The organism is Cellulomonas algicola (assembly GCF_019024305.1).
Classification (GTDB): Bacteria; Actinomycetota; Actinomycetes; order Actinomycetales; family Cellulomonadaceae; genus Cellulomonas; species Cellulomonas algicola.
Genome location: NZ_JAHKSJ010000002.1, coordinates 690135 through 747805 on the forward strand (window position 1 = coordinate 690135; position 57671 = coordinate 747805).

At 74.7% G+C, this 57671-nt stretch carries 49 protein-coding genes, 3 tRNA genes and 1 pseudogene (2 of these 53 cut by a window edge); 40 read left to right on the forward strand and 13 right to left on the reverse strand.

All coding sequences use genetic code 11. The annotated features are described in order from the left end of the window. Positions 1-597 carry the beginning of an o-succinylbenzoate--CoA ligase gene (gene menE / locus KOV94_RS03160; protein ID WP_218051195.1) on the reverse strand. 717 nt of this gene lie to the left of the window's left edge, so the window shows 597 of its 1314 coding nt (coding positions 1-597); the start codon lies at positions 595-597; its stop codon lies off the left edge, out of view. A gap of 102 nt (positions 598-699) precedes the next feature. On the opposite strand from menE, the gene KOV94_RS03165 reads away from it, so the two are divergent. The 3 genes from KOV94_RS03165 (at position 700) to KOV94_RS03175 (ending at position 3322) form a co-directional block, all read left to right on the forward strand. After that, positions 700-1776: a DUF3048 domain-containing protein gene (locus KOV94_RS03165; protein WP_218051196.1), complete on the forward strand. Its 1077-nt coding sequence runs from the start codon at positions 700-702 to the stop codon at positions 1774-1776. 130 nt (positions 1777-1906) lie between these two features. Further along, entirely contained in the window at positions 1907-3025 is a 1119-nt protein-coding gene (locus tag KOV94_RS03170) for a DUF3048 domain-containing protein (RefSeq protein ID WP_308160340.1), read from the forward strand. A 141-nt stretch (positions 3026-3166) separates the two neighbouring features. Then, positions 3167-3322: a hypothetical protein gene (locus KOV94_RS03175; protein WP_168679966.1), complete on the forward strand. Its 156-nt coding sequence runs from the start codon at positions 3167-3169 to the stop codon at positions 3320-3322. 43 nt (positions 3323-3365) lie between these two features. Here KOV94_RS03175 and KOV94_RS03180 read toward each other — a convergent pair whose 3' ends face one another. Then, positions 3366-4355 carry a 1,4-dihydroxy-2-naphthoyl-CoA synthase gene (locus tag KOV94_RS03180; RefSeq protein WP_124343690.1) on the reverse strand — a complete coding sequence of 330 codons (990 nt, stop codon included), beginning with the start codon at positions 4353-4355 and terminating at the stop codon, positions 3366-3368. Between the two features lie 127 nt (positions 4356-4482). On the opposite strand from KOV94_RS03180, the gene KOV94_RS03185 reads away from it, so the two are divergent. The 5 genes from KOV94_RS03185 (at position 4483) to KOV94_RS03205 (ending at position 10300) form a co-directional block, all read left to right on the forward strand. Next, positions 4483-4809 carry a DMT family transporter gene (locus tag KOV94_RS03185; protein ID WP_124343691.1) on the forward strand — a complete coding sequence of 109 codons (327 nt, stop codon included), beginning with the start codon at positions 4483-4485 and terminating at the stop codon, positions 4807-4809. Continuing rightward, positions 4806-5363: a TetR/AcrR family transcriptional regulator gene (locus KOV94_RS03190; RefSeq protein WP_218051197.1), complete on the forward strand. Its 558-nt coding sequence runs from the start codon at positions 4806-4808 to the stop codon at positions 5361-5363. Before KOV94_RS03185 ends, KOV94_RS03190 begins: the two co-directional genes overlap by 4 nt. Before the next feature lie 98 nt (positions 5364-5461). Then, positions 5462-6526 carry an o-succinylbenzoate synthase gene (locus KOV94_RS03195; RefSeq protein ID WP_218051198.1) on the forward strand — a complete coding sequence of 355 codons (1065 nt, stop codon included), beginning with the start codon at positions 5462-5464 and terminating at the stop codon, positions 6524-6526. After that, on the forward strand, positions 6523-8397 hold the full coding sequence (gene menD, locus KOV94_RS03200; RefSeq protein WP_218051199.1) for a 2-succinyl-5-enolpyruvyl-6-hydroxy-3-cyclohexene-1-carboxylic-acid synthase: 1875 nt from the start codon (positions 6523-6525) through the stop codon (positions 8395-8397). Before KOV94_RS03195 ends, menD begins: the two co-directional genes overlap by 4 nt. Positions 8398-8527: 130 nt before the next feature. Beyond that, complete coding sequence (locus KOV94_RS03205) at positions 8528-10300, forward strand: S1C family serine protease (RefSeq protein WP_225915918.1); 1773 nt, start codon at positions 8528-8530, stop codon at positions 10298-10300. 577 nt (positions 10301-10877) lie between these two features. On the opposite strand, the gene KOV94_RS03210 is transcribed toward KOV94_RS03205, so the two are convergent. After that, positions 10878-12227, reverse strand: a complete 1350-nt coding sequence (locus KOV94_RS03210) for an isochorismate synthase (protein WP_124344445.1) — start codon at positions 12225-12227, stop codon at positions 10878-10880. A 129-nt stretch (positions 12228-12356) separates the two neighbouring features. On the opposite strand from KOV94_RS03210, the gene KOV94_RS03215 reads away from it, so the two are divergent. The 19 genes from KOV94_RS03215 (at position 12357) to KOV94_RS03305 (ending at position 35697) form a co-directional block, all read left to right on the forward strand. Further along, positions 12357-13052, forward strand: coding sequence for a demethylmenaquinone methyltransferase (locus KOV94_RS03215; protein WP_218051201.1), 696 nt, complete (start codon positions 12357-12359; stop codon positions 13050-13052). A gap of 230 nt (positions 13053-13282) precedes the next feature. Further along, positions 13283-14608 carry a geranylgeranyl reductase family protein gene (locus KOV94_RS03220; protein WP_371852399.1) on the forward strand — a complete coding sequence of 442 codons (1326 nt, stop codon included), beginning with the start codon at positions 13283-13285 and terminating at the stop codon, positions 14606-14608. A gap of 57 nt (positions 14609-14665) precedes the next feature. Further along, the gene (locus KOV94_RS03225) at positions 14666-15028 is read left to right on the forward strand and encodes an NADH-quinone oxidoreductase subunit A (RefSeq protein WP_124344447.1); all 363 of its coding nucleotides are present in this window, start codon (positions 14666-14668) and stop codon (positions 15026-15028) included. Between the two features lie 101 nt (positions 15029-15129). Then, on the forward strand, positions 15130-15681 hold the full coding sequence (locus KOV94_RS03230; protein ID WP_124344448.1) for a NuoB/complex I 20 kDa subunit family protein: 552 nt from the start codon (positions 15130-15132) through the stop codon (positions 15679-15681). After that, positions 15678-16475, forward strand: a complete 798-nt coding sequence (locus KOV94_RS03235) for an NADH-quinone oxidoreductase subunit C (protein WP_218051202.1) — start codon at positions 15678-15680, stop codon at positions 16473-16475. Before KOV94_RS03230 ends, KOV94_RS03235 begins: the two co-directional genes overlap by 4 nt. Then, entirely contained in the window at positions 16472-17815 is a 1344-nt protein-coding gene (locus KOV94_RS03240; RefSeq protein ID WP_124344450.1) for an NADH-quinone oxidoreductase subunit D, read from the forward strand. Before KOV94_RS03235 ends, KOV94_RS03240 begins: the two co-directional genes overlap by 4 nt. Further along, positions 17815-18783 carry an NADH-quinone oxidoreductase subunit NuoE gene (gene nuoE, locus KOV94_RS03245; RefSeq protein ID WP_218051203.1) on the forward strand — a complete coding sequence of 323 codons (969 nt, stop codon included), beginning with the start codon at positions 17815-17817 and terminating at the stop codon, positions 18781-18783. Before KOV94_RS03240 ends, nuoE begins: the two co-directional genes overlap by 1 nt. Beyond that, positions 18783-20123 (forward strand): NADH-quinone oxidoreductase subunit NuoF, encoded by a 1341-nt coding sequence (gene nuoF, locus KOV94_RS03250; protein ID WP_124344352.1) that lies wholly within the window; start codon positions 18783-18785, stop codon positions 20121-20123. The genes nuoE and nuoF overlap by 1 nt, the downstream gene beginning before the upstream one ends. After that, on the forward strand, positions 20120-22762 hold the full coding sequence (locus tag KOV94_RS03255) for an NADH-quinone oxidoreductase subunit G (RefSeq protein ID WP_218051204.1): 2643 nt from the start codon (positions 20120-20122) through the stop codon (positions 22760-22762). The genes nuoF and KOV94_RS03255 overlap by 4 nt, the downstream gene beginning before the upstream one ends. Further along, positions 22759-24090 (forward strand): NADH-quinone oxidoreductase subunit NuoH, encoded by a 1332-nt coding sequence (gene nuoH / locus KOV94_RS03260; RefSeq protein WP_124344350.1) that lies wholly within the window; start codon positions 22759-22761, stop codon positions 24088-24090. Before KOV94_RS03255 ends, nuoH begins: the two co-directional genes overlap by 4 nt. Further along, on the forward strand, positions 24083-24937 hold the full coding sequence (gene nuoI / locus KOV94_RS03265) for an NADH-quinone oxidoreductase subunit NuoI (protein ID WP_372449429.1): 855 nt from the start codon (positions 24083-24085) through the stop codon (positions 24935-24937). The genes nuoH and nuoI overlap by 8 nt, the downstream gene beginning before the upstream one ends. Further along, a complete protein-coding gene (locus KOV94_RS03270) occupies positions 24934-25932 on the forward strand; it encodes an NADH-quinone oxidoreductase subunit J (RefSeq protein WP_218051205.1) in 999 nt (332 codons plus the stop codon). Before nuoI ends, KOV94_RS03270 begins: the two co-directional genes overlap by 4 nt. After that, positions 25929-26228, forward strand: coding sequence for an NADH-quinone oxidoreductase subunit NuoK (gene nuoK / locus KOV94_RS03275; protein ID WP_124343911.1), 300 nt, complete (start codon positions 25929-25931; stop codon positions 26226-26228). The genes KOV94_RS03270 and nuoK overlap by 4 nt, the downstream gene beginning before the upstream one ends. A 10-nt stretch (positions 26229-26238) precedes the next feature. Next, entirely contained in the window at positions 26239-28233 is a 1995-nt protein-coding gene (gene nuoL, locus KOV94_RS03280) for an NADH-quinone oxidoreductase subunit L (protein WP_218051206.1), read from the forward strand. 16 nt (positions 28234-28249) lie between these two features. Continuing rightward, positions 28250-29794: an NADH-quinone oxidoreductase subunit M gene (locus tag KOV94_RS03285; protein WP_124342512.1), complete on the forward strand. Its 1545-nt coding sequence runs from the start codon at positions 28250-28252 to the stop codon at positions 29792-29794. Further along, positions 29791-31485 carry an NADH-quinone oxidoreductase subunit NuoN gene (gene nuoN, locus KOV94_RS03290; protein WP_124342513.1) on the forward strand — a complete coding sequence of 565 codons (1695 nt, stop codon included), beginning with the start codon at positions 29791-29793 and terminating at the stop codon, positions 31483-31485. Before KOV94_RS03285 ends, nuoN begins: the two co-directional genes overlap by 4 nt. 53 nt (positions 31486-31538) lie before the next feature. Next, positions 31539-32546, forward strand: coding sequence for a polyprenyl synthetase family protein (locus tag KOV94_RS03295; protein WP_124342514.1), 1008 nt, complete (start codon positions 31539-31541; stop codon positions 32544-32546). A gap of 235 nt (positions 32547-32781) precedes the next feature. Then, positions 32782-34761 carry an RDD family protein gene (locus KOV94_RS03300; RefSeq protein WP_218051207.1) on the forward strand — a complete coding sequence of 660 codons (1980 nt, stop codon included), beginning with the start codon at positions 32782-32784 and terminating at the stop codon, positions 34759-34761. A 171-nt stretch (positions 34762-34932) separates the two neighbouring features. Continuing rightward, a complete protein-coding gene (locus KOV94_RS03305; protein ID WP_124343906.1) occupies positions 34933-35697 on the forward strand; it encodes a PP2C family protein-serine/threonine phosphatase in 765 nt (254 codons plus the stop codon). Between the two features lie 13 nt (positions 35698-35710). Here the strand turns inward: KOV94_RS03305 and rarD are convergent, their stop codons facing one another. Then, complete coding sequence (gene rarD, locus KOV94_RS03310) at positions 35711-36628, reverse strand: EamA family transporter RarD (RefSeq protein ID WP_218051256.1); 918 nt, start codon at positions 36626-36628, stop codon at positions 35711-35713. Between the two features lie 376 nt (positions 36629-37004). Between rarD and KOV94_RS03315 the strand changes: the two genes are divergently transcribed. After that, positions 37005-38390, forward strand: a complete 1386-nt coding sequence (locus KOV94_RS03315; protein ID WP_124343907.1) for an FAD-dependent oxidoreductase — start codon at positions 37005-37007, stop codon at positions 38388-38390. 181 nt (positions 38391-38571) lie between these two features. On the opposite strand, the gene KOV94_RS03320 is transcribed toward KOV94_RS03315, so the two are convergent. Genes KOV94_RS03320 through KOV94_RS03330 form a run of 3 tightly spaced genes read right to left on the reverse strand, consistent with a single transcriptional unit; the run spans position 38572 to position 41053 of the window. Then, the gene (locus tag KOV94_RS03320; protein ID WP_218051208.1) at positions 38572-39321 is read right to left on the reverse strand and encodes an amino acid ABC transporter ATP-binding protein; all 750 of its coding nucleotides are present in this window, start codon (positions 39319-39321) and stop codon (positions 38572-38574) included. Continuing rightward, positions 39318-40208 carry an amino acid ABC transporter permease gene (locus tag KOV94_RS03325; RefSeq protein WP_124344219.1) on the reverse strand — a complete coding sequence of 297 codons (891 nt, stop codon included), beginning with the start codon at positions 40206-40208 and terminating at the stop codon, positions 39318-39320. Before KOV94_RS03325 ends, KOV94_RS03320 begins: the two co-directional genes overlap by 4 nt. Next, a complete protein-coding gene (locus KOV94_RS03330) occupies positions 40205-41053 on the reverse strand; it encodes an ABC transporter substrate-binding protein (protein WP_218051209.1) in 849 nt (282 codons plus the stop codon). Before KOV94_RS03330 ends, KOV94_RS03325 begins: the two co-directional genes overlap by 4 nt. Before the next feature lie 140 nt (positions 41054-41193). Here KOV94_RS03330 and htpX point away from each other — a divergent pair, with 140 nt between their 5' ends. After that, a complete protein-coding gene (htpX, locus tag KOV94_RS03335; protein WP_218051210.1) occupies positions 41194-42078 on the forward strand; it encodes a zinc metalloprotease HtpX in 885 nt (294 codons plus the stop codon). A 216-nt stretch (positions 42079-42294) separates the two neighbouring features. Next, a complete protein-coding gene (locus KOV94_RS03340; protein ID WP_218051211.1) occupies positions 42295-43470 on the forward strand; it encodes an NAD(P)/FAD-dependent oxidoreductase in 1176 nt (391 codons plus the stop codon). Between the two features lie 172 nt (positions 43471-43642). On the opposite strand, the gene KOV94_RS03345 is transcribed toward KOV94_RS03340, so the two are convergent. Further along, complete coding sequence (locus KOV94_RS03345) at positions 43643-44140, reverse strand: YajQ family cyclic di-GMP-binding protein (protein ID WP_124344677.1); 498 nt, start codon at positions 44138-44140, stop codon at positions 43643-43645. A 183-nt stretch (positions 44141-44323) separates the two neighbouring features. Between KOV94_RS03345 and KOV94_RS03350 the strand changes: the two genes are divergently transcribed. After that, a tRNA-Tyr gene (locus KOV94_RS03350) sits at positions 44324-44405 on the forward strand. Between the two features lie 179 nt (positions 44406-44584). Here the strand turns inward: KOV94_RS03350 and KOV94_RS03355 are convergent. Further along, a complete protein-coding gene (locus KOV94_RS03355; protein WP_218051212.1) occupies positions 44585-45052 on the reverse strand; it encodes a hypothetical protein in 468 nt (155 codons plus the stop codon). A gap of 208 nt (positions 45053-45260) precedes the next feature. On the opposite strand from KOV94_RS03355, the gene KOV94_RS03360 reads away from it, so the two are divergent. From KOV94_RS03360 to KOV94_RS03385, 6 genes are all read left to right on the forward strand, one after another. Continuing rightward, positions 45261-45333 (forward strand) — tRNA-Thr (locus tag KOV94_RS03360). 50 nt (positions 45334-45383) lie between these two features. Next, positions 45384-45457: transfer RNA gene (locus KOV94_RS03365), tRNA-Met, on the forward strand. 84 nt (positions 45458-45541) lie between these two features. Next, positions 45542-45712 carry a 50S ribosomal protein L33 gene (rpmG, locus tag KOV94_RS03370; RefSeq protein WP_124341451.1) on the forward strand — a complete coding sequence of 57 codons (171 nt, stop codon included), beginning with the start codon at positions 45542-45544 and terminating at the stop codon, positions 45710-45712. Between the two features lie 204 nt (positions 45713-45916). After that, a complete protein-coding gene (locus KOV94_RS03375) occupies positions 45917-46366 on the forward strand; it encodes an FAS1-like dehydratase domain-containing protein (protein WP_124341452.1) in 450 nt (149 codons plus the stop codon). Continuing rightward, positions 46363-46788: a MaoC family dehydratase gene (locus KOV94_RS03380; RefSeq protein WP_218051213.1), complete on the forward strand. Its 426-nt coding sequence runs from the start codon at positions 46363-46365 to the stop codon at positions 46786-46788. The genes KOV94_RS03375 and KOV94_RS03380 overlap by 4 nt, the downstream gene beginning before the upstream one ends. Positions 46789-47077: 289 nt before the next feature. Further along, entirely contained in the window at positions 47078-48364 is a 1287-nt protein-coding gene (locus tag KOV94_RS03385) for a Tat pathway signal sequence domain protein (RefSeq protein WP_308160343.1), read from the forward strand. 107 nt (positions 48365-48471) lie between these two features. Here KOV94_RS03385 and KOV94_RS03390 read toward each other — a convergent pair whose 3' ends face one another. Next, the gene (locus tag KOV94_RS03390) at positions 48472-49557 is read right to left on the reverse strand and encodes a LacI family DNA-binding transcriptional regulator (RefSeq protein WP_371852305.1); all 1086 of its coding nucleotides are present in this window, start codon (positions 49555-49557) and stop codon (positions 48472-48474) included. Between the two features lie 192 nt (positions 49558-49749). Between KOV94_RS03390 and KOV94_RS21150 the strand changes: the two genes are divergently transcribed. From KOV94_RS21150 to KOV94_RS03405, 3 genes are read left to right on the forward strand one after another with little or no spacing between them, the layout of a single operon-like run. After that, the gene (locus KOV94_RS21150; RefSeq protein ID WP_308160344.1) at positions 49750-51564 is read left to right on the forward strand and encodes an MFS transporter; all 1815 of its coding nucleotides are present in this window, start codon (positions 49750-49752) and stop codon (positions 51562-51564) included. 23 nt (positions 51565-51587) lie between these two features. Next, a complete protein-coding gene (locus KOV94_RS03400; RefSeq protein ID WP_218051215.1) occupies positions 51588-52856 on the forward strand; it encodes an MFS transporter in 1269 nt (422 codons plus the stop codon). 10 nt (positions 52857-52866) lie between these two features. Beyond that, entirely contained in the window at positions 52867-53973 is a 1107-nt protein-coding gene (locus tag KOV94_RS03405; RefSeq protein ID WP_200829859.1) for a UDP-N-acetylmuramate dehydrogenase, read from the forward strand. A 493-nt stretch (positions 53974-54466) separates the two neighbouring features. On the opposite strand, the pseudogene KOV94_RS03410 reads toward KOV94_RS03405, so the two are convergent. The 3 genes and pseudogenes from KOV94_RS03410 to KOV94_RS03420 all read right to left on the reverse strand — a co-directional run. Next, a pseudogene (locus tag KOV94_RS03410) lies at positions 54467-55480 on the reverse strand (adenosine deaminase); the annotation flags it as partial. A 100-nt stretch (positions 55481-55580) separates the two neighbouring features. Next, positions 55581-56264, reverse strand: a complete 684-nt coding sequence (locus tag KOV94_RS03415; RefSeq protein WP_124344594.1) for a response regulator transcription factor — start codon at positions 56262-56264, stop codon at positions 55581-55583. Next, on the reverse strand, positions 56264-57671 hold the 3' portion of the coding sequence (locus tag KOV94_RS03420) for a sensor histidine kinase (protein ID WP_218051216.1). It continues 122 nt past the right edge of the window; the window shows 1408 of its 1530 coding nt (coding positions 123-1530); its start codon lies off the right edge, out of view; its stop codon occupies positions 56264-56266. Before KOV94_RS03420 ends, KOV94_RS03415 begins: the two co-directional genes overlap by 1 nt.

Below are 57671 nucleotides of genomic sequence, written 5' to 3' on the forward strand. Positions count from 1 at the left end.
CAGCACCGCGTCGAAGGTCGCGAGCGCCGCGGTCCCGGCGGGGTCGTCGAGCAGCCGCACGAGCTGGGTCGGGACGAGGGACGTGTACCGCCGCTCGGCCGTCCCGAAGGCCGCGAGCGCCTCGAGGAACGCCGCGGGACGGAACGGCCCGTCCGGGACGACGACGGGCGTCGTCCCCGCGAGCACCGAGCGGACGAGCACCTGCACCCCGGCGACGTGGTGCGTCGGCAGCGTGAGCAGCCACCGCCCGGGCCCGCCGAGCCGGTGCTCGGTGGCCGTCGCCGAGGCACGCAGGGCGGCGCGTGAGAGCAGGACCTCGCGCGGCTCACCCGTCGACCCCGAGGTCCGGACCACGACGGCCACACGCTCGTCGACGTGCGCGGCCGGCGCGGCCGTCGGACCGCGTCCCGGCCGTGCCGGCGCGGCTCCCGCGTGCTCGTGCGTCGCGCGCCCGGACGGGTGGACCGCGGGTGCGTCGACCGGCCGCTCGTCGGGGCCCGGTGCGACGGGCCGCACCGCGGGGCCCGTCCCGTCGAGGGCCGCGGCCAGCGCGTCGAGCAGCGCGTGCGCGGGCACGTCGCGCAGGGGCCGGGTCACGCGCCCAGCCTAGGTGCCCGTCGGCGAGCCGCCCGACGCCGGACCGGACGCACGGGGTCGGCAACTAGAGTGACCCGCGGTCCGCCCCCGAAGGAGCCCTCCGTGCCTCACGCCCCTGCTCGCCCGACGCTGCGTCTCGCCGCCGTCCTCGCCCTCGCGGTGCTCACGGTCGGCGCCTGCGCGTCCGGGCCGAGCCAGCCCGAGCGCACGACGCTCACGCAGGAGCCGACCGTCGAGGTCGCGAAGGCCGCCCCGCCCGCGGTCGTCGTGCCCCCGCGCTGGCCGCTCACGGGGGAGGCCGCCGACGCGGTGGTCGACCGGCCGGCGATCGCGGTGAAGATCGAGAACCCGCGCGAGGTCCGCCCGCAGACGGGCCTCGACCAGGCGGACGTCGTCTGGGAGCAGGTCGTCGAGGGCGGCATCACGCGGTTCGTCGCCGTCTTCCACTCGCAGGTGCCGGCGGAGGTCGGACCGGTCCGCTCGATCCGCCCGATGGACCCGGCGATCGCAGCACCCCTGCACGGCATCGTCGCGTTCTCGGGCGGTCAGCAGGCCTTCGTGCGCGAGCTCGGGCAGTCGGGCGTGCAGCTCATGAGCCAGGACGGCGGCGCGGCGGGCTTCTACCGCAAGAAGGGCGTCATGCCGGCGTGGCACAACGTCTACGGCACCCCCACGACGTGGTGGGAGAACGCCGACGCGGGTCACAGCGCGTCGCCGCCCGCGCAGTTCGCGTTCGCGCGCCGCGCGGACCAGTCGACGGTGCTGACCGCCGGGACGCCGGCGACGCTGCTCGACCTCCGGCTGTCGGGCTACTCGCGCCCCCGGTGGGCGTTCGACACCGCGAGCGGCACGTGGCTGCGGTCCGAGGGCGACACGCCCGCGACGGCCCGGTCGGGCACCCGGCTCGCCGCACGCAACGTCGTCGCGCTGCGGGTCCAGCTCGTCGACTCGGGCACCAAGGACCCCGCCGGGAACCCCGTGCCGGAGACGGTGCTGGTCGGCACCGGCAAGGGCACGGTCGTCAGCGGCGGCAAGGCGCTCGAGGTGACGTGGTCGAAGCCGGCGACGGACGCCGTGCTCACCCTGACCGGCCCGGACGGCTCGCCGGTCACGCTCGCGCCGGGCGTGACGTGGGTCGAGCTGGTGCCGGCGTCGTCGGGCAGCGTCACCGTCTCCTGAACGCCGCCGCCGGCCGCCGCGCTGGGTGCCGCGCGGTCCGGTGCGCCGCCCGGGCGATCGTCGGGCCGAGTGCGGGGCACGCCCGCCGCGCTCAGGAACGTCCGCGACGCGCCGTGACACAGTGGTCCGCGTGACGAGGACGACGCAGGGCACGACGACACGGGGCACGACGGCCGGGCACCGGCGACGCGGGCGCCCGACGCTGCGGTGGGGCCTACCGCTGGTCGGTGTGATGCTCGCGCTCGCGGCCTGCGGGACCGCCGCCGAGCAGTCGCCGCCGCCGACGCCCGTCACGGAGCGGCCGTCGATCGAGCCCGACAAGGGCGCCGCGCCGACGCCCGTCGTCCCGCCGACGTGGCCGCTGACCGGCGTGCCGGGCGAGCCCGCGCAGCGTCCGGCGCTCGGCGTGAAGGTCGAGAACACCGCGGTCGCACGGCCGCAGACCGGTCTCGAGCAGGCGGACGTCGTGTGGGAGACGATCGTCGAGTTCGAGGTGTCGCGGCTCATCGCGGTGTTCCACTCGCAGGTGCCGGCCGAGGTGGGGCCGATCCGGTCGGTGCGTCCGATGGACCCGGTGATCCTCGCGCCGACGCACGGCCTGCTCGTCTTCTCGGGCGGGCAGCCGGGGATCCTCGCGCTCGTCGAGGACAGCGGCCTGCAGATGATCTCGCACGACGCGGGCGCCGACGGGCTCTACCGCACGCGGGACCGGGCGGCGCCGCACAACGTCTACGGCACGCCCGAGGTGTTCTGGGCGCAGGCCGACGCGAGCCACCAGGCCCCGCCCGAGGAGCAGTTCACGTTCGCGCGCAGCGCCGACCGCGCGGCGGCGGTCGCCGGCGGCACGCCCGCCACGACCCTCGACTTCCGCCTGTCGGCCGCGTCGAACCCGCGCTGGTCGTGGGACGCGGGGTCGGGGACGTGGCTGCGGTCGGAGGGGCAGACGCCCGCGAACGCCCGCAGCGGCGCGCGGCTGTCGGCGGTGAACGTCGTGTCGATCACGGCCGCGCACCCCAGCACGCAGTTCGGCGCGCAGGGCGGTGCCCCCGTGCCGACGTACGAGCTGGTCGGCTCCGGTGACGGGGTGGTCGCGACGGGCGGGAAGACCGTCGCGGTGCGCTGGCAGAAGGACGCGCAGGACGCGCCGCTGCGGCTGTTCCTGGCCGACGGGCGCCCCGCCGACCTCGCGCCCGGCAACACGTGGGTCGAGCTCGTCCCCGCCGGCTCGGGGTCGCTCACGGTGGGCTGAGCCCGCCGGAGGGAGGGTCGCGGACGCGGCCGGGTCCACCTCGGGGCGGAACGTTGTCCTCCCACGGGTGGGTTTCCGCCTCTCGGGTTCCCGACGTGGGGGCGACGCGCCCGCGGGGGTCGTCGCGACAGTGTTGTCGTCATGGCCACCGAGCACCTGCAAGCCCGTGAGCACAGCACCGCGTCGCTGGGCGCCGTCGTCGCGTCGGTCGTGATCCTCGCGGGTCTCGCCCTGGGCGCGACGCTCGCGATCAGCCAGGTCGTCGACCTCGCGGCGTGGGCGTTCGGTCGTCAGTGAGCGCCGGCTCCCGCGCGCCTGCTGACGGGGTGGAGGGACCTCGTCAGTAGGCGTACGGGAAGCCGGACCAGTCGGGATCGCGCCTTTGGAGGAAGGCGTCGCGTCCCTCGACGGCCTCGTCGGTCATGTAGGCGAGCCGGGTGGCCTCCCCGGCGAACACCTGCTGACCGGCGAGGCCGTCGTCCGCCAGGTTGAAGGCGAACTTGAGCATGCGGATCGCCTGCGGCGACTTGGTCGCGATGATGCGGGCGTACTCGAGGCCGGCCTCCTCGAGCTCGTCGTGGGGCACGACGTCGTTCACGGCGCCCCACGCGTGGGCCTCGTCCGCGGAGTACTCGCGGGCCAGGAAGAAGATCTCCCGGGCGCGCTTCTGCCCGACCTGCCGGGCGAGCAGCGCGGACCCGTAGCCGCCGTCGAACGAGCCGACGTTGGCGTCCGTCTGCATGAACCGGCCGTGCTCGCGGCTCGCGATCGTCAGGTCGGCGACGACGTGCAGCGAGTGCCCGCCGCCCGCGGCCCAGCCGCCGACGAGCGCGACGACGACCTTGGGCATGGTCCGGATGAGCCGCTGCACCTCGAGGATGTGCAGCCGGCCGGCGCGCGCGGGGTCGACGGCCTCGGCCGTGTCGCCGTCGGCGTACCGGTACCCGTCGCGGCCGCGGATCCGCTGGTCGCCGCCCGAGCAGAACGCCCAGCCGCCGTCGCGCGGGCTCGGCCCGTTGCCCGTGAGCAGGACGGTCCCGACGGACGACGTGGTGCGCGCGTGGTCGAGCACCCGGTAGAGCTCGTCGACGGTGTGCGGGCGGAACGCGTTGCGGACCTCGGGCCGGTCGAACGCGACGCGCACGACGGGCAGGTCGCGACCGGTCGCGCCGGCGGCGCGCTGCGCGTCGTCGGGCCGCGCGTAGCCGCGGTGGTACGTGAGGTCGGTGAGGTCCTCGAAGCCGTCGACGGTCCGCCAGCGGCGGGGGTCGAACGTCGTGGAGACGGGTGCGGGCAGCGCGGGCTCGGCGGTCGGGGAGGTGTCGCTCACGTCGTCACCCTAGTGTTCGATCATTCTGGTACGGTCGTACTAGAACGTGCGCGGGACGGCGGACCTGACACCCGGCGCGCACGACGCCCGCCGACGCAGGCGGGCCTGCTCGGAGGTGTCGTCCCCCATGGCCTGGATCGTCCTCGTCCTGTCCGGTGTGCTCGAGGCGGGTTGGGCGCTCGCGCTCAAGCAGTCCGCCGGCTTCACCAAGCTCTGGCCCAGCGTGTGGTTCGTCGTGCTCGCGGCCGCGTCCTTCGCGGGGCTCAGCTTCGCGCTGCGCACCCTGCCCGTCGGCATCGCCTACGGCGTGTGGGTCGGCGTCGGGGCCGCGACCACCGCGGTCGCCGCCGCGATCCTGCTGCACGAGCGCATGTCGGTGCTCACCGTCGTGTCGCTCGTGCTCATCGTCGCGGGCGTCGTCGGGCTGCAGCTGTCCGGCAGCAGCCACGCGTGACCCGCACGACCAAGGGCACGCAGCGCCGCGACCAGCTCGCCGCCGCGGCCGCCGACCTCGTGCTGCGCGAAGGGCCCGGAGCCCTCACGCACCGCCGGGTCGCGGCCGCGGCCGGCGCGTCGCTGTCCGCGACGACCTACTACTTCGCCGACCTCGACGAGCTTGCGACCGCCGCCGGCAGCGTCCTCGCCCGGTCGTGGGCGCAGAACGCGAGCGCCGTCCTCGCGTCGCTCGACGCCGGGCCGCCGACGGGCGCCCACGCCGCCGCCGACGTCGTCGCAGCCGCCGTCCTGCCCCCCGGCGACGACGACGCCGTGCGTGCGCAGTACGAGCACCTGCTCGGGTCCGGCCGCAACCGCACCCTCGCGCGGGCCTTCGCCGACGGGCGCGCCGAGGTCGACGAGGTGGTCGCACGCGTCATCGCGGCCGTCGGGCTCGAGCTCGCGCCCGCCGTCGCCGTCGCGCTCGTCGACGGTGCCGTCGTCACTGCCCTCTCGGAGGACCGCCCGGTCCGGCCGACCGCTCGCGACCTGCTCCTCGCCGTCGCCCGCTGAGACGTCGCCGGCGGACCGCGCCCGACGACCGGCCGCGCGGTGCCCCACCAGGCCGACGGCCGTCCGGGAGCGCCCGGCGGCCGACGTACGCTGGCCCGATGCCCGCCACGCCGTCCCCGGTCGTCTGGTCCGTGCCGATGCGGACCCGGTTCCGCGGCCTGACCAGCCGCGACGGGGTCCTCGTCCGCGGGGACGCCGGGTGGGGCGAGTTCAGCCCGTTCTGGGACTACGACGCGACCGAGTCCGCCGCGTGGTGGCGTGCGGCACGCGAGGCCGCCGACCAGGGGTGGCCCGAACCTGTCCGCGCGACCGTCCCGGTCAACGTGACCGTGCCCGCGGTCGACGCCGCGACCGCGCACCGGATCGTCCGCGCCTCGGGCGGCTGCCGGACCGCCAAGGTCAAGGTCGCCGAGCCCGGGCAGACCGTCGACGACGAGGTCGCCCGGCTCGAAGCGGTCCGCGACGCGCTCGGGCCCGACGGTGCGATCCGCGTCGACGCCAACGCCGCGTGGGACGTCGACACCGCGGTCGCCCGGCTCGCGGTGCTCGACCGCGCCGCTGGTGGGCTCGAGTACGCCGAGCAGCCCGTGCCGACCGTCGACGACCTCGCCGCGCTGCGCCGCCGCACGCACGTCCCGATCGCCGCCGACGAGTCCGTCCGGCGGGCCGACGACCCCCTCGCCGTCGCGCGCGCGGGCGCGGCCGACGTGCTCGTGCTCAAGGTCCAGCCGCTCGGCGGGGTGCGCGCGTGCCTGCGGATCGCCGAGGACTGCGGCCTGCCGGTCGTCGTGTCGTCCGCGCTCGAGTCGTCGGTCGGGCTCGCGGCCGGCGTCGCGCTCGCGGCCGCGCTGCCCGAGCTCCCGTACGCGTGCGGCCTCGCGACCGCGCAGCTCCTCACGGCCGACGTCGTCGCCGACCCGCTCCTGCCGGTCGACGGTGCGGTGCCCGTGCGCCGTCCCGTGCCGGACGCGCGGCTGCTCGCGGCGCACGCGGCCGACGACGCGCTGACCGCACGCTGGCACCGCCGGCTCGACGACGTCCTCGCGGTCGCCGGTGCCCGTGGCCCACGCGGCACCGGGATCCCGACGGGCGACCCGACCGGCTCGCCCACCGGGACCCCGGCGGGCGACACGACCGGCCCGCGGGCGACGTGGACGGCATGATGTCCGACGTGACGACGCAGCCACGCGACCCGAGCCCGGCCACGACGGCCGCACGCGTGCTCGTGCAGGCGCTCGCCACGCTCGGCGTCCGGGACGTCGTGCTCGCCCCCGGGTCGCGCAGCGCGCCGCTCGCGTACGCGCTCGCGGACGCCGCCCGTCCCGACGACGAGCGTCCCGCCGGTGCCCCCGCCATCCGCCTGCACGTGCGGATCGACGAGCGGTCCGCCGGGTTCCTGGCCCTCGGGCTCGCGCGTGCGGCGGCCCACGACGAGGACGGCGCGCGGCCCGTCGCCGTCGTCACCACGTCGGGCACGGCCGTCGCGAACCTGCACCCCGCGGTCCTCGAGGCGCACCACGCGGGCGTCCCGCTGCTCCTGCTCACGGCCGACCGGCCGCACGAGCTGCGCGGGACCGGCGCCAACCAGACGACCGTGCAGCCCGGGATCTTCGGTGCCGCCGTGCGGCTCGCCGCCGACGTGCCCGCACCGGTCGGCCTGCCCGACGAGGCCCGCGACCTGCGCCACCTCGTCTCGCGCGCGGTCGCCGCCGCCACCGGTGCGCGCACGGGCGACCCCGGCCCGGTGCACCTCGACCTCGCCTACCGGGAGCCGCTCGTCCCGCCGCCCGGGCCCTGGCCCGAGCCGTCGGCGGTCGGGCTCGGCAACGTGCAGTCACGCGGTGCGGGGCTCCCGGGCGCCGTGACCGCGGCGCTGCCCGCGGTCGTCGACGCGCGTGCGGCCCTGGCGTCCGCGGGCGGTGCGGCCGGTGCGACGGCGTCCGGTCGCCGTCGGGGGGCAGTCCCGACCGTCGTGGTCGCGGGTGACGGCGCCGGCCCGGTCGCGCGACGCGTCGCCGAGGCGTGCGGCTGGCCCCTGCTCGCGGAGCCGTCCTCGGGCGCGCGCGGTGGACCGAACGCGATCGCGGCCTACCGCCTCCTGCTCGCGGACCCGCGGCTCGGCGGTGCGGTCCGGCGCGTGGTCGTCCTCGGCCGGCCGACGCTGTCCCGGCCCGTGCAGCGCCTGCTCGGGCGGGCCGACGTCGAGGTCGTGGTCGTCGCGCCGCAGGGCGGGGCGTGGCCCGACGCCGCGCGCAACGCGTCCGACGTGCTCACAGAGGTGCCCGCCCGCATGCTGCGCGGCCGCGTGCACGCCCCGACCGGCTGGCTCGAGGCGTGGCAGACGGCCGGCAAGGCCGCCGACGCGGCGGTCGACGCGCTGCTCGACGGCCCGGGGGAGCGGGACGCCCGACGCTCGCGCAGCGGCACGCGCGTCACGGGCCCGGCGCTCGCCCGCGCGGTCGCGGGGGTGCTGCAGCCGCACGACGTCCTCGTCGTCGGCTCGTCGAACCCGGTTCGCGACCTCGACCTCGTCGCCCGCTGGGACACCGCCCCGCTCGTCCTCGCGAACCGCGGGCTCGCCGGGATCGACGGCACGCTGTCGACCGCCGCGGGCGTCGCGCTCGGGCTGCCACGCCGACGCGTCCGCGCGCTCGTGGGCGACCTGACGTTCCTGCACGACGTCGGAGGCCTGCTGCGCGGTCCGCTCGAGCCGGTCGTCGACCTGCAGGTCGTCGTGGCGAACGACGACGGCGGGTCGATCTTCGCGACCCTCGAGCCGGGCGAGCCCGACCGGTCCGACGTGTTCGAGCGCGTGTTCGCGACCCCGCACGGCGTCGACGTCGCGGCCCTGTGCGCGGGGTACGGGGTGCGGCACACGCGCGTCGTCGACGCCGAGGGCCTGCTGCCCGCGCTCGCGGCGCCCGGACCCGGGCTGAGCGTCGTCGAGGTCCGCGTGGACCGCACCGGGCGGCGGGCGCTCGGCGAGCGCGTCGCGGCCGACGTGGCGCGCGCGGTCGACGGCGCCCTCGGCTGACCGGTCGCTGCCGGCGCCCGCGCGGCACTCCTGCCGGACGCATGAGGAACTGACAGCAAGTTCCCAGGTTCGTCTGAGCCTCCCTCCAGCACGACGTCCTTTCATGGAGGACGACAAGGAGGGACCCACGATGACGAGCACCCCAGAGCACGGCGCGGGCGAGAACCACCCCCAGGCGCAGCCGACGCAGCCGATCCCGCCGATCGGCGCGACGCAGCCCCTGCCCACGCAGCCGGCCCACCCGACCAACCCCTTCACCGCCCCGCACCCCGCCGCACCGGGCGAGGTCCACGCGCAGGAGCAGGCCCGCCGCCAGGCGGCCCACGAGGAGGCCGCGCGGGTGCGTGCCGAGCGTGACGCCGCGTACCACGCGCAGTGGACCGCGGCCCAGCAGGCGGCCGCGCAGCACGCCGCGGCGCAGCAGTTCGCGCAGCAGCACCCGGCGCAGCAGCACGCGACCCAGCAGCACGGCGCGCAGCAGCAGCCCGTCGCGGTGGGCGCGCACCAGTCCGCGACGGTCCACCCGCAGGGCGCACCGCAGCACGCCCCGTACGGGCCGGTCCGCACCGCCCCCGCGGGCGCCGGCGTCCCGCCGTACGGCCCGACCGCGACGCAGCCCGGCGCCACCGGACCGCGCAAGCGCCGCACCTGGATCCCGGTCGTGTCCGCCGCCGCGGCCGCCGCGATCCTCGGCGTCGCCGCGACCGGTGCCGCGTTCACGATCGGCGACGAGCGCGCCGACGGCTCGCGCCCGGCCTCGCTCGCCGAGATCGGCCGCGACACGACCGACACGGTCCCCGTCGCGGGCTCGACGAACGACGCCCCCGACTGGCAGGCGGTCTCGCAGGCCGTCGCGCCGTCCGTCGTCGCGATCGAGGTCAGCACCGGCCAGGGCGGCGCCCAGGGGTCGGGTGTCATCGTCGACGACCAGGGCCACATCGTCACGAACAACCACGTCGTGGCCGGCGCGCAGGGCAAGGTCCAGGTCACGCTGACCGACGGCCGCCTGTTCGAGGCGAGCGTCGTCGGCACCGACCCGACGACGGACCTCGCGGTCATCAAGCTCGACGACGCCCCCGACGACCTCGTCGCGGCCGCGCTCGGCGACTCCGCCAAGGTCGAGGTCGGCCAGTCCGTCATGGCCGTCGGCAACCCGCTCGGCCTCGCCAACACCGTGACGACCGGCATCGTGTCGGCCGTCGACCGCCCGGTGTCGACCTCCGCGGAGGACGGCAGCCAGGCGACCGTGACCAACGCGATCCAGGTCGACGCCGCGGTGAACCCCGGCAACTCCGGCGGTCCGCTGTTCGACGCGCAGGGCCGTGTCATCGGCATCAACTCGTCGATCGCGACGATGTCGCAGCAGTCCGGCTCGATCGGCCTCGGCTTCGCCATCCCGGTGAACCTCGTGAAGAACATCGCGTCGCAGCTCATCGACGACGGCACCGCCGAGCACGCGTTCCTCGGCGTGAGCCTGTCCGACGGCACCGCGACCGCCGACGGCGTGACCCGCCGCGGCGCGGTCGTCGAGGAGGTGAGCGCAGACTCGCCCGCGTCCAAGGCCGGCCTCGAGGTCAAGGACGTCGTCGTCGCGATCGACGGCAAGGCGGTCGGGGGCGCCGAGTCGCTCACGGCCTACGTCCGGGCGCTCGCGTCCGGCGACCAGGCGACGCTCACGGTCGTCCGCGACGGCAAGGCGTCGGAGGTCGACGTGACGCTCGCCGCCCGCCCGGAGTCCGCGGCGACCCCGCAGGACCCGCAGGGCGGCGGCCAGGGGCAGGACCAGGGCCAGGACCCGGGCCAGCAGGGCCAGGGCCAGGACCAGCAGGGTCCGGGCGGCCTGCCGGGCGGCATGACCCCCGAGGACCTGTGGAAGTGGTTCCAGGGTCAGGGTCAGGGCTGACGCCTCACGCTTCCCGACCGCGACCCCGGTGACGGACCAGCACCGTCCCCGGGGTCGCACGGGACTCGCGGCTCGCACCCCGGAGCCGCTCACCCCGGTCGACCCGACCGCCACCGCCGGGCACCCGTACCCCCCGCAGGTGCCCGGCACCCGACCCGCACGGGTCACCGCCGTCACGGCCGCGTCCCCCGCCCATGACGGCGACGGCACCCGTGCGGCGCCGGGGGCCGCTCTCCCCGGCGGCCCCCGTGCCCGCGGTCTCGGACCGCGTCGACGCCCCCGGCCCACGGACGGCCGGGGGCGTCGTGCTGCCCGGGCCCGGCCGGCGACGGAGGCGGAGGTGCCGCGGGCATCGCGCGGCCGGGCCCGCGAGCAGCTCGTGGGAACGGGCGACCGTCAGGTGTCGGACGGGTCGAGAACCGGCAGGCGTCGCGAGATCGGTGGCGTCAGGCGCCGCGAGGTCGGCGACGCGGCAGGTGTCGCCGAGGTCGGCGACGCGGCCGGCATGGCGTGGTCGGCGACGCGGCAGGCATGGCGAGGTCGGCGACGCGGCAGGCATGGCGAGGTCGGCGACGCGTCAGGCGTCGCGGCCGAGCGCGTCACGCATCGGCACGAGCTTCGCCTCGGACTCGGCGAGCTCGGCGGCGGGGTCGGACGCGGCGACGATGCCGCAGCCCGCGAAGAGCCGCACCTCGCGCGGGTCCTGCGCGTCGACCTGCGCGGACCGCAGGGCGATGCCCCACTCGCCGTCGCCGTCGGCGCCCATCCACCCGACCGGCCCGGCGTAGCGGCCGCGGTCCATGCCCTCGACCTGCGCGATGAGCGCGCGGGCGGCGGTCGTCGGCGTGCCGCACACGGCGGCGGTCGGGTGCAGCGCGGCCGCGAGCGCGAGCGACGACGGGTGCGTCGTGGTGCCGACCGGCGCGGTGAGCACGCCGGTCACGTCGGACGCGAGGTGCAGGACGTTCGGCAGGTGCAGCACGAAGGGCACGTCGGGCACGTTCGTCGACGAGCAGAACGGCTCGAGCGCGCGGGCCACGGACGACACCGCGTACTCGTGCTCCTCGAGGTCCTTCGACGAGTGCGCGAGGATCGCGGCGCGCGCCATGTCGGCGGCGTCGTCGCCCGTCCGGCGGATCGTGCCGGCCAGCACGCGCGAGGTGACGAGGCCCTTCTCGGACCGGACGAGCAGCTCGGGCGTCGCGCCCAGGAGCCCGTCGACGCTGAACGTCCAGCAGGACGGGTACCGGCGGGCGAGCCGCTGCAGGGCCCAGCGCACGTCGACGGGGTGCTGGGTGCGGGCGCGCACGTCGCGCGCGAGGACGACCTTCTCGACCTCGCCGGCGCGGATCGCGGCGACCCCGGCGGCGACGACGTCGCGCCAGTCGTCGGCGGGGACGGCGCCGTCGCGGTACTCGACGTCGCCGGGTGCGACGGGCGGGACGTGCGGGCCGACGACGTCCGCGAGCGTGGGCGCGGCGCCGAGCCGCGGCCCGGCGGTGAGGGTCGTGAGCCAGGTGCGGCCGCCGCGGCGGCCGACGACGACGCGCGGCACGACGACGACGCCGCCCGCGGGGGAGTCGTCGTCGAACGCGAACGACGCGAACGCGACGGGGCCGGTGCCGGGCACGTGGACCTCGTCGCGGACCACGGCGTGCGCGAGGACGGACCGCCAGGCCTCCTCGGCGCGCGCGAACCGGTCGGCGCCGGTGACCTCGACGCGCAGCGTCTCGCCCCAGGCCACGATCCCGTCGCCGCGCCGGACCCACGCGAGGGGTGCGTCGGAGGGCAGCAGGTCGAGCAGGTCCGCGGGGTCGGGGGTGCCGGCGTCGGCGTCGTGCGTCCGGCCGAGGTCGTCCAGGGCGACCGTCCGCACCACGAGCGGCTGGGGGACCGCGTCCGCGGGCGCGGCGGTCTGCGTGGTCATCACGTCCAGGGTAGGACCCGTGGCGGGCGCTGCTCGTCGACGGCGGTGTGACGTACGCGGCACCCCCGTGCGGCGCGGCGCGCGGGACGCGGCTCGTCGGCGGAGGGCGGACCTGCGACGATGGGCGGCATGTCCCGTGCCTCCCTCGAGAAGGACCCTCGCGACGTCGCGCGCATGTTCGACGCGGTCGCGCACCGGTACGACGTGACGAACGACGTCATCTCGCTCGGCCAGGACCGCGCGTGGCGCAAGGCGACGCTCGGCGCGCTCGCCGCGCAGCCGGGGGAGACGGTCCTCGACCTGGCCGCCGGGACGGGCACGTCGGCCGAGCCGCTCGCGGACGCGGGCGTGCGCGTGGTCGCGTGCGACCTGTCGATGGGCATGCTCGAGGTCGGCAAGCGCCGTCGCCCGGACCTGGCCTTCGTGGCCGGCGACGCGCTGCACCTGCCGTTCGCGGACGCGTCGTTCGACGCGGTGACCATGTCGTTCGGGCTGCGCAACGTGTCGGACGTCTCCGCCGCGCTCGAGGAGCTGCTGCGCGTGACCCGGCCGGGCGGGCGGCTCGTGGTGTGCGAGTTCTCGACGCCGTCGTGGAAGCCGTTCCGCACGGTCTACTCGAACTACCTGATGCGGGCCCTTCCGCCGGTCGCGCGGGCCGTCTCGAAGGAGCCCGAGGCGTACACGTACCTCGCGGAGTCGATCCGCGAGTGGCCGGACCAGCGCGCGCTGGGCCTCCTGGTGAAGCGCGCGGGCTGGGAGCACGTGGCGTTCCGGAACCTGTCCGGCGGGATCGTCGCGCTGCACCGCGGCACGCGTCCGGAGTGAGCCGTGCGGGGCGTCCGACCGGGTGACGACGCTGGTCGGGGCCGGTCGCGGCGGTCCCGTCCGATTCTCACGGCCGGTCGCGGGCCCTGTGCGGCGCGCGGGACGCCGCGCCCGGTGCGACGCCGACGCGGAGTCGCAGGCCAGCGGCCCTTCTTCACGCCGCCTCCACAGGTTAGGCACACCTTCGGAGACACCGTCAGATGCCGTGGTTACACTCGCGCTGACCGCACGTGAACATCGTCACAAGTGGGGAGCCGCTCGTGGTGGGGACGACGACGGATGACGCTGACGTCATCGTCGTGGGCGCAGGGCCGGCCGGCTCGAGCGCCGCGTTCCACTGCGCCTCCGCAGGTCTCGACGTGCTCCTCCTCGAGAAGGCCGCGTTCCCGCGCGACAAGGTCTGCGGCGACGGCCTGACGCCGCGCGCGGTCGCCGAGCTCGTGCGCATGGGACTGCCGCTGCGCGAGCAGGACGGCTGGATCCGCAACCGCGGGCTGCGCGTGATCGGCGGTGGCCACCGCCTCGAGCTGCCGTGGCCCGAGCTCTCCTCGTACCCGTCGTACGGCCTCGCGAAGTCGCGCATGTCGCTCGACCACACGCTCGCGTCGCACGCCCGCGCGGGCGGCGCCAAGCTGCTCGAGCGCACGTCCGTGACGGGCCCGGTGCGTGACGAGCGGACGGGGCGCGTCGTGGGCGTCACGGCCCGTCCTGTCGACGACAAGGGCCACCGCGCGGGCGACGAGGTCGTCTACCGGGCGCCCGTCGTCATCGCCGCAGACGGCGTCTCCACCCGCCTGGCCACGTCGGCCGGCCGCACCAAGCGCGACGACCGTCCGATGGGCGTCGCCGTCCGCACCTACTTCCGCACGCCGCGCCACGACGACCCGTGGATGGAGAGCCACCTCGAGCTCTGGGACGGCGAGCCCGGCCGGTCGAACCTCATGCCGGGCTACGGCTGGATCTTCTCCCTCGGCGACGGCACCGCGAACGTGGGCCTCGGCTCGGTGAGCTCGACGGCCGCCGCGACGAAGGTCGACTACAAGGCGCTGTTCGCCGCGTGGATGCGCAACGCGCCCGCCGAGTGGGAGTTCACGCCCGAGAACCAGGTCGGCCAGGTGCGCGGCGCCGCGCTCCCGATGGGCTTCAACCGCGGGCCGCTGTACGGCGACGGGCTCATGCTCGCGGGCGACTCCGCGGGCATGGTCAGCCCGTTCAACGGCGAGGGCATCGCGTACGGCCTGCAGGCCGGTCGGGTCGCCGCCGACGCGATCGCGCAGGGCCTCGCGCGGGGGACCGCGGCAGGCCGCGAGCGCGCGTTCGCGACGTACCAGCGCCGCATGAAGGACGACCTCGGCGGGTACTACACGCTCGGTCGCGTGTTCGTCCGGCTCATCGAGCACCCCGAGGTCATGCGGATCTGCACCCGCTACGGCCTGCCGCGGCCGCTGCTCATGAAGTTCGTGCTCAAGCTGCTGTCCGACTGCTACGAACCCCGGGGCGGTGACATGGTGGACCGGGTGATCGCCGGGCTGGCACGGATCGCACCGGCCGCATGAGCTGTCCGCCCCGCACCCGCCCTCGGCTCGGCCTCGACGAAGAGGAGTGACGTCCTGATGGACAACCCGTACGCCCCGCTGCTCGTCCTCATGGGCATCGCGGCCGTGCTCGCGCTCGGCGGTGTCGGGGCCAGCGCGATCCTCGGACCGAAGCGCTACAACCGCGCCAAGCTGGAGGCGTACGAGTGCGGCATCGAGCCGACGCCGCACGCCATCGGCGGTGGCCGGTTCCCGATCAAGTACTACCTGGTGGCGATGACGTTCATCGTCTTCGACATCGAGGTCGTCTTCCTCTACCCGTGGGCCGTCGCGTTCGGCGACCTCGCGGTGTTCGGGCTCGTCGCGATGCTCGTGTTCCTCGTGCTCATCACGGTGCCGTTCGTCTACGAGTGGCGGCGCGGGGGCTTCGAGTGGGACTGACGTCACGGACGGGGGCGCGACGGCCGGGGGAGGCTCCCCGGGGCGCGCGCACAGGCAGGGCCACAGGCACCACAGCACGGCGACGGACGGAGGGCTGACGCATGGGGATCGAAGAGGCTCCCTCGGGATTCCTGCTGACGACGGTCGAGGACCTGGTCGGCTACTTCCGCAAGGGTTCGCTGTGGCCGGTGACGTTCGGCCTCGCGTGCTGCGCGATCGAGATGATGGCCGCCGGTGCGCCGCGGTACGACCTGTCGCGGTTCGGCATGGAGGTGTTCCGCGCGTCGCCGCGGCAGGCCGACCTGATGATCGTCGCGGGCCGGGTCAGCCAGAAGATGGCGCCCGTCGTGCGGCAGGTCTACGACCAGATGTCCGCGCCGAAGTGGGTGCTGTCGATGGGCGTGTGCGCCTCGTCGGGCGGCATGTTCAACAACTACGCGATCGTGCAGGGCGTCGACCACGTCGTGCCGGTGGACATCTACCTGCCGGGCTGCCCGCCGCGGCCCGAGATGCTCATCAACGCGATCCTCACGCTGCACGAGCAGATCCAGAACGAGCCGCTCGGCGTGAACCGTCGTGAGGCCGCGGCCGCCGCCGAGGCCGCCGCGCTCGCCGCGACGCCCACCTCGCACATGACGGGCCTGCTGCGATGACCGACGAGAAGACGGGCCAGGAGAAGGACGCCGCCGCGGCCGTGAAGCCCGGCGACGCCGGCACGGAGGCGCAGAAGACCAGCGAGGCGGCGCTCGAGGCCGGTGGCCAGAACGTCCCGGCCGCGCGCACGCCGCTCGAGGTCGTCGACGTCCGGCAGGGCATGTTCGGCGCGCACGGCACGGGTGACACCTCCGGGTACGGCGGGCTCGTCGTCCCGGTCCTGATGCCGGCCGCGAGCGAGCGCCCGTACGGCGGCTGGTTCGACGAGGTCGTCGACGTGCTGACGGAGGTCCTCGACGAGAACGGCACGGGCTTCGCGAACGCCGTCGAGTCGGTGGTCGTGGACCGTGAGGAGCTCACGCTGCACGTCGCGCGCGAGCACGTCGTCGCGGTCGCGAGCGCGCTGCGCGACGACCCCGACCTGCGGTTCGAGCTCAGCCTCGGCGTCAGCGGCGTGCACTACCCGCACGAGACGGGCCGCGAGCTGCACGCCGTCTACCACGTGGTGTCGGTGACCCACGGGCGTCGCCTCCGGTTCGAGGTGACGGCGCCCGACGCCGACCCGCACATCCCGTCGACGACGTCCGTCTACCCGGCCAACGACTGGCACGAGCGCGAGACGTACGACTTCTTCGGCATCGTCTTCGACGGCCACCCCGGCCTCGCGCGCATCGAGATGCCCGACGACTGGCCGGGCCACCCGCAGCGCAAGGACTACCCCCTCGGCGGCATCCCGGTCGAGTACAAGGGCGCGACCGTGCCGCCCCCGGACCAGCGGAGGTCCTACTCATGAGCACCCCCCACGCGACCGCGCACCTGGTCGACGACGAGACGACGGGCGTCCCGACGTTCGAGGCGTCCGGCGGCGACTGGTCGGACATCGCCGAGGAGGCGGCGCGCCTCGGCGAGGAGCGCATCGTCGTCAACATGGGCCCGCAGCACCCGTCGACGCACGGCGTGCTCCGGCTCATGCTCGAGATCGACGGTGAGACGGTCACCGAGGCCCGCGCGGGCATCGGCTACCTGCACACCGGCATCGAGAAGAACATGGAGTTCCGCACCTGGACCCAGGGCGTGACCTTCTGCACGCGCATGGACTACGTGGCGCCGCTGTTCCAGGAGGCCGCGTACTGCCTGGGCGTCGAGAAGCTCCTCGGGATCACGGACGACGTGCCCGAGCGCGCGACGGTCATCCGCGTGCTGCTCATGGAGCTCAACCGCATCGCGTCGCACCTCGTGTGCCTCGCGACCGGTGGCAACGAGCTCGGTGCGACGACGATCATGACCGTGGGCTTCACGGCCCGCGAGGAGGTCCTGCGGATCTTCGAGCTCATCACGGGCCTGCGCATGAACCACGCGTTCATCCGCCCCGGCGGTGTCGCGCAGGACATCCCGCCCGGCGCGATCGACACGATCCGCGAGGCGCTCACGTCGATGCGCCACTACTTCAAGCAGCTCGAAGACCTCATGATGGCCAACCCGATCCTCCACCTGCGCCTCAAGGAGGTCGGCTACCTCGGCCTGTCGGGCTGCATGGCGCTCGGCATCACGGGCCCGGTGCTGCGGTCGGCCGGCCTGCCGTACGACGTGCGCAAGGCCGCGCCGTACTGCGGCTACGAGACGTACGACTTCGAGGTCCCGGTCGCGACCGAGGCGGACTCGTGGGCGCGCGTCGTCCTCCGCATGGAGGAGTGCTACCAGTCGATGAACATCGTCGAGCAGACCCTCGACCGCCTCCAGAAGATGGGCCCCGGGCCCGTCATGGTCGGCGACAAGAAGATCGCCTGGCCCGCGCAGCTCGCGATCGGGTCGGACGGCATGGGCAACTCGCTCGACCACATCAAGGAGATCATGGGCACCTCGATGGAGGCCCTGATCCACCACTTCAAGCTCGTGACCGAGGGCTTCCGCGTCCCGGCCGGCCAGGTGTTCCAGACCGTCGAGCACCCGCGCGGCGAGCTGGGCGTGCACCTCGTCTCCGACGGCGGCACGCGGCCGTACCGGGCCCACTTCCGGGACCCGTCGTTCAACAACCTGCAGGCCGTGTCGATCATGTGCGAGGGCGGGCAGGTGGCCGACGTCGTCGTCGCCGTCGCGTCGCTCGACCCGGTGCTCGGAGGGGTGGACCGCTGATGTCGGTCGAGGAGATCGGGGGCGCCCGCGTGCCGGGCGCCACGCACCGCACGGCGTTCGACGACGAGACGCGCGCGCGGCTGTCCGCGGACGCGGCGGTGATCAAGGCCCGCTACCCGCAGGAGCGCTCGGCGCTGCTGCCGCTGCTGCACCTGGTGCAGTCGGAGGACGGCTACGTCAGCCCGCGCGGCATCGCGTTCTGCGCGGCCGAGCTCGGGCTCACGACGGCCGAGGTCAGCGCGGTCGCGACGTTCTACACGCAGTACAAGCGGCACCCCAACGGCGACTACACGGTCGGGGTCTGCACCAACACGCTGTGCGCGGTCATGGGCGGCGACGCGATCTGGGAGGAGCTCTCCGACCACCTCGGCGTCGGCCACGACGAGACCACCGAGGACGGCGCGATCACGCTCGAGCGCGTCGAGTGCAACGCGGCCTGCGACTACGCGCCCGTCGTGATGGTCAACTGGGAGTTCTTCGACAACCAGACGCCGGACTCCGCGAAGGACGTCGTCGAGGCCCTGCGCGCGGGGACGCCCGTCGCCCCGACGCGCGGCGCCGACCACGTGTGCACGTTCAAGGAGATGAGCCGCGTGCTCGCGGGTTTCTCCGACGGCCGCGCGGACGAGGGCGTGGGTGCCGGTCCCGCGACGCTGCGGGGACTCGAGCTCGCGCGGCAGGAGGGCTGGACCGCCCCGCCGTTCACCGACGAGGAGCGCACGCGCGCCGCCGAGCAGGCCCGGACGCCGGCGCGGGGCACCCCGCGTGCCGCGGCACCGGCGGCACCGGCGGCACCGGCGGCACCGGCGGGCGAGCGTCCCGCGTCCGCGGCCGAGCCCACCCCGACGGGCACGCCCGCGCCGGGCGCCGAGCAGTCGAGCGCCGAGCGTCCGCCCGTCAGCGAGGGCGACGTCTCGGCCGAGCAGGAGCAGCGCAAGCAGTCCTCCGACGACGCGAAGGAGTCGTGATGGCGACGACCCTGGCCCCGGTCCTGACGGACACCTGGGACGCGGACCGGTCCTGGACCCTGTCCGCCTACGAGGACGCGGGCGGCTACCGCGGCCTGCGCCGCGCGCTCGGCATGCAGGCGGCCGACGTCGTGACGATGGTCAAGGACTCCGGTCTGCGCGGCCGTGGCGGTGCGGGCTTCCCGACGGGCATGAAGTGGGGCTTCCTGCCCGCGCCCGACGGCGGTCCGCGCTACCTCGTGGTCAACGCGGACGAGTCCGAGCCGGGGACCTGCAAGGACATCCCGCTCATGATGGCCAGCCCGCAGCACCTCATCGAGGGCATGATCATCACGAGCTACGCGATCGGCTGCCACCACGCGTTCCTCTACGTACGCGGCGAGGTCGTGCACGTCTACCGGCGGCTGCTGCGGGCGATCGAGGAGGCGCGCGCCGCGGGCTACCTCGGCACGAACATCCTCGGCTCGGGCTTCGACCTGGAGATCACGCTGCACTCCGGTGCGGGCGCGTACATCTGCGGCGAGGAGACCGCGCTGCTCGACTCGCTCGAGGGCCTGCGCGGCCAGCCGCGGCTCAAGCCCCCGTTCCCCGCGGTCGCGGGCCTGTACGCGCGCCCGACGGTCGTGAACAACGTCGAGTCGATCGCGTCGGTGCCGGGCATCGTGCGCGGCGGCGCGGACTGGTTCAAGGGCATGGGCACCGAACGGTCGACGGGCCACGGCCTGTTCAGCCTGTCGGGCCACGTCACGCGGCCGGGGCAGTACGAGGCGCCGCTCGGCATCACGCTGCGCGAGCTGCTCGACATGGCGGGCGGCATCCGCGAGGGCCACCAGCTGAAGTTCTGGACGCCCGGCGGGTCGTCGACGCCGATCTTCACGGCCGAGCACCTCGACGTGCCCCTCGACTACGAGTCGGTCGGCGCCGCGGGGTCGATGCTCGGCACGCGCGCGCTGCAGATCTTCGACGAGACGACGTCGGTCGTCCGCGCGGTGACGCGCTGGACCGAGTTCTACAAGCACGAGTCGTGCGGCAAGTGCACCCCGTGTCGCGAGGGCACGTACTGGCTGGTCCAGGTGCTCAAGCGCATCGAGGGCGGCCAGGGCACGCACGCGGACATCGACCTGCTGCTCGACCTGTGCGACAACATCCTGGGCCGCGCGTTCTGCGCGCTCGGCGACGGCGCGACGAGCCCCATCACGTCGGCCGTGCAGTACTTCCGGGAGGAGTTCGAGGCCGGCACGCACACGCCCGCCGACGTCCTCTTCCCGCCCGAGCACAGCTCGCTGTTCACCTACGCCCCCCGGCGCGGCCGGGCGGCCCTCGCGGGGGTGCACGCATGACCATCACGTCCTCCGGCCCGACGACGGCGACCCCGCTCGTCCCGGCCGCACCGGCGCCTGCCGCGCCCGAGCCGACGGACACGGTGACGTTCGAGATCGACGGGCTCGAGACGACCGTCCCGAAGGGCACGCTCGTCATCCGCGCGGCCGAGCAGGTCGGCATCCAGATCCCGCGGTTCTGCGACCACCCGCTGCTCGCGCCGGCGGGCGCGTGCCGCCAGTGCCTCGTCGAGGTCTGGGCCCCGGGCCGCGACGGCAACCTGGCGAAGATGCCGAAGCCGCAGGCGTCCTGCACGCTCGAGGCCACGCCCGGCATGCAGGTCAAGACGCAGCACACGTCGGCGGAGGCCGACAAGGCGCAGCACGGCGTCATGGAACTGCTGCTCGTCAACCACCCGCTCGACTGCCCCGTGTGCGACAAGGGCGGCGAGTGCCCGCTGCAGAACCAGGCGATGTCGAACGGCCGCGCGACGACGCGCTTCGTCGACGTCAAGCGCACGTTCCCCAAGCCGATCGCGATCTCGACGCAGATCCTGCTCGACCGTGAGCGCTGCGTCCTGTGCCAGCGCTGCACGCGGTTCTCGGAGGAGGTCGCGGGTGACGTGTGGATCGACCTGCAGAAGCGCGGTGCGCAGCAGCAGATCGGCACGTTCGACACCGACGTCCTCGGGTTCGCGGGCGACACCCCGGTGGGTGCGTCGACGCAGGACACGTCGGGCCGCCCGTTCGCGTCGTACTTCTCCGGCAACACCGTGCAGATCTGCCCGGTGGGCGCCCTGACCAGCGCGGCGTACCGGTTCCGGTCGCGCCCGTTCGACCTCGTGTCGACCCCGGGCGTCGCGGAGCACGACTCGCAGGGCTCGGCGATCCGCGTCGACCACCGCCGCGGTGTCGTGCTGCGGCGCCTCGCGGGCGACGACCCGGTCGTCAACCAGGAGTGGATCACCGACAAGGACCGCTTCGCGTTCACGTGGCAGTCCGCGCCGGACCGCATCACGACCCCGCTCGTCCGCAACGCGGCCGGTGAGCTCGAGCCCGCGTCGTGGATCGAGGCGCTCGACGTCGCGGCCGCGGGCCTGCGCGCGGCGCAGGCGCCGTCCGACCCGCGGGAGACGGCCGTCGGTCTCGCTGCCCTCCCGGGTGGGCGCCTCACCCTCGAGGACGCGTACGCGTGGTCGAAGTTCGCACGCGTCGCGCTCGGCACGAACGACGTCGACGGCCGCGCGCGCCCGCACTCGGCGGAGGAGGAGGCCTTCCTCGGCCACCACGTCGCGGGCCGCACTCTCGAGGTCACGTTCGGCGACCTCGTCGCCGCGCCGGCCGTGCTGCTCGTCGGGCTCGAGCTCGAGGAGGAGGCCGGCATCGCGTTCCTCCGGGTGCGCGAGCAGGTCGTGAAGAAGCGCACGCGCGTCCTGTCGGTCGCCCCGCTCGCGAGCCGCGGGCTCGAGCGGCTCTCCGGCACGCTGCTGGCGGCTGCGCCGGGGACCGAGGCCGAGGTGCTCGACGGGATCGTCGCGGGCGCCGACGACGTGCTCGGCGACGCCGCGGCCGCGCTGGCCGCCGAGGGCGCCGTGGTGCTCGTGGGCGAGCGGCTCGCGTCGTCGCCCGGTGCCTACTCCGCCGCGCTGCGGCTCGCCGCCCGCACGGGTGCCCGACTCGCGTGGGTCCCGCGTCGCGTCGGCGAGCGGGCTGCGGTCGAGACGGGCCTGCTGCCGAGCCTGCTGCCGGGCGGTCGTCCCGTCGCCGACTCGGGCGCGCGCGTCGACATCGCCGCGGTCTGGGGCGTCGAGCACCTGCCCGCCGAGCCCGGCCGGTCGGCGGGCGAGATCCTCGCCGCCGCGCGCGGCGGCCTCCTGGGCGGCCTCGTCGTCGGGGGTCTCGAGCCGGCCGACCTGCCCGACCCGGCGATCGCCCGCGAGGCGCTCGACCGCGTGCCGTTCCTCGTCTCGTTGGAGGTCCGCCGCTCCGAGGTCACCGACCGCGCCGACGTGGTCCTGCCCGTCGCACCGCCGGTCGAGAAGCCCGGCACGTTCGTCACGTGGGAGGGGCGCCCGCGCCCGTTCACGCAGGCGCTGACGTCGCACTTCCTGCCCGACCACCGCGTGCTCGACCGGCTCGCCGACGCGCTCGGCGTCGAGCTCGGCACCGGGTCGCTCACGGCCGTCCACGCCGAGCTCGACCAGCTCGGCGGCTGGGACGGCGCGCGCGTCGACGCCCCGGACGTGCCGGCCGCGGAGCCGCCCGCCGTCGCCGCGGGGACCGCGGTCCTCGCGACGTGGCACCAGCTGCTCGACGAGGGCCGGCTGCAGAGCGGCGAGCCGTTCCTCGCGGGGACGGCCAAGCGGCCGGTCGCGCGCGTCTCGGCGGCCACGGCTGCGTCGGTCGGCGCGACCGACGGGGGAGCGATCGCGGTCTCGACCGACGCCGGGACGATCACGCTGCCCGTCGTCGTCACCGACATGCCGGACCTCGTCGTCTGGCTCCCGACCAACGCGCCCGGCAGCGCCGTGCGCGACACGCTGCACGCCGACGCGGGCGACCTCGTCCGGATCGCCGCCGCGCCGGGTGCGCTCACCCGCGAGGAGACCGGTACGGGGCAGGATGCCGGTCGCAGTGCCCACGAGGAGGTCGGCGCATGACCCTGCAGCTCGCGGTCGACGGCACCACCGCCGTCGCGGCCGACTTCAGCAACGACAACTTCTGGATCTGGCTGCTCAAGGCCGTCGCGATCGTCGTCTTCCTGCTGACCAGCGTGCTCATCGCGATCTGGTTCGAGCGCAAGGTCGTCGCGCGCATGCAGGTGCGGCCCGGCCCGAACGTGCACGGCCCGTTCGGCCTGCTCCAGTCGCTCGCCGACGCGATGAAGCTCCTGTTCAAGGAGGACGTCACCGTCAAGGCGGCCGACAAGCTCGTCTACATCGTCGCGCCGATGATCGCGGTGTTCTGCTCGCTGCTGACGTTCGCGGTCATCCCGTTCGGTCCGTCGGTCAGCATGTTCGGCATCGTCACGCCGCTGCAGCTCACCGACTTCCCGGTCGCGGTGCTCTACATCCTCGCGTGCGCCTCGGTCGGCGTGTACGGCATCGTCCTGGGCGGCTGGTCGTCGGGCTCGACGTACCCGCTGCTCGGCTCGGTCCGCTCGACCGCCCAGGTCATCTCGTACGAGCTCGCGATGGGCCTGTCGCTCGTCAGCGTGTTCATCCTCGCGGGCTCGATGTCGACGTCGCAGATCGTGAGCTCGCAGACGCAGGTCTGGTGGTTCCTGCCGCTCCTGCCCGCGTTCGTCCTCTACATCGTGTCGATGGTCGGCGAGACGAACCGTCTGCCGTTCGACCTCCCCGAGGCCGAGGGCGAGCTCGTCTCGGGCTACATGACCGAGTACTCGTCGATGAAGTTCGCGTGGTTCTTCCTCGCGGAGTACATCAACATGCTCAACGTCTCGGCGGTCGCGACGACGCTCTTCCTCGGCGGCTGGCGCGCCCCGTTCATCCCGGCGGACCACGTCCTGCAGACCGGCTGGTGGCCGATCCTGTGGTTCCTCGCGAAGCTCTGGGCGCTCATGTTCGTGTTCGTGTGGATCCGCGGCTCCGTCCTGCGGTTCCGGTACGACCAGTTCATGAAGCTCGGCTGGAAGGTGCTCATCCCCGCCGCGCTCGTCTGGGTCGTCTGCGTCGCGGTCGTCCAGGGCGTGCGGCAGTTCTCGGGGCTCGACCTGCGGACTCTGCTGTTCGTCCTCGCGGGCATCGTCGTGCTCGGCCTGCTCGTGTCGTTCGCGATCCCCGAGCGCAAGAAGCCGGCCGAACCGCCCAAGCCGTCCGGGCCGCAGCCGTTCGACCCGTTCGCGGGTGGCTACCCCGTCCCGCCGCTGCCCGGCCAGACGCTGCCGCCGTCCCCCCGCAAGCAGCGCGCCGCCCCGGCGGCCTCGACCGACGTCCCCCAGGTCACGCAGGAGGTGCACGGTGGCTGACCAGCGCAAGCCCACGGGCAAGTCGGGCAAGCCCGCCGCCCCCCGGCCCGCAGGCGGCACGCCCGCGGGCGGGAAGCCCGCGCCCGGGGCGCAGCCCGGTCGCACGGTCGCGCCGCGGCCGCGCGGCGGCGAGGTCGCGACGCCCGAGACCGAGGGCTACACGTCGCTCATCGAGCCGCGCTCCGGGCTGTCCGAGGTCCTCGCACCCGTCGGCGGCTTCGGCGTCACGCTGTCCAACATGTTCCGGCCGACGGTCACGGAGCAGTACCCGTCGGAGAAGGTCCCCGCGAAGCCGCGGTACCACGGCCGCCACCAGCTCAACCGTTACGCGGACGGGCTCGAGAAGTGCATCGGCTGCGAGCTGTGCGCGTGGGCGTGCCCCGCGGACGCGATCTACGTCGAGGGCGCCGACAACACCCCGGACGCGCAGTTCAGCCCGGGCGAGCGGTACGGCCGCGTCTACCAGATCAACTACTTGCGCTGCATCTTCTGCGGCCTGTGCATCGAGGCGTGCCCGACGCGCGCGCTCACGATGACCAACGAGTACGAGCTCGCCGGCCCGACGCGCGCCGGGATGATCTGGGAGAAGCAGGACCTGCTCGCGCCGCTGCGCCAGGGCATGCTCTCCGCGCCGCACCCGATGGTCGAGGGCACGAGCGACACCGAGTACTACCAGGGCAAGGTCACCGGCCCCGACGACGCGCAGCGCGCGTGGGTCGCCGAGCACCGCCCCGACGACCCGACGCTGCCCGGGGGCGCGGGCGTCGAGGCCGCGAACGTGCCCGGACCCACCGCCGCCGCGCAGGCCGCGCTCGCCGCCGCCGCGACCAAGCAGGGCTCCCGGTGAGCGCGCTCCTCGGGCACGCGCTCAGCGCCGCCCCGCTGGGCGCGACCGCGCTCGACGGCGGCGAGGCCGGTACCGGTGAGGCCGTCCTGTTCTGGGTGCTCGGCCCGATCATGGTGCTCGCCGCGCTCGGCCTGCTGTTCGCACGCAAGGCCGTGCACGCCGCGATGTCCGTGGTGGTCGTGATGATCTCGCTCGCGTTCCTGTACGTCGCGCAGGACGCGGTGTTCCTCGGCGTCGTGCAGGTCGTCGTCTACACCGGCGCCGTCATGATGCTCTTCCTGTTCGTCCTCATGCTCGTCGGCGTCGACGCGTCCGACTCGCTCGTCGAGACGATCCGCGGCCAGCGCTGGATCGGCGTGCTCGCCGGCGTCGGCCTGGGAGTCGTGCTCGCGGGCGTCGTCGGCCGCGCCACCTACGGCCCGGCGCAGGGGCTCGACGCCGCGAACGAGGCGTCCAACCCGGTCGCGATCGCGCACGTCGTCTTCGGCGAGTACGTGCTGGCGTTCGAGGTCGTCGGCGCGCTGCTCGTCACCGCGGCGCTCGGCGCGCTCGTCTACACGCACCGGACCCGGCTGGTGCCGCGCGTCGGTCAGAAGGAGCGCGCGGACGCCCGCGTCGCCGCCGGCGCCCACCCGGTGTCGCTGCCCGCGCCCGGCGTGTACGCACGGCACAACGCGATGGACGTCCCGGCCCTCGACCCCGAGGGGCGGCCCATCGACGACTCGGTGCCGCGCGTGCTGCGCGTCCGGGGCCAGGAGGCCGACGCCGCCGAGTTCGCCGCGCGGAGCGCGCGCGTGCGCTCCGGCCGGCTCACCGACGCACCGTTCGCGTCCGACGACGCCGCGACCGGCGACGGCCCGACGCCGCCGCCCGCGGCCGACCCGGCCGGCGCCCGCGTCAACGTGCCGGACCTCGACGCGGCCGTGAGCGACAGCGGTCAGGACGGACCGTCGACCGGACCCCGCGGGGTCGCCGGACAGGAGGACCAGGCGTGAGCCTCACCCACTACCTCGTCCTCGCCACGATCCTCTTCACGATCGGGGCGACGACGGTGCTGCTGCGGCGCAACGCGATCATCGTGTTCATGGGCGTCGAGCTCATGCTCAACGCGACGAACCTGCTGCTCGTGACGTTCTCCCGGATCCACGGCGCGCTGACGGGTCAGGTCCTGGCGTTCTTCGTCATGGTCGTGGCCGCAGCGGAGGTCGTCGTCGGCCTCGCGATCATCGTGGCGATCTTCCGTACCCGGCGCTCGGCCTCGGTCGACGACGTGAACCTGCTCAAGAGCTGAGGGGCGGCCCGTGCACACCCTGACCACCCTCGCTGCGACCCTGCCCGCGCACCTGCGGGCGGACACGATCGCGCCCGCCACGGAGACCGTGCAGGCCGGCGTCTTCCTCGTCGGCCCGCTGCTCATCGGCCTGCCGCTGCTGTCGGCCGCCGTCCTGCTGCTGCTCGGCCGCCGCGCCGACCGCTGGGGCCACTGGCTCGGCGTCCTCGCCTCGGCCGGCGCGTTCGTCGCCGGTGCGGTCGCGTTCCTCGCGCTGCTCGGTCGCCCGGCGGACCAGCGCGTCGTCGTCGTCGACCTCGGCCGGTGGCTCGACGCGGGAGCGTTCCACGTCGACGCGGGCTTCCGGCTGGACCCGCTGTCGCTCACGTTCGTCCTGCTCGTGACGTTCGTCGGCACGCTGATCCACGTCTACTCCGTGGCGTACATGGAGCACGACGACGCGCGCCGCCGGTTCTTCGCGTACCTCAACCTGTTCGTCGCGGCGATGCTCCTGCTGGTCCTCGCCGACTCCTACCTGCTGCTGTTCTTCGGGTGGGAGGGCGTCGGACTCGCGTCGTACCTGCTCATCGGGTTCTGGAACCACCGGACGCCCTACGCGGTCGCCGCGAAGAAGGCGTTCGTCGCCAACCGCGTCGGTGACATCGGCCTCATCGTCGCGATGGGCCTCATGGTCGCCCAGTTCGGCGCGCTCGACTTCGGCACGGTCCTCGGCGGCGCGTCCGAGCTGTCCGAGGGCACCGCGACCGCGATCGGCCTCATGCTGCTGCTCGCCGCGTGCGGCAAGTCGGCGCAGTTCCCGCTGCAGTCCTGGCTGGGCGACGCGATGGCCGGTCCGACGCCGGTGTCGGCGCTCATCCACGCGGCGACCATGGTCACCGCGGGCGTCTACCTCATCGTCCGCAGCGGCGCGATCTTCGACGCGGCGCCCACGGCGCAGCTCGTCGTCGTGGTCGTCGGCGCGATCACCCTGCTGTTCGGGGCGATCGTCGGCTGCGCGAAGGACGACATCAAGAAGGCGCTGGCCGCCTCGACGATGTCGCAGATCGGCTACATGGTCCTCGCCGCGGGCCTCGGCCCGGTCGGGTACGCGTTCGCGATCTTCCACCTGGTGACGCACGGCTTCTTCAAGGCCGGGATGTTCCTCGGGGCCGGCTCGGTCATGCACGCGATGGACGACCAGGTCGACATGCGCCGCTTCGGCGGGCTCGCGCGCTACATGACGATCACGTGGCTCACGTTCATGGCCGGCTGGCTCGCGATCCTCGGCATCCCGCCGTTCGCCGGGTTCTTCAGCAAGGACAAGATCATCGAGGCCGCGTTCGTGCCCGTCGACGGCCAGCCGTGGCGCGCGTGGGTGTTCGGCACGGTCGCGCTGCTCGGCGCGGGCATCACCGCGTTCTACATGTCGCGCCTGTTCTTCATGACGTTCGAGGGCGAGCGCCGCTGGGCGCCCAAGGCCGACGGCTCGGCGCAGCACCCGCACGAGGCGCCGCCGCTCATGACGTGGCCGATGATCATCCTCGCCGTCGGGTCGGTCGGCCTGGGCCTGGTGCTCGGGCTCGGCGGCCGGTTCGTCACGTGGCTCGAGCCCGTGACCGGGCACGTCGAGCACGAGGAGCCCGTGCTGCCCGCGTGGTCGCTCATCGCGCTCACGCTCGCCGTCGTCGTGGTCGGCGTCGTGATCGCGTGGCGCCGGTACGCGGTCTCGCAGGTCCCGGTCGTCCCGCCGCTCGGCACCGCGCTGACCCGCGCGGCCCGCGTCGACCTCTACCAGGACTCCGTCAACGACGCGCTGCTCGTCGAGCCCGGCCAGCACCTCACCCGGTCGCTCGTGTTCGCCGACCGCGCGGTCGTCGACGGGACCGTGACCGGCGTCGGCCGTGCGACGGTCGGCCTCGGCGACCTGGCCCGCCGGGTGCAGACCGGCTATGTCCGCTCCTACGCCGCGACGACCGTGATCGGCCTGGTCGTGCTCGTCGTCGCCGTCCTGGTCACCCAGAGCTGAGGGAGAGCCCCCACCGATGTCGACCTCCTTCCCCTGGCTGACCGCGCTGGTCGTGCTGCCCGTCCTCGGAGCGGTCGCCCTCTGGGCGCTGCCCGCGGGCTGGCGCGGCCGGACCCGCGCGGTGGCGCTCGGGTTCGCGATCGCCGAGCTCGTCCTCGCCGTCGGTGCGCTGCTCGCGTTCGACACCGCGGACGCCGCCGCGCACCAGCTCACCGAGACGCACTCCTGGATCCCCGCGCTCGGCGTCTCGTACGCCGTCGGCGTCGACGGCGTGGGCCTCGTGCTCGTGCTCATGTCCGTCGTGCTCGTGCCGCTCGTCGTCCTCGCGGCGTGGCGTGAGCAGGGCTCGCTGAGCGTGCCCACGGACCGCCTGCGGCAGTACCTCGCGCTGGTCCTGCTGCTCGAGGCGTTCATCGTCCTCGTGTTCGCGGCGCGCGACGTGTTCCTCTTCTACGTCGTCTTCGAGGCGATGCTCATCCCCGTCTACTTCATGATCGGGATGTTCGGCGGGGAGCAGCGCCGGTACGCCGCCGTGAAGTTCCTGCTGTACTCGCTCGCCGGCGGGCTCGTCATGCTGGTCGGCGTCATCGCGCTGTACCTCAACGGGCCGCGCGGCGCGGACGGCTTCCTCACCGAGAACCTCACGGGCCTGGCACTCGACCCGACGCTCGAGAAGTGGCTGTTCCTGGCCTTCTTCCTGGCGTTCGCCATCAAGGCGCCGATGTTCCCCGTGCACACCTGGCTGCCCGACGCGGCGCAGCAGGCGCCGGCCGGGACGTCCACGCTGCTCGTCGGCGTGCTCGACAAGGTCGGCACGTTCGGGATGCTCACGCTGTGCCTGCCGCTGTTCCCCGACGCGTCCCGCTGGGCGGCGCCGGTGATCATCGTGCTCGCGGTCGTGTCGATCCTCTACGGCGCGCTGCTCGCGATCGGGCAGAAGGACATGATGCGGCTCGTCGCGTACACGTCGGTGTCGCACTTCGGCTTCATCGTGCTCGGCATCTTCGCGTTCTCCGCGACGTCGATCGCGGGTTCGTCGTTCTACATGGTCAACCACGGCCTCTCGACGGGCGGACTGTTCCTCCTCGTCGGGTTCCTCGCGGCGCGGCGCGGGTCGCAGCAGATCGCCGACTTCGGCGGGCTGCAGAAGGTCGTCCCGGTGCTCGCGGGCACGTTCCTCGTCATCGGCCTGTCCGCGCTGTCGCTGCCCGGCCTGTCGACGTTCGTCAGCGAGTTCCTCGTGCTGGTCGGCACGTTCACGCGCCACCCGGCCGCGTCGATCGTCGCGACCTTCGGCGTGGTGCTCGCCGCGATCTACGTGCTGTGGACCTACCAGCGGGTGTTCACGGGACCGGTCCGCGAGGAGCTCGTCGCGATGCCCGACCTCGACACGCGCGAGCGGTGGGTCGTCGGCCCGCTCATCGCGCTCATGCTCGTCTTCGGCTTCGTGCCGGGCCCCGCGCTCGACCTCGTCCGGCCGCCGGCGGACCTCACGCTCCAGCAGGTCGGCGTCGAGCCGTACGTCGCACCCCACGGCGCCCAGGAAGGGACCGACAAGTGAACGCGTTCACCGCGCCCGAGATCCCGTGGTCGCTGCTGAGCCCGGCGCTCATCGTCCTGCTCGCCGCCGTCGCGGGCGTGCTGGTCGAGGCGTTCGTCCCGGCCCGCGTGCGGCGGCCCGTGCAGGTCACGCTCGGCCTCGCCGCTCCCGCGGCGGCCCTCGTCGCCGTCGCGGCGCTGTGGTCGGGCGTCGCGTCCGACGGCGGCACGGCGGTCGTCGGCGGCTCGATCATCGTCGACGGCCCGACGCTCGTGCTGCAGGGCACGATCGCGCTGCTCGCGCTGCTGTCGATCCTGGTCGTGGCCGACCGCACGGACACCGGCGAGGACGCCTTCGCGCCGTCCGCGGCGGCCGTGCCGAGCTCGGACTACGAGGAGCTCGCGCGTCGACGCGGCCTCCAGCAGACCGAGGTCTACCCGCTGCTGCTGTTCGCGGTGGGCGGCATGCTGATCTTCCCCGCCGCGGGCGACCTGCTGACGCTGTTCGTCGCGCTCGAGGTCCTGTCGCTGCCGCTGTACCTGCTGACCGGCATGGCCCGCCGTCGCCGCCTGCTCTCGCAGGAGGCGGCGATGAAGTACTTCCTGCTCGGTGCGTTCGCGTCCGCGATCATGCTGTTCGGCATCGGCCTGCTGTACGGCTACTCGGGCTCGCTGCGGTACTCCGAGATCGCCGACCAGGCGCTCCAGGTCACGGGGGTGGACGGGCTGCTGCTCGTCGGCGCGGTGCTCGTGCTCGCCGGCCTGCTGTTCAAGGTCGGCGCCGTCCCGTTCCACACGTGGACCCCGGACGTCTACCAGGGCGCCCCGACGCCCATCACCGGCTTCATGGCCGCCTGCACCAAGGTGGCCGCGTTCGGTGCGCTGCTGCGCATCGTCTACGTGGTGCTGCCGGACCTCGAGTGGGACCTGTCGGTCGTGCTGTGGACCGTCGCGATCGCGACCATGGTCGTCGGCACCGTCGCCGCGCTCGTGCAGACCGACGTCAAGCGCATCCTCGCGTACTCGTCGATCGCGCACGCGGGCTTCATCCTCACGGGCATCGTCGCGCTCGACGAGTCCGCCATCCCGGCCGTGCTGTTCTACCTGCTGGCCTACGGCGCGGCGACGATCGGCGCGTTCGGCATCGTGTGGCTCGTGCGCGAGCGGTCGGCGGGCGCCGGCGAGGAACCCGGGCCGGTGCTCGGCGAGGCGACCCGGCTGTCGCAGTGGACCGGGCTGGGACGCACCCACCCGCTCCTCGCGGTCACGTTCGCGCTCTTCCTGCTGTCGTTCGCGGGCATCCCGCTCACCGCCGGCTTCATCGGGAAGTTCGCGGTGTTCTCGGCCGCCGTCGAGGGCGGCGCCTGGCCGCTCGCCGTCGTCGGCGTGCTGTCGTCCGCCGCGGCCGCGTTCTTCTACGTGCGCATCATCGTGCTCATGTTCTTCGGCGGCGCCGGCGACGGTGCCGACGAGGTGACCGGGGGAGCGGCCGCGACCGTCTCGGACGAGCCCGTCGAGGCACCGACGCCCGCGGGGACGAGCGTGACCGCGACCCTCGTCGAGAAGGCCACGGCCACCACCACGACGGTCGTCGGGAGCGAGGGCTTCGCCGTCGTCGCGATCGCCGTGTGCGCGGTGCTCACCGTCGTGCTCGGCATCGTCCCGTCGCCCGTCCTCGACCTCATCGGCGACGTGGCCCAGCTCCTGCCGTGACGCGGCCGCGCGGGGTGTCCGACCCACCCGCGCGGGGAAGATAGGTTCGTGCCGTGACCACGACGACCGCCATCGCTCTGGCGGACCCTGCTCTGAGCGCGCGCCTCACCGACCGGCTGGCGCTCGTCGAGGAACGCCTGCGCGACTCCGTCACGCACGCCGACCAGCTCGCCGACGACGCCTCCCGGCACCTCGTCAACGCGGGCGGCAAGCGGCTGCGGCCGCTGCTCACGCTCCTCACGGCCGAGCTGGGCGACGGCGCACGGCGCGAGGTCGTCGACGCGGCCACCGTCGTCGAGCTCACGCACCTCGCGACGCTCTACCACGACGACGTCATGGACTCCGCGCCGCTGCGCCGCGGGGCACCCAGTGCGCACGAGGTGTGGGGCAACTCCGTCGCGATCCTCACGGGCGACCTGCTGTTCGCGCGCGCGTCCGCGACCGTCGCGGGCCTCGGCCCCGACGCGGTCCGCATCCAGGCCGCGACGTTCGAGCGGCTGTGCCTGGGCCAGCTGCACGAGACCGTCGGCCCGCGCCCCGACGAGGACCCCGTCGCGCACTACCTCCAGGTCCTCGCCGACAAGACTGCGTCGCTCGTCGCGACGTCCGCCCGCTTCGGCGCGATGTTCGCCGGCTGCCGGCCCGACGTCGTCCGGACCGTCACGGCCTTCGGCGAGAAGATCGGCGTCGCGTTCCAGCTCGCCGACGACGTCATCGACCTCACCTCCGACGGTGCCGTGACCGGCAAGACCCCCGGCACCGACCTGCGCGAGCGCGTCCCCACGATGCCCGCCCTCCTCCTGCGTGCCCGCGCCGCCGCAGCCGACGCGTCGCTCGACGACGTCGCGCTCGTCGAGCAGCTCGACGCCGACCTGACCGGTGACGACGCCCTCGCGGCGGCCGTCGCGGCCCTGCGGGCGCACCCCGTGGTCGAGGAGACGCGGTCTCGGGCCGTGGCCCTCGCGCACGAGGCCGTCGCCGAGCTCGCGCCGCTGCCCGACGGACCCGTCAAGGACGCGCTCGTCGCGTTCGCGGACGCGCTGGTCGACCGCGCGTCCTGACCCGTCGGCGCGTCCGGACCGACCGTGCCCGTGACCGACGAGGTGTCCTGACCGGCGAGGTACGGCGCCCGGCGGCGTGCCCGACCGCCGGGACCGGCCCGGCCGCCGGGACCGGCCCGGCCGCTGACCCGTCCGGGGGCACGCCGTCGGGACATGCGGGACGTCGACGCTGGGTCGCGGCGCGATCTGGCAGCATGACGGCGCGGACCCGCCCGAGGCCGCGACGGAGGTCACGGTGAGCACACCCCCGGTCGAGCCCCAGCGGCCCCGCGCCGCGCGCGGGCCGGCGCCCCGGTCGGTCGCGGGCGGCGTCCCGGTCGCCCCGGACGAGGTCGCACCGGTCGTGCGCCGGTTCCTCGCGTACGTCGTCGACGGCGCGGTGCTCGGTGCGGCCTACGGGATCGGCACCGCGATCGCCCTCGCCGCGGGCGCGGGCGCGGACGGGCGCCCGCCGGGGCTCATGGTCCTCCCGGGCGTGCTCGCGCTCCTCGTGGGTGTCGGCCAGTGGGCCGCCGAGGCGATCACCGGCGCGACCATCGGCGGTGCGGCGCTGGGCATCCGCACGGTCGCCGTCCGGACGGGCCTGCCGGCCGGTCTGCTCGCGATCCTGCTGCGCAACCTCGTCGTCGCCGCGGGTGTGCTGGTCTGCTTCGTCGGCCAGGTCGTCGTCGTGATCTCCGGCGTGTGGGACCGCGAGCCCGCGCAGCGCGGCTGGCACGACAAGGCCGCCGGGACCCTCGTCGTCCGGGCCGGTGCCCTCCGGGCCGTGCGCGGCGGGCACGGTCGTCGCGCCGCCGTCGACGGGCCCCGTCGCTCCGCCGCCGGCCGAGCCGATGCGCGCGACGCGTGGGAGACGGCCGTCGCGCGCGGCGTCGAACCGGGGCGCCCGGTGCCGCCGGCACCTCCAGGCCCGCTGGCACCGCTGGACGGCGCCGCGCCCGCACCTGCTGCGCCGCCGCTCGCACCGCCGCCGCCGTTCGCCACCGCCGCCGATGATCGACCGACGACACCGCCGCCCGCGTTCGTCGAGGGACCGCCGCCGACCGCGGTCGTGCCCATGGTGTCGCCCCCCTCCGCGCCCGGGGCTGGTCTCGTCGACGTGCCTGCCGGCATCGCGGACGAGCACCGCGACGCCCCGCGCGGCGGGGGCCCGATCATCGACGCGGTGCCGGTCCGTCCCGGTCCGTCCGCGCCCGTCGTCGCGCGTCCGGGACTCGTCGACGTGCCCGAGACGGTCACGGGCACGATCCCGCTCGTGCCGGTCGCCCGACGTCCCGCACCTACCCCCGCACCCGAGCCCGGTCCCGCTCCTGCCGGCGGTCTCGGCGAGATCGAGCACACGCGTCTGCGCGAGCCGATCACCGACCCGGGTCAGGCGATCGGGCTCGGCGAGGTGGAGCAGACCCGTCTGCGCGAGCCGGCGTCGCCGCCGGTCGAGGCGGTCGGGCGCGGCGAGGTGGAGCAGACCCGGCTCCGCGAGCCGGCGACGCCGCCGGTCGAGGCGGGCGGGCTCGGCGAGGTGGAGCAGACCCGTCTGCGCGAGCCGGCGACGCCGCCGGTCGAGGCGGTCGGGCTCGGCGAGGTGGAGCAGACCCGTCTGCGCGAGCCGGCGCCGCCGCCGGTCGAGGCGGTCGGGCGCGGCGAGGTGGAGCAGACCCGACTGCGCGAGCCGGCGACGCCGCCGGTCGAGGCGATCGGGCTCGGCGAGGCGGAGCAGACCCGTCTGCGCGAGCCGGCGACGCCGCCGGTCGAGCGGCTCACGCCGTCCGTTCTGGGCGACCTGGAGCACACCGTCCTGCGCGACGAGGTGCCGACGGCCGGTGGGCCCGGCGACGTCGAGCGCACGCGCCTCGTCGGCGCGGCGGACCGGTCCCCGGGCCGCACCCCCGCGGGCCTGCTGCGGCTCGTGTTCGACACGGGCGAGCGGGTCGTCGTCGAGGGTGACGGGCTCGTCGGTCGCGACCCGTCCGACGCCGGCGTCACGCACGTCGTCGCGGTCGACGACCCGCAGCGCTCGGTCTCGAAGATCCACCTCGCGTTCGGTCCGACGGGCGACGGCCACCTCTGGGTGGTCGACCGTGGCTCGACGAACGGCACGGTGCTCGTCGGTCCCGACGGCTCGGGGGCGGCGCTGACGCCCGGCACGCGCGCGGTCGTGGAGGCGGGCTGGACGATCCGCTTCGGTCAGCGGGCGGCCCGGGTCGAGCGCGCCTGACGCGCACGGCTCCCAGGCCCGGGAGCGGCGGGCGGCCCTTCCGCCACCCGGGACGATCCCGACGAACGGCCGCGTCCTGCCCGTGTCGCGCCGTAGCATGAGCGCGGCGGTCGCCGACCGCCCTCCCGACGGCGGGTCTCCGCCGGGGAGCGACCCCGCTGCGAGGTGGACGTGACGGCCCCGTCGGACGAGTCGGTGCAGCCGGCCGTGGCCGGCGTCCGGGTCGACGTGGGCGTCGCGACGGACCGCGGGCGCCGGGACTCGAACGAGGACGCGTCCCTCGCGTCGGGCGGCGTGTACGTCGTCGCGGACGGCATGGGTGGTCACGAGGCGGGCGAGGTCGCGAGCAGCCTGGCCGTCGAGGCGCTGCGGCCGCTGGTCGGGACGACGCCCGACGTCGCGACGGTCGCGGGCACGTTGCGCGACGCGCACGCGCGGGTCCGGGACCTCCCGTCGTCGTCGCCGCGCCGACCGGGCACGACGATCACGGGCGTGGTCCTCACGGAGCACGAGGGCGTGCCGTGCTGGGTCGTGCTCAACGTGGGCGACTCGCGGACGTACCGGATGATCGGCGGCGTGCTCGAGCAGGTCACGGCGGACCACTCGGAGATCGCCGAGCTCGTCGCGAGCGGTCTGGTGCCGGCGGACGCGGCCGCGCGTCACCCGCGGCGGCACGTCGTCACGCGCGTCCTCGGCGGCGGCGCGTCGGACGTGCGGCCGGACGTGTGGCTGTTCCCGGTGAGCCCGGGCGACCGGATGGTGGTGTGCTCGGACGGCCTGACGGACGAGCTGACGGACCGCAGGATCGAGGTCGAGCTGCGCACGGCGGGGTCGGCGCAGGAGGCGGCGGACCGCCTGGTCGCGGCGGCGCTGGCGGCCGGCGGCCGCGACAACGTGACGGTCGTGGTGGTCGACGCGACGGTGCCGCGGCGCTGACGCCCGGTGCTCGTCAGGCCGCGGCGGTCCGCGTGCGCGCGTGGAGCCGGTTCCGCAGCCCGTCGACGGTGAGCAGGACGAGCGCGACCCACACGAGCGCGAACCCCCACCACCGGGCCACGGGCATCCGCTCGTGCAGCACCAGGACGCCGATGAGGAGCTGCAGGACGGGCGCGAGGTACTGCAGCAGCCCGACGACGCTCAGGGGAAGCCGGCGCGCGGCGGAGTTGAACAGCAGGAGCGGGACGGCGGTCACGACGCCCGACGAGACGAGCGCGACGGCGTGCCAGGGGCCGTACGCGGCGAAGGTCCCGGTGCCGTCGACGCCGAGCACGACGATGTACCCGAGTGCGAGCGGGGCGAGCAGGAGGGTCTCGGCGGTCATGCCGGGGATCGCCGCGACGCTCCGTCCGACGCGGTTCTTGATGAGGCCGTAGAACCCGAAGCTGAGCGCGAGCGTGAGGGCGATCCAGGGGAGCTGCCCGTAGCCGACGGTGATGACGACGACCGCGAGCGCGCCGAACCCGAGCGCGACCCACTGCACGGGGCGCAGGCGTTCGCGGAGCACGAGGACGGCGAGGGCGACGGTGACGAGCGGGTTGATGAAGTACCCGAGGGCCGCGTCGACGACCCGGTCGGTGAGGACGCCGAAGACGAACACGAGCCAGTTCACGGCGAGCAGGACGGCGGCGACGGCGAGCAGCCCGAGCGTGCGGCGGTCGCGGAGCGGGGCGACGAACCCGGTCCAGGTCCGCGTGACGAGCAGCAGGATGAGGCAGAACAGCAGGGACCAGACGACGCGGTGGGCGATGATCTCGACGGCGCCGGCGGGTTCGAGCAGCGGGAAGTACAGGGGCAGCACGCCCCACAGCGCGTAGGCGGCGATGCCGGCGGCCAGGCCACCGCGCGCGGACGGCGGCGTCGACGCCACGTCGGCGGAGCTGCTCGGCGTCGTGCCGGAACCGGGCGGTGCCGTCTCGGCAGCAGGGGAGCCGGCAGGGGTGCTGGTGGGGGAGTGGGCGGGGGTGAGGGGGGACGTCGCGGCGGGTCCGGGGACCGCTGCGTCGGGTGTTCCGGGCACCCGTCGAGCGTAAGCGCTCGCCTCTACCGGAGAATCGGACGCTTGTCTTGCATCATGGACCAGAGGTCCAGATCGTGAAACGGGTGAGGCGACCCTCACCCGCCGACCTAGACTGTTCGCCGCACGGCCGCGTCGGCATGCCCGCTGCGTCCCGGTAACGTCCACCGCTGGACCCACCCGTCCGCGGTGCGGACGACCGCTCCCCGATCGGAAGGCGAACCGTCCCGTGAGCACCCCGACCCTGCGCGTCGCCGTCGTCGGCGCCGGACCGGCCGGCATCTACGCCGCCGACATCCTGTCGAAGACGGACCTCGACGTCAGCATCGACCTGTTCGAGCGACTGCCCGCGCCGTTCGGGCTCGTGCGCTACGGCGTCGCGCCGGACCACCCGCGCATCAAGCAGATCATCGTCGCGCTGCACAAGGTGCTCGAGCGCGGCGACATCCGCCTCCTCGCGAACGTCGACTACGGCACGGACCTCAAGCTCGACGACCTGCGCCAGTTCTACGACGCCGTGATCTTCTCCACGGGCTCGATCCGCGACGCGGCCCTGCCGATCCCGGGCATCGACCTCGACGGCTCCTACGGTGCCGCGGACTTCGTCTCCTGGTACGACGGCCACCCCGACGTCCCGCGCACCTGGCCGCTCGAGGCGCAGCACGTCGCGGTCCTGGGCGCCGGCAACGTCGCGCTCGACGTCGCGCGCATCCTCGCGAAGCACGCGGACGACCTGCTGCCGACCGAGGTCCCGGCCAACGTCTACGAACTCCTCAAGGCGTCGCCCGTCACCGACGTGCACGTCTTCGCCCGCCGCGGTCCCGCGCAGGTCAAGTTCTCGCCGCTCGAGCTGCGCGAGCTCGGGCACGTGCCGGACGTCGACGTCATCGTCTACCCCGAGGACTTCGAGTTCGACGAGGGCTCGATGGCCGCGATCCACTCCTCGAACCAGACCAAGCAGGTGGTCAAGACCCTCACGGACTGGACGCTCAAGGAGCCCGAGGAGCTCACCGCGAGCCGCCGGATCCACCTGCACTTCCTGCACAAGCCGGTCGAGGTGCTGGGCGAGGACGGCAAGGTCGTCGGCCTGCGCACCGAGCGCACCGCGCTCAACGGCGACGGCAACGTCACGGGCACGGGGCAGACGCACGACTGGGCCGTCCAGGCCGTCTACCGCGCGGTCGGCTACTTCGGGTCGCCGCTCGTCGACATCCCGTTCGACGACGTCGCGGGCGTGATCCCGAACCGTGAGGGTCGCGTCGTGGACGTCGACGGCGAGCACATCCCCGGCGTGTACGCGACGGGCTGGATCAAGCGCGGCCCGGTCGGCCTCATCGGCCACACCAAGTCGGACGCGTCGGAGACGATCCGCCACCTCGGCGAGGACGTCGCCGAGGGCGGCGACGCGTTCTACACGGCGACGGACCGCGAGCCGAAGGCCGTCGACGAGTTCCTCGCCGCGCGCGGTGTCGACGTCATCACGTGGACCGGCTGGGAGCTGCTCGACGCGTGGGAGAGGTCCCTCGGCGAGCCGCACGGCCGCGAGCGCGTCAAGGTCGTCCCGCGCGAGCACATGGTCGCGATCTCGCTCGGCCGCGACGTCCCGACCGTCTGACCGCACGCACGACGTCACGAGGCCCGGCCCCCGACGGGGGGCCGGGCCTCGTCGTGTCGGTCCGCCGCGGGCCGACGGCGCACGCGCGTGTCGACGGTCGGCCGTCGGACGCGGCGTCCCCGACCGCGGACGGTCGGCGTGGGGCGCCGGGTCGTCGACGTGCACCGCGACCGCGGCGGCGTCAGGCGTGCAGCCGCCGCAGGAACTCGCGTGTCCGCTCCTGCTGCGGGTCGCCGAGCACCTGCGCGGCGGTCCCGCGCTCGTGCACGCGCCCGGCGTGCAGGAAGCACACCTCGTCGGCGACCTCGCGCGCGAACCCCATCTCGTGGGTCGCGACGACCATCGTGAGCCCGGTCGACTTGAGCTCGACGAGCAGGTCGAGCACCTCGCCGACGAGCTCGGGGTCGAGCGCGCTCGTGACCTCGTCGAGCAGCATGACGGCGGGCCTGCCGAGCAGCGCACGGGCGATCGCGACCCGCTGCTGCTGCCCGCCCGACAGCTCGTCCGGGAACGCGCGGGCCTTGTCGGCGAGCCCGACACGCTCGAGGACGGCCATCGCCTCGGCCTCGGCCTGCGGCCGCGGCGTGCGGTGCACGAGCCGCGGCGCGAGCGTGACGTTGTCGAGCACGCGCAGGTGCGGGAACAGGTTGTACGACTGGAACACCATGCCGATCCGCGCGCGCACGGCGTTCGCGTCGAGCCGCGGGTCGGTGATGTCCTGGCCCTCGAGCTCGATGACGCCGTCGTCGACGTCCTCGAGCAGGTCGACGCACCGCAGCAGCGTGGACTTCCCGGACCCGGACGCGCCGATGAGGACGACGACGCGGTGCGCCTCGACGTCGAGCGACAGGTCGTCCAGCACGACGTGCTCGCCGAACGACTTGCGCAGCCCGCGGACGCGCAGCAGGGGGGCCTCGTCCGTCGCGGTCACCGCAGCGCCCCGCCGCCCGCGAGCGAACCCTGCGCACCGAGCCAGCCGGACCGGCGGGCGAGCACGTCGGTGAACCGCGTGAGCGGGATCGTGAGGAGCACGAAGAGCACGCCCGCGACGACGTACGGCGTGAAGTTGGCGTAGCGCGCGGTCTCGATCTGCGCGGCGCGCACCGCGTCGATCGCGCCGAGGATCGAGATGAGGCCCGAGTCCTTCGACAGCGCGACGAGGTCGTTGAGCAGCGGCGGCACGACGCGCCGGACCGCCTGGGGCAGCACGACGTGCCGCATCGCCTGCCCGCGCGTGAGCCCCAGCGACCGGGCGGCGGCGACCTGCGACGGGTGCACGGACTCGATGCCGGCGCGGAACACCTCGGCGACGTACGCGGAGTAGGTGAGCACGAGCGCGAGCCCGCCGAGGACCACGGCGGACGTCGGGACGCCCTGGAGCCGCAGGCCCGGCAGGCCGAACCCGACGAGCAGCAGCACGAGGATCAGCGGCAGCCCGCGGAACACGTCGACGTAGCCCGTCGCGAGCGCCCGCAGCGGGAAGAACACGGGGCCGCGCAGCGTGCGCGCGAGCGCGAGACCGAGCGCGACGACGACGATCACGACCGCGCATACGGCCATGACGCGGATGTTGAGCCACAGGCCCTCGAGCACCGCCGGCAGCGACGCGCGCGCGACCTCCGGGTCGAAGAACGACGCCTTGACCCGCGGCCACCCGGGCGACGAGACGAGCCCGAGCACCGCGACGGCGGTCAGCGCGACCGTCGAGACGATCGCCACCGCGGTCGAGCGGCGCGCCCGCGTGCGCCGGTAGGCGTCCCGCGCGCGCTGGTGCTCAGACGGCTCCCAGGCGACCGGGGCCGCCGACGCGGCCGTCACTTCAGGACGGGCGCGCCCGCGGCGTCGGTCAGCCACTGCGCCTCGAGCTCGGCGAGCGTGCCGTCCTCGCGCAGCGCGTCGACCGCGGCGGACACGTCGGCGGTCAGCGGGCTGTCGAGGTCCATCACGAGGCCGAACTGGTCGCCGCCCGCGCTGCCCGGGAGCTGGCCGACGAGGACGCCGCCGTCGAGCTCGGCCGCGGTGACGTAGAGCGCGGTGGGCAGGTCCACGACGATCGCGTCGACGAGCCCTGACGTGAGGGCCTGCTTGACCTGGTCGTTGTCGTTGAACGGCGAGACGGGCGTGGTCGGCGCGATGGTGTTCTGCGCGGCCGTCAGGCTCGTGGTGCCGACCATCGCGCCGATCCGCACGTCCTTGAGGTCGGCGAGGCTCGTCGTGTCGGCGGCGGGGGAGCCCTCGAGCGTCACGACGGCCTGCGTCGTCTCGTAGTACGGCGAGGAGAACGCGAGGCTCTTGCTGCGCTCGTCGCTGATCGACACCTGGTTGACCGCGAAGTCGAAGTCCTTCGCACCCGGCGCGATGATCTGGTCGAAGCTCGCGACGGTCCACTCGACCTGGTCGGCGTCGTAGCCGAGCTGCTCGGCGACCGCGTACGCGACGGCCGACTCGAAGCCCTCGCCGTTGCTCGGGTCGTTGTCGACGACCCACGGCTCGTACGCCGGGTCGGACGTCGCGATCGTGAGGACGCCGTCCTTGACCGTGGCGAGCCCGCCGGCCGTGGACGTCGGGTCGCCCGTCGGCGCGTCGTCGACGGGGGCACAGGCCGCGACCGCGAGCGTGGCGACGAGGGCGGCGGTCAGGGCGGTCCAGCGGGCTGTGCGCATCACGGGCTCCGGGGCTCGGGAGGGAGGTGGGTGCGTCGTCGGCGTCGTCGGCGGGACGTGGAGCACACAATACGAGGGAACCTGCGGGTCGCGGCCCGCGTTGGTCGGGCGCGAGACGCGGGAAGGAACGGGTGCGCACGATGGGACACCAGCACTTCAACGGGCTGAAGACGGCGGCGCTGTTCGGGGCCCTGTGGGCGGTGCTGCTCGGCATCGGGTGGCTGCTCGGCGGTGGCACGCCGAAGTACCTGCTGATCTTCGCGGGGCTCGGCCTCGTGATGACCGCGTACTCCTACTGGAACTCCGACAAGATCGCGATCCGCGCGATGCGCGCGCGCCCGGTCAGCGAGATCGAGCAGCCGGCGATGTACCGCATCGTCCGGGAGCTCTCGACGCAGGCCCGCCAGCCGATGCCGCGCCTGTACGTGTCGCCGACGGCCGCGCCGAACGCGTTCGCGACGGGCCGCAACCCCCAGAACGCGGCCGTGTGCTGCACCGAGGGCATCCTGCACCTGCTCGACGAGCGCGAGCTGCGCGGCGTCCTGGGCCACGAGCTCATGCACGTCTACAACCGCGACATCCTCACGTCGTCCGTCGCAGCCGCCGTCGCCGGCATCATCACGTCGCTCGCCCAGTTCGCGCTCTTCTTCGGCGGCGGCTCGGACCGCGACCGCGGCGGCAACCCGCTCGCGGGACTGCTGCTGGCCTTCCTCGCTCCGCTCGCGGCGACCCTGATCCAGCTCGCGATCAGCCGCACGCGCGAGTACGACGCCGACGAGGACGGCGCCCGCCTGACCGGCGACCCGCTCGCGCTCGCGTCGGCGCTGCGCAAGCTCGAGTCCGGGACCAGGGCGCGCCCGCTGCCGCAGGACCGCGAGCTCGTCGACGTCTCGCACCTCATGATCGCCAACCCCTTCTCGGGCCAGGGGCTCGCGAAGATGTTCGCGACGCACCCTCCGATGGCCGAGCGGATCGCGCGGCTGGAGAAGCAGGCGGGCACGACGGGCGGCATCACGCGCTACTGAGGACGCGGCGCCGCGGCGGTCGCAGGACGAGCCCGCCCGGGTGGGGGCCCCGTCGCTCGGTCGTCGCCGCTCCCCGCCGCGACCTGGCGGATCGACGACGGACGGGCCGCCAGGTCAGACGATCTCTCCTCGCGGACAGCGATGTTCGCGAATCGGGACGAATCCCTAGAATCTGCCCCGCGACGGGGCACGGTGTCACGCGCGGGAGGGGGCGACGTGACGCAGGACCGGTACGACGTCGTGGTGGTCGGTGCCGGGGCGACGGGCTCCGCGACGGCCTGGGCGCTCGCGCGGCGCGGGCACCGCGTGCTGCTGCTCGACCGTGCGCAGGAGCCCCCCGCGCAGGGACGCGACGTCGTCCGGCCGGGCCACGCGGACGTCGCCCGCTGCCGGCTCGCGCTCCTCAGCCACCAGTGGTGGAACGTCCTCGAGCACGAGGCCGGCGAGCGCCTGGTCGAGCCGACGGGCTGCGTCGAGCACGGCCCCGTCGAGGCGCTGCGCCCGCTCGTGGAGACGTTGCTGGTCACGTCGGTGCCGTTCGAGTACCTCACGGGTCCGGAGGCGGAGCAGCGCTGGCCGGGCATGCGGTTCGACGACCGCGCCGTCGTGCAGCCCGCCGCCGGTGTGGCCGACGTCGCCGCGACGCTCGCGGCGCTGCGCCGGCAGGCGGTGTCGCACGGTGCGGACCTGGCGCTCGGCGCGGACGTGCGACGGGTCGAGGTGCGCGACGACGCCGCGCGCGTGCACGTCGACGACGGCGACCACGTCGACGCCTCGGTCGTCGTCTTGTGCGCGGGCGCGGCGACCGCCGGGCTCCTCGACGGCGTCGTCGAGGTCCCCGCGGCGCACGTCGTCCGCGAGACGCGCGTGCGCGCCGACCGGGTGGAAGCGCTCCCGTCCGGCAGTCGACCCTGGCCCGCGTTCGTGCACCGTGCCGACCCCGTCGCGCACCGGTCCGCTCGGGGGGATCTCGGGCCCGACGCCGGCTACCCCGCGCTGCGGGTGCGCGGCGAGCCGACCGACCAGGGCGTCGTGCTCGTGCACCGGACCGAGCCCGCACCGCTCGGCGCGGCCGGCGCGGAGGACGCCGCCGAGGCCGTCGCCACCGAGCTCGTGGAGTACGTCGCGCAGTGCCTGCCCGGCGTCGGCGTCGACGGTGCCGGACCGTGGGTCACCGAGCGTGCCGCCGGACCGATGGTGCTCGACCGGGTGGGCCGCGTCGTGCTGGCGCTGGGCACCGGCCTGCACGGCGTCGCGCTGGCTCCGGGGGCCGGTCAGGTGCTCGCCGACCTCGCCGAGGACGGCCTCGGTGTGCCGCGCCAGGTCGGCGCCGACGACGACGAGCTCGACCGCAGCCGCTTCTCGCTCGCGGCGCTCGGCGCGGGCGTCTGATCCGGCGGACGACCGCCGTCTCGACGCCGACGGTGTGAGCCCGCGGTCCGCCTCGTGCGTGGCGCGGGAGCACGGGTCCGCGGGCGGGTGCCTGCGGGCGTTCGCGGGGACCGTGGCGATGCCGGACGGGCGGCGGGGAGGCGCGGCGTGCGCCGCGCTCCCCGCCGCCGCGTCAGCGGTAGTTGACGAACTGGAGCGCCGCGTCGACGTCGGCGCCCTTGAGCAGCGCGATGACGGCCTGCAGGTCGTCGCGGCTCTTGGCGGTGACGCGCAGCTCGTCGCCCTGGATCTGCGTCTTGACGTTCTTCGGGCCCTCGTCGCGGACGATCTTCGCGAGCTTCTTCGCGATCTCGCTCGACAGGCCCTCCTGGATCGCCCCCGCGAGGCGGTACTCCTTGCCCGACGGCTTGGGCTCGCGGTCGCCGACGTCGAGCGACTTGAGCGAGATCCCGCGCTTGATGAGCTTCGACTCGAAGACGTCGAGCACCGCGAGCACCCGCTCGGCCGAGTTCGCGACCATGAGGACCGACTCGCCGCTCCACGTGATCGACGCCCCGACGCCCTTGAAGTCGTACCGCTGGGCGATCTCCTTCGCCGCCTGGTTCAGCGCGTTGTCGACCTCCTGACGGTCGACCTTGCTGACGACGTCGAACGACGACTCGCTCGCCATGTGCTCTCCTCCTGCCGCCCCGGACACCCGCCGGGGGCTCGTCTGTCGCCGCGCCCAGGGGCGTCGGCCGTCCGTCCCGGGGGACCGTTTCGTCAGCACCCCTCGGGAGTTGCTATCCTTCCACCCGCGCGCTGCTCGCGGCGGCCGGCCTCCGGGTCGACCCCGCAACGGCGAGCGATCCCTGGCGGGTTACCCGAGCGGCCAAAGGGGGCTGACTGTAAATCAGCTGGCACAGCCTACGGGGGTTCGAATCCCTCACCCGCCACGGTGCGAGAGCCCGGACTGCGACTGCAGTCCGGGCTCTCGTCGTCTCCGGTACTCGACCCCTCGCCCTCCCGCGCCCCTGGATGGTGGGCGTGGGCGGTCCCGGCCCGGGCCGCTCCGGGGACGACGACGGCGGGGCGCCCGAGGGCGCCCCGCCGGTCGCGGGAGTGGGGGAGCGGGTCAGGACGGCTTGGCGCAGGTGTACGTGCCTTCGGTGACGGAGACGGTCGCGCCCTCGTAGAGCGTGTCGAAGGCACCGGCGTCCTCCGCGGAGGTGAACGCCACGCCGACGCCGAGCGGGTCCGCGAAGCCGGTGAGGCCGCCCAGGAGCTCCTCGGCACCGCTCTGGCAGGCCGGGTCCCAGGGGAGCGTCGTGTAGCCCGCGGCGGCGAGCGCGTCGATGGTCGGCTGCAGCTTCTCGGGGCCCGCGGCGGAGTCGGCGACGTCGGTCCAGACGACGAAGAACGCGTCCTCGGCGGTCGCGGGGTCGATCGCGGTGGGCCACGCGAGCGTCGCGGCGGTGCCGTCGCCGCCGTCGGAGTCCGGGGTGGCGGCGTCGTCGTCGGAGCCGGTGCACGACGCGGTGCCGAGGGTGACCGCGGCGGCGAGCAGGAGGGCAGCGGCGGTGCTGCGGGGTGTTCGGCGCATGGGCGGGATCCTGACACCGGACAAACCGCCCTGGCGACGAGACGAATCGTTTAGGCAGACGTGCTCGGACGCGGGTTCGCGGGCGACCGCGGGGAGGCCCACGGCGGCCGTCGTGGCAGGTCGCGCGACGGGTAGGCGACCGCCGTGGCGACCGTCACCGGCCCGGATTTCGCAGGCGGGCACTCGCCCGTGTAACCTTGCACGCGCTGCCCCGATAGCTCAGTCGGCAGAGCGTCTCCATGGTAAGGAGAAGGTCAAGGGTTCGATTCCCTTTCGGGGCTCTGTGGTGTGTCCGGGGCCGTGGTGCATTCCACGGTCTCGGGACATCCGAGGCGGGGTAGCTCAGCTGGTCAGAGCGCACGACTCATAATCGTGAGGTCGCGGGTTCAAGCCCCGCTCCCGCTACAGCCAGTGTGACCCAGGCGATGCGTCGGTCGACGCGTCGTGGACAGCAGAACGCAGGCGCCGTCCAGGCGCGAGGAGAAGACCATGGCCAGCAAGAGCGCGGACGTCCGCCCGAAGATCACGCTCGCCTGCACGGAGTGCAAGGAGCGGAACTACATCACGAAGAAGAACCGTCGGAACGACCCCGACCGGCTCGAGATGAAGAAGTACTGCCCGCGCGACAACCGGCACACGGTCCACCGCGAGACCCGCTGAGCCGCGCCCCTCGGGGCCGCAGGACTCCAGGCACGCCCCCGGCTCTGCGCCGGCGGGCGTGCTTGTGCTTTGAGAGCGGTGCAGGTGTGACCGCAGTGCAGGTGTGACCGCGGTGCAGGTGTGGGCGCAGTGCAGGGCTGAGCAGGGCCGTGCGGGGTTGAGAGGGCCGAGCAGGCCGACGCGACGGACGACAGGAGCACGAGGATGCCGGTCGACACCGGGTACGCCGGGCGCGAGTACGCGCCCAACGCGCCGTACGAGGTCGGACGCGAGAAGCTGCGCGAGTTCGCCGCCGCGGTCGGCGCGACGCACCCCGCGCACACCGACCCCGACGCGGCACGCGCGCTCGGCCACCCCGACGTCATCGCGCCGCCGACGTTCGCGGTCGTCGTGGCGCAGCGTGCCGAGGCGCAGCTCTTCGAGGACCCGGCCGCGGGCATCGACTTCAGCCGCGTCGTGCACGCCGACGAGCGGTTCACGCACCACCGCCCGATCCACGCGGGCGACCGGCTCGTCACGGTCCTGCACGTCGACGCGATCGTCGAGCGCGCCGGGCTCGCCATGATCACCACGCGCGCCGAGATCGCGGCCGAGGGCGGCGAGGCCGTCGCGACCGTCGTCTCGACGCTGGCCGTCCGCGGGGAGGACGCATGACCACGCCGGTGCTCGCCGAGCTCACCGTCGGCCAGGAGCTCGCGCGCCGGGAGGTCACCGTCGACCGCGCGCGGCTCGTCCGGTACGCGGGCGCGAGCGGCGACTTCAACCCGATCCACTGGAACGACCGCGTCGCGACCGCCGTCGGCCTGCCGGGCGTCATCGCGCACGGCATGTGGACCATGGGCGCGGCGAGCAGTGTCGTCGCCGACTGGGCGGGCGACCCGGGGGCCGTCGTCGACTACCAGGTGCGGTTCACGCGACCGGTCCCGGTGCCCGATCCCGGCGCCGCGACGGTCGAGGTCGTGGCCGTGGCCGGGGCGCTCGACGCCGAGGCCGGCACGGTGCGCGTCGACCTGACCGTGACGGTCGACGGCGTGCGGGTGCTCGGCAAGGCGCAGGCGGTCGTCCGGCTCGCCTGACGCGGTCGTCCCTCGCTCGGTCGGGCGAACCGCAGGTCGCGCCGAGCGCGACGCGTGCGGACGATTCGTCCGGCTTCTTCCTTTCCGTCCGGCCGCTCCCTACGGTGTACCCGGGCCGCATCGTCGCGGCCCGACGCCCACAGAGGAGAGAGCACCGATGCACCACACGACGACGGAGTCAGGGGCGCGGGTCTCGCGCCGGACGTTCCTCGCACTGACCGGCGCTGGTGTCGCCGCCGGCGTGGCGGTCGCCACGGCCCCGGGCGCCTCGGCCGCCGCTGGTGGACACGTGTCAACGGGACGCGGTCACGGGCACGGTGCGTCCGCGCAGCGCGCCGCCGTCGGCTTCCTGCAGGCCGCGACCGACGCCTACCCGACGGTGAACACCGGCGCCCGGCTCGCGCAGAGCTACGGCGACGAGCTCGGCCTGTTCAGCACGGCGTTCACGTACGACAACGCGCTCGCGATCATCGCGCTGCTGGCCGACGGCAAGCGGTCCAGCGAGCAGACCGCTCGCGTCCTCGGCGACGGCCTGCTCTACGCGCAGGACCACGACCCGGGCTACTCCGACGGCCGGCTGCGGCAGGGGTACAACGTCGGCCCGTACACGTTCTACGACGGGAACCCGCAGCCGTACGGGTTCGTGCAGCCCGACGGCACGGCGAACATCGGGTGGCAGTTCGGGTTCCTCGGGACCGCCGTCGGCGACATGGCGTGGCCCGGCATCGCCCTGCTGCACCTCTACGACCGCACGCGCGACCGCCGCTACCTCGCGGGCGCCGTCCGGATCGGCGAGTGGATCACGACGAACACCTGGCGCACGACGGGCCTCGGCGGCTTCTCCTTCGGCGTGAACGGCGCGAACGCGCCCGTGCCCAACGGCTCGACCGAGCACAACATCGACTGCACGGCGTTCTTCTCGATGCTCCGCAAGGTGACTCGTGACAACCGCTGGAAGGAGGCTGCGGCGCACGCGCGGGAGTTCGTCGACGCGATGTGGGAGCCGTCCGAGGGCTTCTTCTGGACGGGCACGAACGACGGCGTCGAGGTCAACCGCTTCCCGGTCCCGCTCGACACGGTGACGTGGGCCTGGCTCGCCACCCGCGACCGCACCTTCAAGCGTGGCCTCGACTGGGCGGGCACGGCCCTCGCCGTGACGGACGACGCGGCAGCCGCCACGTCCCAGCTGCCCGACGGCGAGATGGTCTCCGGCGTCACGTTCAGCACCGCGAGTGCGCAGTCGACCGCGCAGTACAACGGCATCACCGTGCACCCGCAGGGCGTGTGGCTCGAGGGCACCGGTCAGCTCGCGACCGCGCTGATCGACCGCAACGGCCGCGGGGACGCCAAGGCGGCGGACCGGCTGCTCGCGCAGGTCCGGCACGCGCAGGACGTCCTGGGCGTCGGACAGCACCTCGGCGGCGTCGTCGTCGACGGGGGAGTGGTCGCCGCGTCGAGCCTGCTCGACACCGGGTTCGGGTTCGGGTACTTCCAGGTGCAGCACGTCGGCGCGACGTCGTGGTTCGTCTACGCGGCGACGCGCACCAACCCGCTCGACTGGCTGAAGCGCAGCTGACGTCGGCGCACGGCGACGCCCCGGTCCTCCCCGGCGGAGGTGGAGGACCGGGGCGTCGTGCGTCCGGACGAGGGGTGCGGGCAGACGACGGCGGTGGGCGACCGGTGTCAGGCCGGGGCAGGTCCGGTCGTCGTCCCCAGGCGCAGCGTGACGCCCAGCTCGCGGTAGGGCGGTGCCTCGCCCGCGAGCAGGTCCTCGACGGCGTGGCCCACCGCGGCGCCCTTCTCGGCGAGCGGCTGGACGACGGACGTGAGGACGTCGGGTGCGAGCCACGGCAGGTCGAGCCCGTCGAACCCGGCCACGGAGACGTCCTCGGGCACGCGCAGCCCGAGCTCGCGCGCCGCGAGCACGACCCCCGACGCGAGGAGGTCGGACTGGCAGACGACCGCAGTGGGTCGGACGTCGCCGGACAGCAGCGCGAACCCCGCGGTCTTGCCGTGCTCGACGAGCGACGCGGGTGTCTCGTAGATCGCCTGCGGCGTGACGCCCGCGTCGGTGACGCCGGCGAGGCGTCGACGGGTGATCTCCCAGTCGATCTGCGACAGGCGGTCGTCGTCGACGAGCCCGTCGCGCCGGGCGCGGTCGAACGGGAGCGTGACCACGGCGATCCGCTCGTGGCCCAGACCGAGCAGGTGCTGCGTCGCCTCGGTCATCCCCTGGCGGTCGTCGATCCCGACGGTCGTGACGCCCTCCTGCTGGCGACCCTCGACGACGACCGTGGGGATCCCGCGACGCTGGAGGGCGGTGAGCGTCGGGTCGTCGGTGGTGCCGCCCCACATGAGGACGGCGACGTCCATGGCCGCGGACTCGACGAGGGGGTCCACGGGCGGCTCGGTGGGGTCGCTGGGACCGGGGATGAGCAGGACGCCGAGTCCGAGCGAGCCGAGCGTCCCGACGAGCCCGTCGAGGACCTGCACGGAGACGGGGTCGCGGAACGAGCGCTTGAGCGCGTCCCCCACGACGACCCCGACGATGCCGGACCGGCCGCGCCGCAGCTGACGGCCGAGCGGGTTCGGCCCGGCGTAGTCGAGCTCGACCGCCGCGTCGAGCACGCGCTGGCGGGTCGCGGCGGCGATGGGGCCGGCGCCCGAGAACGCGAGCGACGCCGTGGAGACGGAGACCTTGGCGGCCGCGGCGACGTCCGCGAGGGTCGGGCGAGGGCGGGGCAGGGGTCCACCTCCGGGTCGGCGCACCGGGCTCGGCCGCCCGTGCGGGCGGGTCGAGGAGGGGTGCGACGGGGCACGACGCGCGGGTGCGCAGACGTGTTGACGCGACCGCCAGCGTACCCGCAGAATATCTCGTCCCCTCAAATCGATTCGACCCCGCTGCGAGACGCGATCGAATCGATTCGAGAACTTCGCCCGAACCGTGCCCGGAGCCCCGCCGTGTCCCACCCCGCCCCCGCCGGGCAGCCTCGCTCGTCCACGCCGTCCGCGCCGCCCGCCACCCCGTCGTACGGGGCGCCCGCGGTACCGCCGCACACCGCCCCCGACGCGCGCCGGCTCTCCCGCGCCCGCTGGCTCCTCATGGGTCTGTTCGCGCTCACCGGGGTCACGTTCTCGAGCTGGCTCGCCCGCATCCCCGCGGTCCGCGACGCGCTCGACCTGTCCACGGCCGAGCTCGGCGGGATGCTGCTGGTCGGGTCCCTCGGCGCGCTCGTGACCGTCACCGCGGCCGGCGTCGTCGTGCAGCGCTTCGGCAGCCGGGTCGGGATCGTCGCATCGACCGTCGCGCTCTCCGTCGGGTACGTGCTCATGGGCGTCGGCCCGGCGGTCGGCTCGGTCGCCGTCCTCGCCGTCGGCATCTTCCTCAACGGCGTCGCAGTCGCACTCGGCAACGTCCCGCTCAACGTCGAGTCGGGCCGCGTCGAGCGCGCCATGGGCCGGACCGTCATCCCGCAGTTCCACGCCGCGTTCTCCATCGGAGCCGTCACCGGTTCCGGCCTGGGCGCCGCAGCCGCCGCGCTCGACGTGCCCGTCGTCGTGCAGTTCTCCGCGGTCGCCGCGCTCGCGGTGGTCTGGCGGCTCGCGTCGCTGCGGGGCGTCGTGCTCGACGACGCCCCCGGGGACCGTCGCCGCGCGCAGCCCGTCGTCGCGACCGCGGTCACCGAGACGGGTGACGCCGCGCCGCGGCGGGCCGTCGCACCCGCCGGGCGCCGCCGCCGCATCGCGACCGCGCTCGACTCCTGGCGCGAGCCGCGCACGCTGCTCATCGGTGTCGTCATCATGGCCGCCGCGCTCTCCGAGGGGTCGGCCAACGACTGGCTGTCGCTCGCGGTCGTCGACGGGTTCGACCGCAGCGAGGCCGTCGGCGGCGCGATGCTCGGCGTGTTCGTCGGCGCCATGACCGTCGTGCGGCTGCTCGGCACGCGCCTCATCGACTCGTTCGGCCGCGTCGCCGTGCTGCGCGTGTCGGGCGTCGTCTCGCTCGGCGGCCTGCTGCTGTTCGGCCTCGCCCCGACGCTCGAGCTCGCCGCCGTCGGGATCGTCGGCTGGGGCTTCGGTGCCGCGCTCGCGGTCCCGGTCGGCATCGCCGCGGCGTCCGACGACCCTCTGCGGTCCGCCGGCCGCGTCGCCGTCGTCTCGTCGTTCGCCTCCGTCGCGTCCCTCGCGGCGCCGCCGCTGCTCGGTCTCGCCGCCGAGTCGATGGGCGCGCGCCACGCGCTGCTGCTCATCGGCGTCGCGATGGTCGCGAGCGTCCTGCTCGCGGCCCGCGTCGCACCCGAGAAGGCCGCGTCGCCGCTCGCCGCCCCGGTCGGTCCGGCAACCGCCCCGGTCGGTCCGGCTGCCGGCCCCGCCGCCGCCACGGGCGTCGCGGGCGAGCACGACGCGGCCCGACCCGCCGCGTCCGGCCGCGGCCTCGTCCCGCGCGACGGTGACGGCCGCGCGCACGCCTGCGCGCCCGAGCGCGGCGTCCTCGCCGACGCCGACCCGGACCCGCTCGCCGCCCTCGCCGCGCACGCGGACCCGGGCTCGCTCGCCGCGCACGCCGACCCGGACCCGCTCGCCACGCACGCCGACCACCGGCCGGAGCAGGCTGGGCAGCCCGCGCTCGCCGTCCCGCACGCGCGGCGACGGCACCGCGTCCGCGCCCACGCCGTCCGCGCGGGCGCCGCGGTCCGCGCGCACGCCACCACCCTTCGCGTGCGCGCCACCGGTCGCGCACGTGCCACCACGAGCAGGAACGGGCACGATCGATGACGGCACCGCGCACCGGAGGAACGATGTCCGACACCCCGACCCAGCCCGACCTGCGTGTCCGGCGGGCGTCGATGGCCGTCCTGGCCGTCTTCGTGCTCAACGGGTTCAACTTCGCGACGTGGGCGTCGCGCCTGCCCGCGATCCGCGACGGCCTGGACTTCTCGCCCGAGAAGATGGGCCTGCTGCTGCTCGTCGGTGCGGTCGGCTCGCTCGTGGCCCTGCCGCTGTCGGGCATGGTCGTCGAGCGGCTGGGCGCGCGGCGCACCGTGCTCGGGTTCGCGATCCTCAACGGCGTCGGCCTCACCGTCGCCGCGCTCGGCGTCGCAGCCGGGCAGGTCCCCGTCGTCGTCGTCGGCATGGTGCTCTACGGCATCGGCACGGGCGTGTGGGACGCCGCGATGAACCTCGAGGGCGCCGCGGTCGAGCAGGAGCTCGGCCGCACCGTCATGCCGCGGTACCACGCCGGGTTCTCGTTCGGGACGGTCGGCGCGGCCGGCGTCTCCGCGCTCGCGGCGCTGCTGCACGTCCCGGTCGCGGTGCACGTGCCGATCGCGGTCACCGCGTCCGTCGTCGTCGTCGCCTTCGCCGTCCGCGCGTTCCTGCCCGCCGGGTCCGAGCACCCGCACGCCGCCACCGACGACTCGGCTCCGCGCGGCGCCCGTGGTGCGCTCGCGGCGTGGCTCGAGCCCCGCACGCTGCTGATCGGCCTCGTCGTGCTCGCCGCCGCGCTCACCGAGGGCTCCGCGAACGACTGGGTCAGCCTCGCGGTCGTCGACGGCTTCGACACCTCGCACGCGCTCGGCGCGCTCGCCTTCGGCGTCTTCGTGGGGGCCATGACGAGCATGCGCTGGTTCGGCACCGCGCTGCTCGACCGGTACGGTCGCGTCGTCGTGCTGCGGCTGTGCGCGGTGCTCGCGATCGTCGGCCTGCTCACGTTCGCCCTGGCCGGCCAGCTGTGGCTCGCCCTGGTCGGCGTCATCGCGTGGGGTGCGGGTGCCGCGCTCGGGTTCCCCGTCGGCATGAGCGCCGCGTCCGACGACCCGCTGCGCGCCGCCCCCCGCGTGAGCGTCGTGTCGACCATCGGCTACAGCGCGTTCCTCGCCGGTCCGCCGCTGCTCGGCCTGCTCGCGCAGCACGTCGGCTACCGCAACGCGCTGCTCGTGATCCTCGTCCCCGTCGTCCTCGGCCTCCTCGTCGTCAACGCGGCCGCGCCGCTCGTGCGCCCGTCGACGTCCGAGCCCTCCGAGCCGGCCGAGCCCGCCGACGCGAAGCGTCCCGACGCCGCGGTCTAGCCTGGGCGGCGTGCAGCACGCGACGACCCCGACGACGACCCCCGCCCTCGCCGACCTCACGACCCTCCGGGTCGGCGGGCCGGCCGCGCGCTACGTCGAGACGACGACGGAGGCGGAGCTCATCGACGTCGTGCGCGCCGCGGACGACGCGGGCGAGCCGTTGCTCGTCGTCGGCGGCGGGTCCAACCTGCTCGTCGCCGACGCGGGCTTCGAGGGCGTCGTCGTGCGCGACGTGCGGACGGGTATCGACGTGCCCGACCACTCCGCGTGCGCGGGCGTGACGTACACCGTCCCGGCGGGCACGCCGTGGGACGAGGTCGTCGAGCACGCCGTGACGCACCGGCTGGTCGGCCTCGAGGCCCTGTCCGGCATCCCCGGCTCGACCGGTGCGACGCCCGTGCAGAACGTCGGCGCGTACGGGCAGGAGGTGTCCGAGACCATCGCGACCGTGCGGGTCTGGGACCGCGGCCGCGGCAAGGTCCGCACGCTCCCGCTCGTCGACCTGCGCTTCGGCTACCGCACCTCGCTGCTCAAGCGCTCGATGCGGCCGACCGCGGCCGACCCCGAGGACCCGCGCGCGCCGTGGGGCCCTACCCCGCGGTACGTGGTCCTCGACGTGACCTTCCAGCTGCGGCAGGGCACGCTCGCGCAGGCCGTCCGCTACCCGGAGCTCGCGCGCACGCTCGGCGTCGCCGTGGGGGAGCGGGCGCCGATCCTCGACGTGCGGGCCGCCGTGCTCGAGCTGCGCGGACGCAAGGGCATGGTCCTCGACGCCGCCGACCACGACACGTGGAGCGCCGGGTCCTTCTTCACCAACCCGATCCTCGACACCGCCGCGGCCGCCGCGCTGCCCCCCGACGCGCCCCGCTTCCCCGCCGGCGACGGTGCGACCAAGACGAGCGCGGCCTGGCTCATCGAGCACGCCGGGTTCGGGCGCGGCCACACCGGACCGGGCGCTGCGGCGCTGTCCGACAAGCACACGCTCGCGCTCACCAACCGGGGCGGTGCGACGGCGGACGAGCTCGTCGCGCTGGCCCGCGAGATCCGCGACGGCGTGCGCACCGCGTTCGGCGTCGAGCTCGAGCCCGAGCCCGTGCTGGTGGGCGTCAGCCTCTGACGTCCAGGGGCGCGCCCTCGGCGTCCGCCGACCCGCCGGCCGTGCCGGCTCGGTCCGCGGACTCCTCGGCCCTGCCGGCTCCGACCGCCGACTCGTCGGCCCGGCCGGCTCCGTTCGCCGACCCGCCGGCCGGGCCGGCTCCGACCGCCGACCCGCCGGCCCGGCCGGCTCCGTCCGCCGACCCGCCGGCTCCGTCCCCCGACCCGCCGGCCCGGCCGGCTCCGTCCGCCGACCCGCCGGCGCCGTCCCCCGACCCGCCGGCCCGGCCGGCTCCGTCCGCCGACCCGCCGGCGCCGTCCCCCGACCCGCCGGCCCGGCCGGCTCCGTCCGCCGACCCGCCGGCGCCGTCCCCCGACCCGCCGGCCCGGCCGGCTCCGTCCGCCGACCCGCCGGCTCCGTCCCCCGACCCGCCGGCCCGTCCGGCGCCGTTCGTCGCGCCGGCCTGACGCTCGGAGCGCGCCGCCGTGCTCCCCGCTGGAGCCTCGCCGTCCTCGCCCGCGAGCCACGCGTCGACCCCCGCGAGCAGCCGCCCGCGCACGCTCTCCGAGGCGCGGCTCGCGAGGATCGACGACCGCGCGAGCGCCGCGAGCTCCTCGTCGGAGAACCCGTGCACGTCCCGCGCCGCCTCGTACTGCGCGACCAGGCGCGACCGGAACAGCAGCGGGTCGTCCGCCCCGAGCGCGACCCGTGCGCCGGCCGCGACGAGCGTGCGCAGGGGCACGTCGCGGTCCGCGCCGTAGACGCCGAGCGACACGTTCGACGCCGGGCACACCTCGAGCGCGACGCCCTCGTCGACGACCCGGTCGAGCACCCGCGGGTCCTCGGCGCTGCGCACGCCGTGACCGAGCCGGTCGGGGCGCAGCGCGTCGAGCACCTCCTCGACGTGCGCGGGCCCGAGCAGCTCGCCACCGTGCGGCACCGCCGCGAGCCCGGCGCGACGTGCGATCGCGAATGCCGGTCCGAACGCCCCGGTGTCGCCGCGCCGCTCGTCGTTCGACAGCCCGAAGCCGACGACCTCGCCGGGACCGTCCCCTGCGTGCCGGGCGGCCAGCCGGGCGAGCGTGCGCGCGTCGAGCGGGTGGCGCATGCGCGACGCCGCGACGACGACGCCCACGTCGACCCCGGACGCCGCACCCGCGCGGCGCGCCTCGTCCAGCACGATCTCCAGCGCGGGCGTCAGGCCGCCGACGAACGGCGCGTACGACGTGGGGTCGACCTGGATCTCCAGACGTCCGGACCCCTCGGCGGCGTCGTCCTCGACGGCCTCCGCGACGATCCGCCGCATGTCGTCCTCGCTCCGTACGCACGCGCGCGCCGCGTCGTACAGCCGCTGGAACCGGAACCAGCCGCGCTCGTCGGCGGGCACGTGCAGCGGGTCGGCGTCGAGCAGGACGGCCGGCAGCCGGATCCCGTGCCGGTCGGCCAGGTCCGCGAGCGTGCCGGGCCGCATCGAGCCGGTGAAGTGCAGGTGCAGGTGCGCCTTCGGCAGGAGGGCCAGGTCACGCATCGGCACAGTGTGCCAGCCGCGGCCGGGTGCTTCCGCCCGCCCGCCGCGCAGCCGCCAGTGCGGACGTCCGCGCACGGACGGCCGTCGCCGCAGCGCCGGCTCAGCCGACCGCGGTCACGTCGACGAGCCGGTAGCCGACACCGCGCACGGTGTCGAAGTGCTCGGCGCCCACCTTGCGCCGCAGGTACCGCACGTACACGTCGACGACGTTCGACCCCGGGTCGAAGTCGTAGCCCCACACGTCCGACAGCAGCCGCTCGCGCGTGAGCACGTCGCCCGGGTTGCGCAGGAACGTCTCGGCGAGGGCGAACTCGCGCGCGGACAGCTCGACCTCCTGGTCCCGCACGCGGATCCGCCGCGTCCGCAGGTCGAGCTGCAGCGGTCCGTGGGACAGCACCGTGACGTCGCCGGACGGCTGCGGCTGCTGCTGGCGCAGGCGCAGGCGCACCCGGGCGAGCAGCTCCTCGAACCGGAACGGCTTGGCCATGTAGTCGTCGGCGCCCGACTCGAGCCCCGTGACGGTGTCGGTGACCGACGAGCGTGCCGTGAGCACGATGACGGGGAGCGCGTGCCCGGCCTCGCGCAGACGGCGCAGCACCTGGAACCCGTCGAGGTCCGGCAGGCCGAGGTCGAGGATGACGAGGTCGACCCCTCCTGCGCGGACGCGGGTCAGCGCGGCGTCGCCGGTCGTCACGGCGGTGGCCTCGTACCCGGCCGTGCGCAGGCCCTTGGCGACGAAGGCGGCGATCCGCTCCTCGTCCTCGGCGATGAGGATGTGCGTCATCAGTGGTGCTCCGCGAGGTCGGCGATGCGGTCGGGGACGGTCGTGTCGCCGTCGACGAGGTCGACGGCGGGAAGGTCGAGGACGAAGACGGCGCCGCGGCTCCCGCGCTCGGGCGGGCGCTCGACGACGACCGTGCCGTGGTGCGCCTGCGCGATGGCGGCGACGATCGGCAGTCCGAGGCCCGCGCCGTTCTGCGACCGGTCCGCCTGGCCGCGGTGGAAGCGCTCGAAGATCCGGCGCTCCTCCGACGCCGGCACGCCCGGACCCTCGTCGCGCACCCACAGCATGAGCCGGTGGCCCACGACCTCGGAGCCGATCCAGACGGTCGACCCCGGGGGCGAGAAGCGGTAGGCGTTCGCGAGCAGCTGGAGCCACGCCTGCGTGATGCGCTGCTCGTCGAGGCTCACGGTGACGTCCGCGCGCGACGTGACGACCCACCGGCGGTCGCCGAGCCCGCGCGCCTTCTCGTGCACGTCGTCGGTCAGCCGCCCGACGTCGGTGGGGGCGAGCCGCACGAAGTCGGGCCGCTCGGCGGTGGCCAGGATCATGAGGTCGTCGACGAGGCGGTGCATGCGGTCGAGCTCGTCGAGCGCGAGCGACTGCGTCGTCCGGACGTCCTCCGGGTCGTCGGGGTCGAGCAGCTCGAGGTGCCCGCGCACGATGGTCAGCGGCGTGCGCAGCTCGTGCCCGACGTCGTCGAGCAGCTCGCGCTGCGAGCCGAAGGCGCGCTCGAGCCGGTCGAGCATCGCGTTCACGGTGTGCGCGAGGTCGCCCAGGTCGTCGTTGCTGCTGACGTTGATGCGCTCCGACAGGTCGGACTCGGTGACGCGCCGCGCGGTGTCCCGCAGCAGCCGCAGCGGGTGCAGCAGGCGTCCGACGACGAACCACGCGACGACCGAGATGCCGAGCAGCGCGAGGATGCCGACCGCCGAGTACGTGAGGAACGTCGTCTGCAGCGTGCGCATCTCGGCGCTGCGGTCGAACGCGACGACGAACAGCCCGAGCGCGGGGTCGCGGTCGACGCGCACCGGCGCGGCCATGAGGCGGTACTCGGTCACGCTCGTGCGGACGGTCTGCACCGTGGGCCTGCTGGTCGAGAGCGACAACCGGCTGAGGTGGTCGATGAGCTCGGTGTCGGTGTCGAGGCGGATCGCGTTCGTCTCCGGCGCGGCCCGCCACTTGAGCCGGCCGGACAGCAGGGCGATCACGCCCTCGTTCTTGCCCGGGACACGGTTGCGCACCGCGACCTCGAGGACGTCCTCGACCGTCTCGACGGGGACGTCCGTCGTCGGGTTCTCCTTCTCGACGACCCGCAGTGCCGACAGCGCACGCGCGAGGGAGTTGTCGATCCGGGCGTCCGTCTCGCGCGACTGCAGCCAGAACGCCGACGCGCCGGCCACGAGCACG

Bases quoted from the DNA above. Each gene is read 5' to 3' on its own strand.
- KOV94_RS03230 (WP_124344448.1), top strand. From the start codon at position 15,130: ATGGGGATCGAAGAGGCTCCCTCGGGATTCCTGCTGACGACGGTCGAG.
- KOV94_RS03175 (WP_168679966.1), top strand. From the start codon at position 3,167: ATGGCCACCGAGCACCTGCAAGCCCGTGAGCACAGCACCGCGTCGCTG.
- KOV94_RS03210 (WP_124344445.1), bottom strand. From the start codon at position 12,227: ATGACCACGCAGACCGCCGCGCCCGCGGACGCGGTCCCCCAGCCGCTC.
- KOV94_RS03330 (WP_218051209.1), bottom strand. From the start codon at position 41,053: ATGCGCACAGCCCGCTGGACCGCCCTGACCGCCGCCCTCGTCGCCACG.
- KOV94_RS03240 (WP_124344450.1), top strand. From the start codon at position 16,472: ATGAGCACCCCCCACGCGACCGCGCACCTGGTCGACGACGAGACGACG.
- rpmG (WP_124341451.1), top strand. From the start codon at position 45,542: ATGGCCAGCAAGAGCGCGGACGTCCGCCCGAAGATCACGCTCGCCTGC.
- KOV94_RS03375 (WP_124341452.1), top strand. From the start codon at position 45,917: ATGCCGGTCGACACCGGGTACGCCGGGCGCGAGTACGCGCCCAACGCG.
- KOV94_RS03185 (WP_124343691.1), top strand. From the start codon at position 4,483: ATGGCCTGGATCGTCCTCGTCCTGTCCGGTGTGCTCGAGGCGGGTTGG.
- KOV94_RS03415 (WP_124344594.1), bottom strand. From the start codon at position 56,264: ATGACGCACATCCTCATCGCCGAGGACGAGGAGCGGATCGCCGCCTTC.
- KOV94_RS03215 (WP_218051201.1), top strand. From the start codon at position 12,357: ATGTCCCGTGCCTCCCTCGAGAAGGACCCTCGCGACGTCGCGCGCATG.
- KOV94_RS03345 (WP_124344677.1), bottom strand. From the start codon at position 44,140: ATGGCGAGCGAGTCGTCGTTCGACGTCGTCAGCAAGGTCGACCGTCAG.
- KOV94_RS03380 (WP_218051213.1), top strand. From the start codon at position 46,363: ATGACCACGCCGGTGCTCGCCGAGCTCACCGTCGGCCAGGAGCTCGCG.
- KOV94_RS03195 (WP_218051198.1), top strand. From the start codon at position 5,462: ATGCCCGCCACGCCGTCCCCGGTCGTCTGGTCCGTGCCGATGCGGACC.
- KOV94_RS03285 (WP_124342512.1), top strand. From the start codon at position 28,250: ATGTCGACCTCCTTCCCCTGGCTGACCGCGCTGGTCGTGCTGCCCGTC.
- KOV94_RS03205 (WP_225915918.1), top strand. From the start codon at position 8,528: ATGACGAGCACCCCAGAGCACGGCGCGGGCGAGAACCACCCCCAGGCG.
- nuoE (WP_218051203.1), top strand. From the start codon at position 17,815: ATGTCGGTCGAGGAGATCGGGGGCGCCCGCGTGCCGGGCGCCACGCAC.
- KOV94_RS03400 (WP_218051215.1), top strand. From the start codon at position 51,588: ATGTCCGACACCCCGACCCAGCCCGACCTGCGTGTCCGGCGGGCGTCG.
- menD (WP_218051199.1), top strand. From the start codon at position 6,523: ATGATGTCCGACGTGACGACGCAGCCACGCGACCCGAGCCCGGCCACG.
- KOV94_RS03255 (WP_218051204.1), top strand. From the start codon at position 20,120: ATGACCATCACGTCCTCCGGCCCGACGACGGCGACCCCGCTCGTCCCG.
- KOV94_RS03225 (WP_124344447.1), top strand. From the start codon at position 14,666: ATGGACAACCCGTACGCCCCGCTGCTCGTCCTCATGGGCATCGCGGCC.
- KOV94_RS03355 (WP_218051212.1), bottom strand. From the start codon at position 45,052: ATGCGCCGAACACCCCGCAGCACCGCCGCTGCCCTCCTGCTCGCCGCC.
- nuoF (WP_124344352.1), top strand. From the start codon at position 18,783: ATGGCGACGACCCTGGCCCCGGTCCTGACGGACACCTGGGACGCGGAC.
- KOV94_RS03235 (WP_218051202.1), top strand. From the start codon at position 15,678: ATGACCGACGAGAAGACGGGCCAGGAGAAGGACGCCGCCGCGGCCGTG.
- htpX (WP_218051210.1), top strand. From the start codon at position 41,194: ATGGGACACCAGCACTTCAACGGGCTGAAGACGGCGGCGCTGTTCGGG.
- nuoH (WP_124344350.1), top strand. From the start codon at position 22,759: ATGACCCTGCAGCTCGCGGTCGACGGCACCACCGCCGTCGCGGCCGAC.